The sequence below is a fragment of the Flammeovirga yaeyamensis genome, assembly GCF_018736045.1.
GTDB lineage: Bacteria > Bacteroidota > Bacteroidia > Cytophagales > Flammeovirgaceae > Flammeovirga > Flammeovirga yaeyamensis.
On sequence record NZ_CP076132.1, the window covers coordinates 862,059 to 919,729 of the forward strand.

43 protein-coding genes and 1 pseudogene (2 of these 44 cut by a window edge) are annotated in these 57,671 nt (G+C 34.9%); 25 read left to right on the forward strand and 19 right to left on the reverse strand.

Annotated features, from left to right (window positions below; genetic code table 11):
- The 4 genes from nth to mnmE form a co-directional block, all read left to right on the forward strand.
- A protein-coding gene (nth, locus tag KMW28_RS03315; protein ID WP_066210159.1) for an endonuclease III crosses the window boundary here: on the forward strand, positions 1 to 6 show its final stretch. Its footprint begins 630 nt before the window's first position; only the last 6 of its 636 coding nucleotides appear in the window; the start codon falls outside the window, past its left edge; its stop codon occupies positions 4 to 6.
- 315 nt (positions 7 to 321) lie between these two features.
- A complete protein-coding gene (locus KMW28_RS03320; protein ID WP_066210158.1) occupies positions 322 to 972 on the forward strand; it encodes an RNA polymerase sigma-70 factor in 651 nt (216 codons plus the stop codon).
- A 119-nt stretch (positions 973 to 1,091) separates the two neighbouring features.
- Positions 1,092 to 2,279 (forward strand): FecR family protein, encoded by a 1,188-nt coding sequence (locus KMW28_RS03325; RefSeq protein ID WP_169666428.1) that lies wholly within the window; start codon positions 1,092 to 1,094, stop codon positions 2,277 to 2,279.
- A 149-nt stretch (positions 2,280 to 2,428) separates the two neighbouring features.
- The gene (gene mnmE, locus KMW28_RS03330; protein WP_169666429.1) at positions 2,429 to 3,808 is read left to right on the forward strand and encodes a tRNA uridine-5-carboxymethylaminomethyl(34) synthesis GTPase MnmE; all 1,380 of its coding nucleotides are present in this window, start codon (positions 2,429 to 2,431) and stop codon (positions 3,806 to 3,808) included.
- A 182-nt stretch (positions 3,809 to 3,990) separates the two neighbouring features.
- On the opposite strand, the gene KMW28_RS03335 is transcribed toward mnmE, so the two are convergent.
- From KMW28_RS03335 to KMW28_RS03345, 3 genes are all read right to left on the reverse strand, one after another.
- Positions 3,991 to 4,488, reverse strand: coding sequence for a hypothetical protein (locus KMW28_RS03335; RefSeq protein ID WP_169666430.1), 498 nt, complete (start codon positions 4,486 to 4,488; stop codon positions 3,991 to 3,993).
- A 67-nt stretch (positions 4,489 to 4,555) separates the two neighbouring features.
- Positions 4,556 to 5,200, reverse strand: a complete 645-nt coding sequence (locus KMW28_RS03340; RefSeq protein ID WP_066210154.1) for an RNA polymerase sigma factor — start codon at positions 5,198 to 5,200, stop codon at positions 4,556 to 4,558.
- Positions 5,201 to 5,215: 15 nt separating this feature from the next.
- Positions 5,216 to 7,669 carry a CHAT domain-containing protein gene (locus tag KMW28_RS03345; protein ID WP_169666431.1) on the reverse strand — a complete coding sequence of 818 codons (2,454 nt, stop codon included), beginning with the start codon at positions 7,667 to 7,669 and terminating at the stop codon, positions 5,216 to 5,218.
- A 1-nt stretch (position 7,670) separates the two neighbouring features.
- Here KMW28_RS03345 and KMW28_RS03350 point away from each other — a divergent pair, with 1 nt between their 5' ends.
- Positions 7,671 to 7,982: a hypothetical protein gene (locus KMW28_RS03350; protein WP_169666432.1), complete on the forward strand. Its 312-nt coding sequence runs from the start codon at positions 7,671 to 7,673 to the stop codon at positions 7,980 to 7,982.
- Positions 7,983 to 8,417: 435 nt separating this feature from the next.
- Here KMW28_RS03350 and KMW28_RS03355 read toward each other — a convergent pair whose 3' ends face one another.
- Entirely contained in the window at positions 8,418 to 9,359 is a 942-nt protein-coding gene (locus KMW28_RS03355; RefSeq protein ID WP_169666434.1) for a glycosyltransferase family 2 protein, read from the reverse strand.
- 194 nt (positions 9,360 to 9,553) lie between these two features.
- Here KMW28_RS03355 and KMW28_RS03360 point away from each other — a divergent pair, with 194 nt between their 5' ends.
- From KMW28_RS03360 to KMW28_RS03405, 9 genes and pseudogenes are all read left to right on the forward strand, one after another.
- Positions 9,554 to 11,230, forward strand: a complete 1,677-nt coding sequence (locus KMW28_RS03360; RefSeq protein WP_169666436.1) for an amidohydrolase family protein — start codon at positions 9,554 to 9,556, stop codon at positions 11,228 to 11,230.
- A 37-nt stretch (positions 11,231 to 11,267) separates the two neighbouring features.
- Positions 11,268 to 12,590 (forward strand): annotated as a pseudogene (locus tag KMW28_RS28465) (amidohydrolase family protein).
- A gap of 27 nt (positions 12,591 to 12,617) precedes the next feature.
- Entirely contained in the window at positions 12,618 to 13,910 is a 1,293-nt protein-coding gene (locus KMW28_RS03375; protein WP_169666440.1) for a carbohydrate porin, read from the forward strand.
- A 126-nt stretch (positions 13,911 to 14,036) separates the two neighbouring features.
- Complete coding sequence (locus tag KMW28_RS03380) at positions 14,037 to 14,999, forward strand: helix-turn-helix domain-containing protein (protein WP_169666442.1); 963 nt, start codon at positions 14,037 to 14,039, stop codon at positions 14,997 to 14,999.
- A gap of 69 nt (positions 15,000 to 15,068) precedes the next feature.
- Entirely contained in the window at positions 15,069 to 16,190 is a 1,122-nt protein-coding gene (locus tag KMW28_RS03385) for an acyltransferase family protein (protein WP_169666443.1), read from the forward strand.
- A gap of 158 nt (positions 16,191 to 16,348) precedes the next feature.
- Entirely contained in the window at positions 16,349 to 17,452 is a 1,104-nt protein-coding gene (locus KMW28_RS03390) for a DUF5700 domain-containing putative Zn-dependent protease (RefSeq protein WP_169666444.1), read from the forward strand.
- 137 nt (positions 17,453 to 17,589) lie between these two features.
- A complete protein-coding gene (locus KMW28_RS03395; protein ID WP_169666445.1) occupies positions 17,590 to 18,024 on the forward strand; it encodes a DoxX family protein in 435 nt (144 codons plus the stop codon).
- A 156-nt stretch (positions 18,025 to 18,180) separates the two neighbouring features.
- A complete protein-coding gene (locus KMW28_RS03400; RefSeq protein WP_169666446.1) occupies positions 18,181 to 20,376 on the forward strand; it encodes a T9SS type A sorting domain-containing protein in 2,196 nt (731 codons plus the stop codon).
- Positions 20,377 to 20,708: 332 nt separating this feature from the next.
- Entirely contained in the window at positions 20,709 to 21,161 is a 453-nt protein-coding gene (locus KMW28_RS03405) for a cold-shock protein (RefSeq protein WP_066210147.1), read from the forward strand.
- A 69-nt stretch (positions 21,162 to 21,230) separates the two neighbouring features.
- Here KMW28_RS03405 and KMW28_RS03410 read toward each other — a convergent pair whose 3' ends face one another.
- From KMW28_RS03410 to KMW28_RS03450, 9 genes are all read right to left on the reverse strand, one after another.
- A complete protein-coding gene (locus KMW28_RS03410; protein WP_169666447.1) occupies positions 21,231 to 21,599 on the reverse strand; it encodes a DoxX family protein in 369 nt (122 codons plus the stop codon).
- An 84-nt stretch (positions 21,600 to 21,683) separates the two neighbouring features.
- The gene (locus KMW28_RS03415; protein WP_169666448.1) at positions 21,684 to 22,136 is read right to left on the reverse strand and encodes a MarR family winged helix-turn-helix transcriptional regulator; all 453 of its coding nucleotides are present in this window, start codon (positions 22,134 to 22,136) and stop codon (positions 21,684 to 21,686) included.
- Between the two features lie 145 nt (positions 22,137 to 22,281).
- Positions 22,282 to 23,244, reverse strand: a complete 963-nt coding sequence (locus KMW28_RS03420; RefSeq protein WP_169666450.1) for an ABC transporter permease — start codon at positions 23,242 to 23,244, stop codon at positions 22,282 to 22,284.
- Positions 23,241 to 24,206, reverse strand: coding sequence for an ABC transporter ATP-binding protein (locus KMW28_RS03425; protein ID WP_240973064.1), 966 nt, complete (start codon positions 24,204 to 24,206; stop codon positions 23,241 to 23,243). The genes KMW28_RS03420 and KMW28_RS03425 overlap by 4 nt, the downstream gene beginning before the upstream one ends.
- Positions 24,206 to 25,354: a COG1470 family protein gene (locus KMW28_RS03430; RefSeq protein ID WP_169666451.1), complete on the reverse strand. Its 1,149-nt coding sequence runs from the start codon at positions 25,352 to 25,354 to the stop codon at positions 24,206 to 24,208. The genes KMW28_RS03425 and KMW28_RS03430 overlap by 1 nt, the downstream gene beginning before the upstream one ends.
- Positions 25,355 to 25,483: 129 nt before the next feature.
- Entirely contained in the window at positions 25,484 to 25,684 is a 201-nt protein-coding gene (locus KMW28_RS03435; protein WP_169666453.1) for a hypothetical protein, read from the reverse strand.
- A gap of 356 nt (positions 25,685 to 26,040) precedes the next feature.
- Positions 26,041 to 27,138 carry an alkene reductase gene (locus tag KMW28_RS03440; protein WP_169666455.1) on the reverse strand — a complete coding sequence of 366 codons (1,098 nt, stop codon included), beginning with the start codon at positions 27,136 to 27,138 and terminating at the stop codon, positions 26,041 to 26,043.
- A gap of 98 nt (positions 27,139 to 27,236) precedes the next feature.
- A complete protein-coding gene (locus tag KMW28_RS03445; protein WP_169666457.1) occupies positions 27,237 to 27,809 on the reverse strand; it encodes a Crp/Fnr family transcriptional regulator in 573 nt (190 codons plus the stop codon).
- Positions 27,810 to 27,949: 140 nt separating this feature from the next.
- The gene (locus KMW28_RS03450; protein WP_169666459.1) at positions 27,950 to 30,181 is read right to left on the reverse strand and encodes a heparinase II/III domain-containing protein; all 2,232 of its coding nucleotides are present in this window, start codon (positions 30,179 to 30,181) and stop codon (positions 27,950 to 27,952) included.
- 771 nt (positions 30,182 to 30,952) lie between these two features.
- Here KMW28_RS03450 and KMW28_RS03455 point away from each other — a divergent pair.
- The 11 genes from KMW28_RS03455 to KMW28_RS28645 all read left to right on the forward strand — a co-directional run bounded on the left by KMW28_RS03455 (position 30,953) and on the right by KMW28_RS28645 (position 49,631).
- Positions 30,953 to 33,235 carry a polysaccharide lyase 6 family protein gene (locus KMW28_RS03455; protein ID WP_169666460.1) on the forward strand — a complete coding sequence of 761 codons (2,283 nt, stop codon included), beginning with the start codon at positions 30,953 to 30,955 and terminating at the stop codon, positions 33,233 to 33,235.
- Between the two features lie 103 nt (positions 33,236 to 33,338).
- Positions 33,339 to 33,722 carry a cupin domain-containing protein gene (locus tag KMW28_RS03460; RefSeq protein ID WP_066210141.1) on the forward strand — a complete coding sequence of 128 codons (384 nt, stop codon included), beginning with the start codon at positions 33,339 to 33,341 and terminating at the stop codon, positions 33,720 to 33,722.
- A gap of 24 nt (positions 33,723 to 33,746) precedes the next feature.
- Positions 33,747 to 35,069 (forward strand): MFS transporter, encoded by a 1,323-nt coding sequence (locus KMW28_RS03465; RefSeq protein ID WP_066210140.1) that lies wholly within the window; start codon positions 33,747 to 33,749, stop codon positions 35,067 to 35,069.
- A 123-nt stretch (positions 35,070 to 35,192) separates the two neighbouring features.
- Positions 35,193 to 35,957, forward strand: coding sequence for an SDR family NAD(P)-dependent oxidoreductase (locus tag KMW28_RS03470; RefSeq protein ID WP_169666462.1), 765 nt, complete (start codon positions 35,193 to 35,195; stop codon positions 35,955 to 35,957).
- A gap of 75 nt (positions 35,958 to 36,032) precedes the next feature.
- Positions 36,033 to 37,640, forward strand: coding sequence for a polysaccharide lyase family 7 protein (locus KMW28_RS03475; protein ID WP_169666464.1), 1,608 nt, complete (start codon positions 36,033 to 36,035; stop codon positions 37,638 to 37,640).
- Positions 37,641 to 38,639: a sugar kinase gene (locus KMW28_RS03480; RefSeq protein WP_169666465.1), complete on the forward strand. Its 999-nt coding sequence runs from the start codon at positions 37,641 to 37,643 to the stop codon at positions 38,637 to 38,639. It abuts the gene before it with no gap.
- 45 nt (positions 38,640 to 38,684) lie between these two features.
- The gene (locus tag KMW28_RS03485; protein ID WP_066210136.1) at positions 38,685 to 39,356 is read left to right on the forward strand and encodes a bifunctional 4-hydroxy-2-oxoglutarate aldolase/2-dehydro-3-deoxy-phosphogluconate aldolase; all 672 of its coding nucleotides are present in this window, start codon (positions 38,685 to 38,687) and stop codon (positions 39,354 to 39,356) included.
- 462 nt (positions 39,357 to 39,818) lie between these two features.
- Positions 39,819 to 42,971 (forward strand): SusC/RagA family TonB-linked outer membrane protein, encoded by a 3,153-nt coding sequence (locus KMW28_RS03490; RefSeq protein WP_169666466.1) that lies wholly within the window; start codon positions 39,819 to 39,821, stop codon positions 42,969 to 42,971.
- A 14-nt stretch (positions 42,972 to 42,985) separates the two neighbouring features.
- Positions 42,986 to 44,353: a RagB/SusD family nutrient uptake outer membrane protein gene (locus KMW28_RS03495; protein ID WP_169666467.1), complete on the forward strand. Its 1,368-nt coding sequence runs from the start codon at positions 42,986 to 42,988 to the stop codon at positions 44,351 to 44,353.
- A gap of 70 nt (positions 44,354 to 44,423) precedes the next feature.
- Positions 44,424 to 45,758, forward strand: a complete 1,335-nt coding sequence (locus KMW28_RS03500) for a polysaccharide lyase family 7 protein (protein WP_169666468.1) — start codon at positions 44,424 to 44,426, stop codon at positions 45,756 to 45,758.
- 21 nt (positions 45,759 to 45,779) lie between these two features.
- Positions 45,780 to 49,631, forward strand: a complete 3,852-nt coding sequence (locus KMW28_RS28645) for a fibronectin type III domain-containing protein (RefSeq protein WP_169666469.1) — start codon at positions 45,780 to 45,782, stop codon at positions 49,629 to 49,631.
- 223 nt (positions 49,632 to 49,854) lie between these two features.
- Here the strand turns inward: KMW28_RS28645 and KMW28_RS03510 are convergent, their stop codons facing one another.
- The 6 genes from KMW28_RS03510 to KMW28_RS03535 all read right to left on the reverse strand — a co-directional run.
- A complete protein-coding gene (locus KMW28_RS03510; RefSeq protein ID WP_066210131.1) occupies positions 49,855 to 50,571 on the reverse strand; it encodes a FadR/GntR family transcriptional regulator in 717 nt (238 codons plus the stop codon).
- 701 nt (positions 50,572 to 51,272) lie between these two features.
- A complete protein-coding gene (locus KMW28_RS03515) occupies positions 51,273 to 52,520 on the reverse strand; it encodes a tetratricopeptide repeat protein (protein WP_169666472.1) in 1,248 nt (415 codons plus the stop codon).
- Positions 52,520 to 53,821, reverse strand: coding sequence for an AAA family ATPase (locus tag KMW28_RS03520; RefSeq protein ID WP_169666474.1), 1,302 nt, complete (start codon positions 53,819 to 53,821; stop codon positions 52,520 to 52,522). The genes KMW28_RS03515 and KMW28_RS03520 overlap by 1 nt, the downstream gene beginning before the upstream one ends.
- Before the next feature lie 164 nt (positions 53,822 to 53,985).
- Entirely contained in the window at positions 53,986 to 56,331 is a 2,346-nt protein-coding gene (locus KMW28_RS03525; RefSeq protein ID WP_169666475.1) for a TonB-dependent receptor, read from the reverse strand.
- 299 nt (positions 56,332 to 56,630) lie between these two features.
- Positions 56,631 to 57,266: a class I SAM-dependent methyltransferase gene (locus KMW28_RS03530; RefSeq protein ID WP_205958232.1), complete on the reverse strand. Its 636-nt coding sequence runs from the start codon at positions 57,264 to 57,266 to the stop codon at positions 56,631 to 56,633.
- Positions 57,267 to 57,634: 368 nt separating this feature from the next.
- A protein-coding gene (locus KMW28_RS03535) for a zinc-binding dehydrogenase (RefSeq protein ID WP_169666477.1) crosses the window boundary here: on the reverse strand, positions 57,635 to 57,671 show its 3' portion. It continues 953 nt past the right edge of the window; the window shows 37 of its 990 coding nt (coding positions 954–990); its start codon lies beyond the right edge, outside the window; the stop codon is at positions 57,635 to 57,637.

A 57,671-nucleotide genomic window follows, 5' to 3' on the forward strand; every position in this document is an offset into this window, starting at 1 on the left:
AAATAATAAGGTGAAGTAATAAGTAATAACTAATAGGGAATAGGGAGAGTAGAATTTAAATACAACTCAAATATATTTAGGTCTCCGTCTTCAAAGAGGCGGCCTTGGCCCCTCGGCCACGAACCGGGGGTACACAAATTGGTATACAAGCTAGCTATAAAACCCTATCAAATATGTTACATGCAAGTGACTGATAAGATTTGAAATGTGTGGAATGTTAGATTTTATGTATGATATAATAGATATGTCACATTTTTTAATTCAATTTTGTATATTGTTTCAAATTTAATGTCAATTAAAAATCCTTAAGGGATATTTTTAATGAATTTTGATCAGATTGAAGAAGCAGAGTTGATTGATTTAGTTAAAAACGGCGATCGACATGCTTGGGAATATATTACAAAAGAGTACTATCAGGCGATTCTTAATTTCATCAATAATATGGTGCATGATTGGGAAACTGCTGAGGAATTGGTACAAGATATTTTTGTCAATTTTTGGACAAAGAGAGAAAATCTTAACATCAACTTATCTTTAAAAGCTTATTTATATAGAGCATCTAGAAACCATACATTAAACTTTATCAAAAGACGTAATTTCGAAAGGGATTATCAGAAAGGGGTGGCAGAACGTATGGAAATCTCGAAAAATGATACTGAAGATGCTTATCATTTTAATGAGTTGGAGAAAAAGTTATATGCTTCAATAGAAGAACTTCCTGAAAAAATGAGAGAAATCTTTAAAATGAGTCGTTTTGAAGATCTTACTTATAAAGAAATTGCTGAAGCATTGGATATTCCTGTGAGAACAGTGCATTATCAAATCGGTTTAGCGTTAAAACAATTAAGAGAAAAATTAAAAGGACATGCCGATCCAAGCTTAATGTCTTATTCAGGATGGGTAGCAGCAGGATTGGTGACACAAATTTTAATGGATGCAGAAATTTTTTCAGAAATTTTTGTCAACACTTAGAAATTGATTGTCTGTTAAATAGAATAGGATAATAAAGACGATTCTATTTTCTACTGTAAGATAAATTTTGCGTGTAAATCACGCTGGACAAGTTATTAATAACAAAAAATTATCCGACTATGGATAAATTAGAAAACATAGATTGGACACTAATTGCTAAATGTTTAGGTGGAGACGAACAGGCTGTACTTAAAGCAAAAGAAGTAGCTTCATCTGACGAGGGGTTTAAAAGTGTTCTATCAGAAGTAACGGAGATCTGGACAATGTCTGGGTCTATGGGACAAAACCTCCGAAATAAACCAGCTTCGGAAGTTTTGGATAAAAAAGTAAACGAGATTTGGTCTAAGGTTTTAGAGACTGAATCTGAAGAATTATCATTGGCTACATCATTAGCATCAAACAAAGGTGTAGACAGTGAGCTTCAAGGTATTTGGGATACAGCTTTTTCTTTAGGTCAAAAACAAAAGAAAGAAGTATCAAATCAAGAGATGGATGCAGCAATGGCAAAAATGCTATTGCGCATGAATGTTGATGAACAAAATTCCAAAGAAAAGGTGGAGTTCAAAGTAGAGAAAAATGTTCCTTCAAAAACAAAAGAAAGAACACTATGGAACTTCCAAACTAAAATGGCAATGGCGGTAGCAATGGTACTTGCTGTTGGATTTAGTCTTTTCAATTATTTTGATGGAGGTTCTGATCTACAAACATTTGCATCTGGTACTACTGTTGCAAAAGTAGACTTACCTGATGGTACTCAAGTTTGGTTAAGTCCGAACTCTGAAATCACTTACCCATCAGAATTTGCTGAAAATAGACGTCAGGTTCAATTGAATGGTGAAGCATTCTTTGAGGTACATCACAACAAAGAAAAGCCATTCAGTATTCTTACTAATGATACCAAAACTACTGTATTAGGTACATCTTTCTATCTAAAAGCGGATGAAGTAGAAGTAGTAACAGGTAAGGTAAGATACGAGGACAAATCTACTGGCGATTATGTTGTACTAGTGAAAGACGAAAAAGGTGTTTTAAACCAAGAAGGTATTTCTAAAGTAGCTTACGATAGTCAGGATGCTTTAAAATTGCGTCAAGCGAACATCGTCTTCCAAGGCAGTTCTTTAGAAGAAGTAGTTGAGGAATTATCAATTGCTTATGGTAAAGAAATTGTGATTGAAAGTGATGAACTTAAATCAAGAAAGTTCACAGGTACCTTCAAGAACAAATCATTCTCAACAGTAATTGCTCAGGTATCTGAAGTAATTGGCTGTGAGACTCAAGAGGAAAATAATAAAGTGATATTAAAATAATCACCTTTATCATATCAAAAATTAAGTCGGTAGGAGAACATCTTATCGACTTTTTTGTTTTTCAAGCCTTCACTCATTAATTCTTCTTAATTCATCCTCTTTTATCCATAAAAGCCCATTATCTTTGTATCGAATTTAAAATCAATCGAATGCATACAACGATAGAATTAGATACTATAGTTGCTTTGGCAACAGTTCCAGGACAATCTGCGATACACGTTATTCGTTTATCAGGTCCTGATGCTATCAAAATTGTAAATAAAGTATTTAAAGGTAAAGACCTAGAAAAACAAGCTGGACATACGGCACACTTTGGTACTATCCGAGAAGAAGACGGTACTATTGTCGATGAGGTATTGGCGACGATTTTCTATGGACCAAAATCATATACTGGCGAGAATACGGTAGAAGTTTCTTGTCATGGTTCCCAATTTATTGCCGATCAGTTATTGCAACTGTTCATGAAAGTGGGAGCACGTTATGCCAAGGCAGGGGAGTTTACGCAAAGAGCCTTTGCAAACGGTAAATTAGATCTTGCTCAAGCTGAAGCAGTAGCTGATTTGATTGCAGCGGATTCTCATGCATCAAGAGATGCGGCCATGCAACAGATGAGAGGCGGTTTCTCAAGAGATATCAAAAAGCTAAGAGAGAAACTGATCCACTTTGCTTCAATGATAGAATTGGAGTTGGACTTCTCAGAAGAAGATGTTGAATTTGCTTCAAGAGATGATTTGAAGGACCTAATCAACGAACTTCAAAGAGTCATTAGAGCATTGATTGATTCCTTCTCTATGGGTAATGTATTAAAAAATGGAGTGCCTACAGTTATTGCAGGTAAACCAAATGCGGGTAAATCTACATTATTGAATGCCTTACTGAATGAAGAAAAAGCCATCGTTTCTGAGGTTGCCGGTACTACTCGTGATTTTATAGAAGACGAGATCAATATCGGAGGAGTGACTTTCCGTTTTGTAGATACAGCAGGCCTTCGTGAGACACAAGATAGAGTTGAAGCAATAGGTGTACAACGTTCTTACGAGAAGATGAAAAAGGCTTCATTAATCATGTATATGTTTGATGCCGCTTCATCAACTATCGAAGATGTAAAAGCCGAAGTGGAAGCCTTGGAAGCATTAGGTGTTCCTTACATTTTAGTCGCCAATAAAATCGACCAACTATCTAATGAGTTATCAAAAGAGTTCGACATATTCAACGAACATCTTTTAAAGATCTCTGCAGATAAAGAAATCGGTATCGAGGAATTAAAAGAAAGAGCACTTCACTTGGTGAACTTAGATAAGGTACAAGCAGGAAATACAATGGTGACCAATGCTCGTCATTATCAATCGCTTCGAGAAACAATGAAAGCTTTAGACGATGTAATCAATGGTATCGACTTAGGCATGACTGGCGATTTCTTAGCATTAGATATCCGTAATTCATTACATCATCTTGGTGAGATTACTGGTGAGGTAACTACGGATGATTTATTGGAGAACATCTTTAGTAAGTTCTGTATCGGGAAGTAATTCTCGGAGAAAAATATTGAATGAAGAAGAGGCTTTTGTGGCCTCTTTTTTTGTGGAATTACCTTAAAAAACCATTCCCATCCACAATTTAAAATATTGAAACGAACGTAAAAAGGGGATTCTTTTTCAATAAATTTTAAATTTCTTGGGATGGGAATAATCCAAAGTCTTCATTAATTGTCTTACTTACTGAAAAACAATTTTATCAAATAGTAGTCTACTTTAAATTTAAAGTTGATTCTGCTATAGTATAAATGTTTTGGGTCGTCTTCTATTGATTCTAGAATATTATCGGCCTTATCAAAATTACCTAAACCCATATTGGCTTTTAATAAAATCCAATCTTTGTGATCAGAATGTTGTTCATCTTCTAAAAGATCAATAACATACTCATACCTTTGATTTAGTAGCTCTTCTGATGCAATCAATAGTGTACTTTTTTCAGTAGTAATAGCATTTCTAGTCGTATAGCTATAAGATGTTGAAGCAATGAAGCTTTCGACACTTAGAGTATTAATGTAGACAGTAAGTCCAATGAAAATAGCAAAAACAGCAGCAGCTGAAGAAACTTTTAGATACTGAAGTTTTGCTCGCCTTTTTTTCATTCTCTCTCTAACAGCTCTTATTTCTTTATTTCGATAGGAGAGCTGAATCCTTTGTTCTATAATCGAGTTATCCATAAATATAGATTAATGAAGGTTTTTGTTTTTACTCACTATATTAGATGCCTAAAATGTGATTTCGTAATCAAAGACATGAAGAAATAATATTTAGTAAGCTGTCTTTGTCGTCTAATTTATCTTGTAAACCTTCCTTTAAATATTTTAAACATCTGCTTTTTTTGTTACGTAAAGCCTGTTCAGAAGAATATTTTCCTTTATTCCTATCGAGTATTTGATTATACGATAATTTATCAAAATAATAGTTTTTTAGAATGTTTCTACAGTCAACCCCAATCTTTTCTATGAGGTCTTCAAACATAGATTTGGTGTATAAGTCGTCATCATTTCCTAATGGAATATCTTCAAGTAATTCTTCGTCTCCAGAAAGCTGATCGATCAAACCTTCTTCTAGGGGAGTTGAAAAATGTTTACTCTTTTTTTGTAAAGTTTTAAGCCACATGTTTTTTGCAATCGTAATCAGATAAGTGGAAATATGTGATTTTCCTTGAAACTTATCTTCATCGATACTCCAAATTACTTTAGCTAGCGCATCTTGAAAAATATCTTCAGCATCTTCTGAAGATCCGCCTAAGTTGACAATTATTTTCTTTACGCTTAAGAAATACTTGTCGTAAAGATGTTCAATTGTTTTTTCGTACTTAGTTCTGGTCTTTATGTTGTGAATGATTTTTTCAGAAGTATAGCTTGGTTTTAGAAAAAAATTTTTCATGTCAATTGAGATTTCTTAATGAAAGAGTTTCCGTACTCTAGTTTCAATTGAAGGAGGTACAAGTGCATTATTATTTCCATTTAGTACAAGCCCACCCCAAAACATAGGGTTGTAATACATATGTTCATTGTTTTCTATGTATAGTAATTTAGCTTTTTGTAGTGCAATATCCTTTTCCCAACCTTCAGATAAGTAGTTATAAAAATTATTTATGATGATAGCAGATGATTTATCATTTACTTTCCATTTACCTGCAATAACAGAAGGTATATCGGCATAAGCAAATGCGCGTTGTAAACTTAAGTCCCCTTCACCCTTTGAGAATGCACCTACTCCGGACTGACAAGAACTTAAGACCACTAAATTTATGTGTTGAAGATTAATATTGGAAATTTCATCGAAAGTAATTCTAGATTTTGTTGATTTATCTGGATAAAGAGAGATATATGAATCTTGTGGGATGCTTTTAAAGATTGAATGAGTAGCAAAGTGTAATACGTTATATTTTTTATTTTGAAGGGCTTTTTGCAGAGAGTTATAGGTTGCTTCTTGATTTAATAAATAGTCAGCATTAATATCTTTTACCTCTTCTTCTGTATACTGTAAATCACTATTAGCAAAAGGAGCAATGGCGAATGTATTTACTTCATCATAAATCGTATTTTTTTGTAAATTATTTTTGCTGTAATGAATTGAGTAAGAGTAGGTTGTGGCGAAACTTTCTAAGAGGTACTTATCATTGAAAATAAGTACTTCAAAAGGTATAGAATTTAATTTGCCATATGGGGATATGACTAAACGTTTATTATCTGTTGAATTTACCCAGTCAGGTAAAACATATTTACCAAATTTGTCTAGTTGTTCTATGAAGTCACGACTGATAAAATAATTACTTTTTGAAAAGACCTCAATAAGCTTATCTAAAGTGGTATCATCATATTTGATTACATTTAAATCGAATTGTCCTTCATTAAAGGTGATTCTATAAAAATTATTCTTTGTATAGTAGAACGAAATAAATGATTTATCGTCGTAATTATCCTCAAAATATTTTTTCAGATCTTTTGATGTAAATTTTGGAGATACACTTTTTTGATTGTTTTTATCACTAATTAAGAAGTCACTTTTTATATAAGTCATAAAATCTGGGTCGATAAGACCCGACGACCTCTTTTTCAAAATATTAGACTTTGCGTTTTCAATGATTTCTAAAGCCTTGGCTAAATCATCAAAATTTTTATCCTTAATGTAAGATTGACTAAAGAATTTGATCCATTCATCTTGCATGGTATTTAGTTCCTCAAAATGGAAAAGTAAATCATCATCTTTTTGTTGTTGCCAAATAAAATCATGAAAGTATTCATAACTTTTCCAATAATATTTTTTCTTTTTTTCTAATCTATCAGCATATTTTCCTTTGTAATAGTTTTGAATCATCAATTCATACTTCATGATTTCATTGGTATCACTTCTTACAGAAAATTCTTCGTTAATAATCTGTTGTGCTGAATCTAAATAATTAACATCATAATTTATATCATGAATTTTATTATAATCTTCTAATGATCTAAATATTTCAAGTCCAATACTAGTAATGTCTATATGAGGTGACGATTTTCCTTTTTTATAATATTCTAATGCCGTTGTTAAGGAAGATAGCTGTTCTTTAGGTTTATCAAGATGTTTATAGCATTCTGATAATTTCAAATGTGCTCTTGCTATATAAAAATTTCGTAATAGAATTTCATCTCTGCTGTAGAATGAGTCATCTGAATTTTTGAAATATTGATCGTATGATTTTAGAAAAGATTTTAAATATTTAACCGTCTCATGATACTTTTTCTGATTGAACGTATAAATACTTAAGTGATAATATTGATTCCCAGATAATTTTGCTTCATCAAAGTTTTTATTAATAAGCTGAATTGTTTCTTCAATTCCAGTCGAATCGTTCAATTTAACATGATTACTTAATTTATTTAAAAACATTACTTGGCTATTACCTTTTATATGCTTTAAACCATAATCATGAATGGCTTGACTCATATGGTATTCATGTTTTCTATAATAGATTTTACTTAATTGATGTATGAAAGTAGTGGGGAATCTAAAATCATCTTGATGATCCAAATATATATTGAAACCTTCTTTTAAATAATATTCAGAAGAATCTATACTTCCTAATGTGTAATAAAAATCAGCTAATAAATAATAAGTAGTTAATTGATGTTGTTGAAAGTGTTCTTTCTTACTTCTAATGTATGGTAATGATTTTTTTAGATAACTAATACCTTTTCTTGGATCTAATTTTTCTTTTCCATAGATATGCCCTAAAGCGTAATGAGCGTATGATTCATAATTATCATTATGAGTAATACTGTCTAATTTTTTGAATGTACGAATCGACTCATCAAATTTTTTTTGACTAAATTCTTCAATCCCTTTTCTTTTTAAATCGCTGGGATTCAATATGTTATTTATTGATATTAATAATGAAATAAAAAAAAACATCATTTTTTTATTTTTTACTGATTACAAATTTGCTGAGTTGGATCTAATATGTAAAGATCAAAAAAGTTTTAATTTATTTTTTAAACCTATGAGGTATTTTACTTTTACCAGCTTAATAATATTTACACTATTTTTTACTTCTTGTGGGAATGAAGTTAATCAAGAATTTGAGCCAATACAAGAAGAATTGAAAAATGATACTTCAAGTATATTAGCAACAGATTTAGAAAAAGATGATGGAAGTGCTCAACAAGAGCATGATGAACACTAAAATTAGAAAATTATACATAGTATAATCTATGATAATTGCAATGTTATAGATACACTACTAAATGAGACTATGTCTGACTTAACGTGGTTACTGTCACTATTTCAATAATATAAATTGATAATAGAAGGGGAATACGACACCAATCAGCGGTAACCCAATAACTAACAGCTTATATAATGATACAACGTAGAAATAAGCAACATTTGCACTCATGCTAAAAACAGAAATCAGAGGAAAGGCGACTAGAGCAGTTTATCTGTTCTAGTTTCGGCCTAGCCTGCAAAGAACTTAGAAGGGTAAAGTAAAAGGTAAATAGATCTAACTATATCGAAGAATATAGTACTACAGAAAGTTAAATACAAACAGGTGAGGGGGAGAGATTTTCTCTCCTCGTATCATTTTTCTTAACAAGATGATCTTTTAGGTCATCTTTTTTTATGATAAAATTTTAAATTGAATTCCAAATGGAATGAGCATGAAAGCTAAGTATTTTTTCTCGTTAAAAGAAAATTTAGAACTCAAAACTTCATATAATGAGACTGATGGTCTTTTTTGTTTTAACGATCTAATAAACTCATTTTCATTTATTTTAGAGGTATCTTCTTTTAAGAAACGATTCAATAATCCAATCCATATTTTTATATGTTGTAGTTGGAATTTTTTACTAAATGCATCATATAATTTATTATCTATCAAATAATCTTTAAGTAATAAATGTGTATCAAGCTTTTCTAAAGATCGAACACTTATAGTTCTTGAAATAGATAAATCATTCTGCAAATAGAAATAAACACCATCACTAATACCCACTTTTTCACACTTATGGAAAAGAACACGACTTTGGACTTCGTCTGCAAAGAATTTTGTAGATGTTGTAAAAGCATGAGGTAATAATTTGGCATTATACACACCAAATGCAGAAATCTTCCAATCCATACTTAAATCAAGAGCTTCTAAATTGGTGAAGATCCTCTTTTGAGGTAAAGGTAAAATTGAATTATTCTCCTCAGAGAAAAAATAATTTAACTGATATAAAGAAGCTTGAATATCCTCGGTCTCAAATAATCGAAGGGCTTTTTCTATGGCGTCTTTTCCGAGCCAATCATCATGATCTACAATAGTAAAATAATCTCCAGTACAGGCATCGAAACCTATATTTCTACAAGTATATCCTTGATGTTCTGCCCTAATTAACTTTATTCTAGCATCATCTTTTTGATGATTCTCGATAATAGTGGCACTGTTATCTGTAGAAGCATCGTCGATACAAATGATTTCTAAATTTTTATAAGTTTGATTTAATATACTATCAAAATACCGTTCAAGGTAAGCTTCAGCATTGTATACTGCAGTTATAATAGAGACTTTTTTTGTCATAAATGATATATCAAAAAATAAGTGCGATTCGAAATTTAAAGTTATAGAATCTATTGATTAAAGAACTACTTCAACTAAAAAATATTGTTTGACGATAAACTATAACACCTTGATCATTTTCTCTAAATGATTGGTATCTCAAACCAAGACCTTTGTAATGTAATCAATCGGAAATCAATCTAAAAAACATTACAATGAAAACAACCTTATTAAAATTAATCATCAGCTTTTTCTTAATTCCAACTTTGTTTGTGAATGCACAAGACTATGATTTGGTCATCTTAAACGGACGGGTGATGGATCCTGAAACTATGCTGGATAGAGTATTGAACGTTGGAGTAAAAGATGGAAATATTGCCATTATCACGCCCAAAGAAATTAAGGGAGAGAAAACAATAAATGCAGAAGGATTAGTGGTAGCACCTGGTTTTATCGATACACATTTCCATGCTTTAGATGGCTTATCCTTAAAAATGGCAGCAAGAGATGGTGTGACCACAGGAATGGATTTAGAAATAGGTGCCATCAATATTGATAATTGGTATAAAGGAAAAGAAGGTGCATGGCCTTTAAATTATGGTACTGGTATTAGCCATGAAGGTATTCGTATACAAGTATTAGATCCGGAAGTTGAATTACCTGAATGGGCAGATGCCCCTGTACTTTTAGGAAAGCTTCGAGCAGAGGCGTGTGCAGATGGCGATTGCGGATGGCAAGATACAGAAAGTAATCTCGAACAGTTAAACGAACTGATGCGACTAGCGGATGAAGGAATGCAACAGGGTGCATTAGGTTTTAATTCTACTGTAGGATATATGGTAGACGGTGTATCTACTTTAGAAATGTACAAACTTCAAGAAGTTGCGGCTAATTATGGACGTGTATCTACAGCCCATGTTCGTTTCCATGGTAGTCCAAAGAATCCTCAAGCACCATTAGGTTTTGAAGAAATTTTGGCAAATGCATTGGTTTTAAATGCACCATTATTATTACAACATAATAATGATTTTGGTTGGATGGAAAATGAAGATAAACTTCAAAAAGCAAGGGAACAAGGGTTTAATGTCTGGTCAGAATATTATCCATATACTGCTGCTTCTACTTCAATTTCTTCTTCCTTTTTACAGCCCGAAATGTTTGAAAACGTTTTAGGAGGTATGTATGAAAGAGATATTTACGATCCAATCGATGATAAGTTTTTAACGAAGGAAGAATTTTTAGCCACTGAAGAAAAAGATCCTAGTCGCTTGGTTGTGATTTACAATCAGAATAGAAAATTATGGATGACTGACTGGTTAAAAATGCCTCACATGACTGTTGCTTCTGATGCGATATATTCTGGTTTGGGTGTTGATTCATGGGATGTTCCTTTTGAAGAATATAAAGGTCACCCACGAACAGCAGGAACAAGAGCAAAAGTACTAAGACTAGGAAGAGAGAATGGAATTCCATTAATGTTTAGCTTAGCTCAAATGTCGTACTGGCCTGCGAAACATCTCGGAGATGCGGGATTAGAAGCAATGCAAAAAAGAGGTAGAATACAAGAAGGAATGGTAGCCGATATCACGATTTTTAATCCAGAAACTGTTTCCGATCAGGCTTCTTATAAACTTAAACAACAAGGAAAACCTTCCTCTGGAATTCCATATGTAATAGTAAATGGTCAGTGTGTGGTAGAAGATTCAGAGTTTAAAAAAGTATGGGCGGGACAACCGATACGTTACAAAGAAACAAAGGAATCAAAATTAGTTCCTCTAAGTAAAGAGTATTGGTTGAAAAAACATGCGATCAATAATATTTCTGTTGATGATTGTTCCCTTCATGCAGATGAACATAATCACACGCATGATCACGACCATAATCATAAATAATATTTTGTTTAACGACTCATCCAAAATCAATATTAAAATGAAAAAAATACTCATCCTGATATACGTGTTATTAAGTACACAATTATTTGCCCAAGACACTATTTTAATCAAAAATGTAAATATTTTTGATGGTAAAAATGAAAAGCTACAAGAAGGTGTTGATGTATTAGTTCAAGGAAATAAAATACAGAAAATAGCGAAAAATATAACACAAGATTCTTGTGAAGTTATCGATGGACAGGGTAAAATTCTGATACCAGGTTTAACCGATTCTCATACCCATATTATGTGGAATGATAACATCGAATATCTTGTTTATGGTGCCCCTGAAGGATATTCAGGCGTATTAGCAGCAGTTAATGCAAGAGAAATGTTGATGAGAGGATTTACTACAATTAGAGATGTAGGTGGACCTTCATTTGGATTAAAACATTTGATAGATGAAGGTGTTACACCTGGTCCTCGAATATTACCATCTGGAGCTTTCTTATCACAAACATCTGGTCATGGTGATTATGATCCGAAAGAGTGGTATTTGTCTCCTCATTTTACCGGACAAATTGATAAAGCTTACTTAAGAGGCTGGACAATTATTGCTGATGGAGTAGCAGAAACTCAAAAAGCTACAAGAGATATTCTAAGAGGTGGGGCAGCACAAATAAAAGCTTTTGGAAGTGGATCCATTACAGGAGCACACGATCCAATTGATGTAACAGAATACACCATCGAAGAATAAGAAACTATAGTAAAAGAAACGGATAAGTGGGGAACCTATGCAACTATTCATGCTTATTCTAACGAAGGAGTACAAAATGCGATTAATGCAGGGTTCCAATGTGTAGAACATGGATTATTTGCTACGGAAGAGACGTTTCAAATGATGAAAGATCATGATGTTTTCTTTTCTACACAATTCCTAGCTTTTGGACTTACACCAGAACAGGCAGGGTTAGAAGGTGAAGCTGCTAAGAAATATTTAATTGCTCAAGCAAGTGCTGAAGAAGGTTACAAAAGAGCTAAAAAAATCGGAGTAAAAATGAGTTGGGGAACAGATGCATTAGGTTCTCTTGATATACAAAGAATGCAAAGCTTAGAGTTTAAGGCAAGAGCAAAATATTTTTCAGGTTACGAAATATTGGTACAAGCAACCTCTTCGAATGCTGAATTATTTGAGAGAAGTGGAGAAAGACATCCTTATAAAGAAGCTCCTCTGGGAGTAGTTGAAAATGGAGCTTATGCCGATTTACTGATAGTAGAAGGGAATCCCTTAGAGGATATCACTTTGTTATCTGATCCTGAAAATAATCTTTTATTGATTATGAAGGATGGCAAAGTGTTTAAAAATACTTTATCAAAATAATAGTCCAACTATCAAAAACTGTTAACGATGAATAACCTAACAACAAAAAGATCTCCTTTATCCATAAAGGAGATCTATAAAAAACTATATTTCTCATTGTTATTTCTGATCTTCTTCAATATCCTTCCGAGTTATAGTCAGAATACCAAAGAGAAAAGTATTACAAGTCCAGCATCCGTTGAAAATCAATTAAAAAGTGATTTAGCAGAAACAGAAAAAGCAAGTCTATGGAATGTATTAGACAGTAGCGATAATGCTAAAAACAGATTTTATGAGAAAACGGGGTTTATAGTCAACATGGATTATAACTCTCAGGTGATGGGAGCAACTTCTGCAGTAAATAATAATATTGGAGCAAGTGGAGTATTTAGAGTCTATGGTAAATGGAATTTAGTAGGAAATAAAAAAGGGACTTCACAAGGTGGATTGGTATTTAAGTTCGAAAATCGACACAAATACACTGATAATGCCTTAAGGGAATTTGGTCCAATTGATGTCGGTTTCCTTGGCTTTATGCAGTCGGTGTACAACGATCAAAAATGGAGGATGACCAATCTTTATTGGCGACAAAGTTTCAATAATGATAAGATTGTTTTCTACACTGGTTTTGTAGATGTTACTGATTGGGCCGATGTGCATGCAGCAGCCAGTCCCTGGACAAGTTTTAATAACATCTTATTTGCCACAGGTTCTGGAACGATGGGTGGAATGTTTCCCGATGGATCGATGGGAGCAATGCTGAATGTTTGGGTAAACGACAATATTTATCTAGTAGGAAGTATGATTGATATTAATGGTAAGGCGACAGAATTCTGGAAAAGTTTTGATACGTTCTTCAGTAAGTTCGAGACTTTAAAAACCTTCGAAATAGGATATACTCCAGGAATGAAATCAGCTTTCTTAAAGAATATTCATGCTACGGTTTGGCAAGTGGATGCCAGTGAAACTTTAGGTACTAAAAGTGGTTTCGGTGTAATTGGATCTGCTAGTTGGATAATTGGAAATAAGTTTATGCCTTTTGTTCGTGGAGGATGGGCAAAAGATGGTGGAAGTTTTTATGAAGCTTCTGTAAGTACCGGTTTTACTTACAATATTATGGGACCAAATACTTTGGGAGTAGGTTTAAACTGGAACAGACCAAGTGAAAGTACTTTTGGACAAAAATTAAGAGATCAATATGTCTCAGAGATTTTCTATAAGTTCAAATTGACACATCATACAGAGTTGACTCCTAGTGTACAATTGGTTGCTCATCCTGCTTTAAACATGAATACGGATTTCACTTCCGTATTTGGTTTAAGATTTAGAGCTTTCTTATAATCACATAGATTGATTCAAATTTTAAAGAGGAGAGATAATTCTTTCCTCTTTTTCTATGATTGAGTATTGGATTCCGTTGTTTTTACTTTCTTAAATCTAGTATATTAGATAAGGAAAAAGTAAAACATGGAATATCAATATATTATAGATGGAGACGAGCTTGCTCAAGAAGCTTCGTATAAAAAAGTAGCCAAAGATCTCAAAGGGGAATGGGATGGAGAACATCTTAAAGTGGAGAATAGTTGGTGTGAAATTGATGCTCATTCTTTCTATTATTTAGATGGGATGTACATTTCTATATCTGATTTATTGTTTAAAAAGCCTGTATTATTTAGAAGCAATAGACAAAGTGATGATCAACCTTACTTTGCCTTAAAAATTGGTTTCACAGGTACGTTTTTGAGTGATAATGAATCAAAAGATTTTAATAACCTAGGTGTGTTTTTCTATAATTCTACTCAAAATTTTGAAGTTGAATATCCTGTTGATACTAGATGTCAGTGGGTGTCAATTATATTCTCTAAAGAGTTATTCGAAAGATTTATGGGAGAACAAACCAATAAGATTACGGATTTAGTAAACGATACTTCTGCTTGGTTTAAATACTTTCCATTGGATATAGAAATAGAAAATTTAGTAAGAGCCTTGTTTTTCAATTTGGATAAAAAAAGAAGAAGACCCATTTATTTCTTTACCAAGCCTCTTGAAATCATTAGTCTAATTCGAGAGAAAATGGATAAAGAAGCGAGTGGGTTTAAGAAAAATATTCATGAAGACGATCTCAAAATCATGATGCAATTGAAAGAACAATATCTATCTGATTTCACTAAGCAACCGAATTTATCAGATTTAAGTTTTAAGTACGGCATGAGCATCTCTAAGTTGAACCGTGTCTTCAAATCAATTTTTGATAAACCTATTCTTCAGTTTTACAATCAACAGAAAATAGAAGAGGCTTACCGACAGATCAACCGAACCAATAAAAGTATCACTGAAATTTCTATGGATCTCAACTTTACCAATGTAGGCTATATGAGTAAGATGTTTAAAGATGCATATGGTTTTCCTCCGTCAGAATTAAGGAATTAGAAATTTTGATCATCAACTTTAAAAAAGTGTTTCAATAAATTGCAGTAAATTACTTAACTAACCTATTTAATGAGTCAATCAACAAATAAACATTTCGAAATTTTAGACGGAATGAGGGGAGTAGCTGCCATCATTGTTGTCGCTTTTCATATCCTTGAAGCTTTCGCATTAGGTGATCGAAAGTCTCAAATTATTAACCACGGTTATTTGGCTGTGGATTTCTTCTTTGTTTTATCTGGTTTTGTGATCGGTTATGCTTATGATAATCGATGGGATAAAATGACTTTAGGAGGATTCTTTAAAAGAAGAATTATTCGATTGCAACCCATGGTGATTATGGGGTCGATCATTGGAGCAGCGACTTTTTATCTACAAGCATCCCCAGAGTTATATGCAAATTTAGCTTCCACAGAAGTAAAAGATGTGATTATTGTAATGCTTATTGGTTTTACAATGATTCCTGTTGGAAGATCTTTTGATGTGAGAGGATGGGGAGAGATGTATCCCTTAAATGGACCGGGTTGGACGTTGTTCTTCGAATATATCGCTTACACTTTATATGCACTTATTTTAAGAAGATTACCAAATATCATTCTTATGATATTAGCAGGTATCGCAGCGGGCTTCTTGATTCACCTTTCTGTCACTGCAGATACGGGAACTGTAGCTGGGGGCTGGTCATTAGATCCTGAACAACTAAAAGTTGGAATGATTCGCTTATCGTATCCCTTCTTATCAGGTTTGTTATTATCTAGATTTATGAAGAGAACTCATATCAAACATTCCTTCTTGATAAGTAGCATCTTGATGGCATTGGTCTTATCGCTTCCAAGATTAGGAGGAGATACCAATTGGATAAACGGTTTATACGAAGCCTTAGTCATCATCTTTATTTTCCCATTGATCGTTTATTTAGGAGCAAATGGAGAAATCAAAAATGAGAAAGCAAGAAAGTTTGCCAAATTCTTAGGCGACATTTCTTATCCAATTTACATCACTCATTATGCCTTTATTTATATGTATACTGCATTTGTATTTAATGAGGTATTACCAGAAAAACAAAACTACGGTCTAGCTGCAGTTTATGGTGTACTTACATTTGTCGTATCCATCTTAGTGGCTTACTTATCTGTTAAGTTTTACGACGAGCCATTGAGAAAATGGTGGAGTAAAAAGTGGCTGAAGAGCTAAATCAACAAAAAAATAAGCTGGGTTTGATGACACTGAATTTATCAAACTCAGTTTTTTTATTTCTATAAAGAAAAACTAACTGATAATTGAAAATATAATTTTTGATTAAGCTGAGTTATTTACTGAATAAACAAATCTTCAATTTAAACCAATTTCTAATGCGTTACTATTTTCAAATCATTGTATGCATCCTATTTATTTCTTGCAGCACAAAGCCTAAAAAGCAAACTCAAATCGATTTTACCACTGTAGACTCCTTTTTCATTGTAAAAGAAAAACTTCAAAAAGAAGAATTGCCATCAGAAGAGGAATGGGATCAACTATTTAATTCTACTGGGTATAAAGTAGCCGGCAGAGATCAAAGTAGAGAAGGATATATCAAGTTGATAAAATTGGCCTATTACCCTCCATCACAAAGTGAAAAAGACAGTATTTTACAGTTCACGCTCAAGGAGGATCTATCTAACATGCAAGATTATTTTCTAAAAATAACTTTAGAAAACTTCATCAAAGTAGGTGAAATGGAGAAAGAACTTCTCACTTATAGAGAACAGTACGATTTTGATCAAAAAATTGATGCAGCAAAGGAAAAACTAAAAGGCTTTTTAATTGACCCAACAGATTCTTTAATCACAGTTCCATCTATTAGTGCGGCTATCTTTGAACCAGAAGCCTATGCTTATCCATCAGGAATTGTAATTGACTTAAACAAAGCGTTTCAAGATCCAGATGAGGAACTTATAGGTTTTTTCTCTCATGAGTTGTATCATATGTACAGAAGTAAATTCGAAAATAAAGAATATGCCAATTATAATGGTTTTACAAGAGCGATAGAGAAACTTCATAATGAGGGCGTTGCCGATTTAATTGATAAACAAGATACAGTCTTTCAGTCTGCACTTTATCCCAAACAATTTACTGATATCTATGGAGAGGCCTTTATTTCGACCAATCAAACATTGGAACAATTTGATGAACTTACATGTAAGTTTGTTAAAGGCGAAGTTTCTGAAGAAGAATACAATTCTACTACTCAAAATATGTTTGTATTTGGAGGACATCCGAATGGTTTTTCTATGACACGATCAATCGTGAAAAATGGACAAAAAGAAGCTTTAGTTGCGAATTTTGCAAACTCATTAGCGTTTATCAGATTATATAATGAAGCTGCGAAAGTACAAAGCAAATATGTATTTAGCGATGAACTAATGGCGTATGTAGATCAACTCGATGATCAGTTTTTTGAAAATAAAAATATGTAACAATCAGAGATGATTGTATAAGTCATTCATCAAATAAAATGAAGAGGTTATGTTTAACATGACCTCTTTTATTTTGTGGTGAATAATTATTCATTTATATTTGTATCGCGCACGATATAAATATAAAAAACTTAATTATGAATCAGATAAAAACAACAACGACACAAAATATCTTTAGAGTTTTATTAGGAGCAGCAATGCTTTATGCAGGCATTGGTCACATGACTTTCAGAAGAATAGCGTTCCAAGCGCAAGTACCAACCTGGTTAACAACCGATGAAGCCTTTGTCGACTTTGTAGTATTGGCTTCTGGAGTAGTAGAAATTCTATTTGGTTTATTGATGATCTACGGAAGAAATTTTAAAGTTCAAACGGGTATAGCATTAGCCGTTTTCTATATTTTGATATTTCCCGGTAACATCAATCAATATGTGAATGGGATAGATTCTTTTGGATTAAATACAGATAATAAACGACTCATTCGTCTATTCTTCCAACCTCTTTTAGTGCTTTGGGCATTGAGGTCATCTGGAGGATGGAAATATCTGATGGAAAGAAAAAGAACGAAATAAACCACCTCTAGAGTAGAAAATTTTTCGACTCATAAATAACTGAACAATCACTTTCCCCCCTTTATTTCAAGAATTTATCTTACAAACAGAGGAGAAGGTGATTGTAATTTTGGCTTGTTAGCATGAAATGAATTTATTCAACTAAACTTATTTGATATGAACTACAAGCCTCTACTTTTTATCACTTTACTGATGTATAGTTTCTTTTCTATTGGACAAGATACTGTCGATATCAACCTTAATATAAAACACCTTGTCGGTAACAGTGCAGAATTTGACCGATCAAAATACATGGTGTTTCATGAAAGTATTACCGGAAATGAATGGGATAGTGATGAGCAACGAGCATCATTTTTAAATGATTATGACATTTATTTAGGAAGAACTAATGGAGCGATCGTTTGGGAATTTAATCAGGTGAGACAAGACCCCAACAAAGCGGGATGGCCTGATATTTCTCATATGCAAGAAAAGGGACAACAGTCAAAAAACAACTATGCTTCCAAAACAGCTGCACATTCTTTAGAGCACCGAGAGATCAATATGATGGAAGGTGGACAAATGTGGCCTATGTATCCGAACGGTCAAGAAACCACTCCAAGTTCTTGCTGTAGTGATGCAACCCCTTGGTCATACGAAGGAACAGAAGCGGTAGCAGAATTCTATAGTAATTACCTTACCCATTACTTTGGAGAGGGCGGTACTACAGGTAAACAAAAACCTAAATTAGTAGAAGTATTGAACGAGCCGTTTGTAAAAGCCAATCAGTACAATACAACCAATAGAGAAATTGCAGAGATGCATAATGTAGTAGCCAAACGAATTAAAAAGGATCACCCAGATGTAATGGTGGGAGGTTATACTGCTGCACATCCAGCTTTCGAAGATCACGATTTCGGACATTGGGAAGGTAACTGGAAAATGTTTATTGACGTTGCCGGAGAAGAAATGGACTTCTTTTCTTTTCACTTATACGATTATGTAGGGGACAATACGACCATGATCGAAAGACAACGAAAAGGAAGCAACATCGAAGCCATTATGGATATGATTAACCATTACTCCATGATTAAATTAGGTGAAGTAAAACCTTGGTCGATATCAGAATACGGTTGGTTCTGTCCAAGTTGCGACGGACCTTATTATGCCGAAAGAGATTGGTACAACGTTCGTTCATTTTCATCAATGATGATGCAATTAATGGAAAGACAGGATCAGATTATCAATGCCATTCCATTTTTATTAACCAAAGCTTCTTGGGCACACAACAAAGCAGAAGACGAATACAATTCCTATGGCCCTCGTTTGTTGAGAGAAATTGGCGAGGTAGAAGGTGAGCCGTCTCATCCAGGTTATGTGTATACGGATTTATTGAAATTCTTCGAATTATGGACAAATGTTAAGGGTACGAGAGTGGATACTAAACCCACAGATTTTGATTTACTTTCTGATGCTTACATCAATGGAAATAAGTTGTATTTGATATTAAGTAACCTCGACCCGGAAGTAAAGAAGGTGCAACTTAATATCGGTAATATCACTGATTATCCAATTAGCGAATTGATGGTAAAACATGCTTATGAATCCAATTTATTGACACAATTGGATACGACTTATTTCACAGATCATCTTTCTGAAGTAGAGTTGGGATCAGAAGCAACAATGATTTTAGAATATACATTTACCAATGATGTAACAATCGATGAGTTGAAAAAAGAACAAATGTTCTATGCAGAAACTTATCTTCAGCCAATTGTAGCCAATCAAGAAGTATCCTTCCAAGTAAATAATGTAGCAATTGAAGAAAACGGAGAAGCGATTCTTAGAATTGGTTTAGGTAGAGATCCAGGAAAATCATTAAAACCAACAGTGAAAATCAATGGTACTACACTTCAAACACCAACGAATTGGAAAGGAGATGACCAACCTGCAAGGGACCGTTTCTTTGGAGTATTAGAGATTCCTGTAGATTATAAATTGTTACAGTCTAATAACACAGTTTCTGTTTCATTCAATGATGATGGTGGACATATCACCACACTTATTTTAAAGACGTACGCTTTATCCATTCCGGTGGAAAGATCAGCATTTAACATGGGAAACGGTGATGAACCTTTGGGTTTAGAAAATCAACTAGAGAGGTTGAATGTATATCCCGTTCCAAGCGATAGTATGATTAAGTTATCAGGTATTGATGGAGAAACAAAATGTAGTGTGATTTCATTATCGGGAAAGATTTTATTTACCACACATCAAAAAGTAATAGACATTTCCAAGCTAAATGTTGGGGTGTATATTCTGAATGTGGAAACATCAAAAGGGATGGTTTCGAGAAAAATTATTAAAAAATAGATAAAGAATAGTCTCTTAGATTAAAGCATTTCTTGTTTTCAATAAAAAATTGGAAATGCTTTATTTATTAGATCACAAAACAAAATTAAGCTCAATTATCTTATCGAATGCGTTAAATATTAACGAAATCAACCCGTAAATTGGTGATTGATATTAATTTAATATGATGGGAGTTATATTCTCATTACCTTTATAGTGCATAAGGTAGACGAATCCGTCTACACATGACTAAATGATTATTTTTCATTTTCCATCTCGAATTTTCTAAGATTCATATTTTAAATGTTCATACTTATTTAGTTACACTTGGCAAAACACATTAAAAAATCATAATGGCAAAATCGCAACAAGCATTTAATAAGTTAGAAAAGCAGAAGAAAAAAGCAAAAAAGAAGCAAGACAAACTTGCTAAGAGAGAAGAGAACAAAAAGAACAAGACAAAAGGAGCCGATCTTGAAAGCATGATGGCATACGTGGATGAGTTTGGAAATATTGTTGACACTCCTCCAGATCCAACTGAAGAGAAAGAAGAAATCAAATTAGAAGATATTCAGATCTCTGTTTCAAGAAATAACGAAGAGCCTTCAAAGAAAAAGGGTAAAGTTGAATTCTTTAATCCTGATAAAGGTTTTGGGTTCATCATCGAAAAGGAAAGAAGACAAAAACTATTCTTCCATATCAATGATGTTGAAAAAGGCTTTGATATTAAAGATAACGATTTTGTTGAGTTCGATATTCAAGATACTCCTCGAGGAAAAGCTTGTGCGAATGTAACAAAAGCATAAATAAAAACTCCTTTGATGATGAAAACATCAAAGGAGTTTTTTTATTGCAATTCTACATTCCTTCCTAGCTTAGGCTTTTTCTGCTTCTATTTTTTTCACAAGGAAGTAAGAAGTACTCATAAGTACTAGACCAATTACTGCTCCCCATTGTTCGCCATCGCTTACATTTAAGTGAGCAAAAACGGCAAGTAAAAGATTGAAAGTGAACCCAGCGTAAGCCCATTCTCTTAATACTTTAGATTTAGTCTGCCATATACCAATTACCCCAAGTACTTTGGCTGTAGCCATGTAGTAAATTAGATTAGGAGGGAAGCCCATTGCTTCGAAAAATCCTACCACCATTTCATGTTGGAAAATGTAGTTGGCTACACCTCCCATAATAAGTAAAGAAAATAAACCAGTAACTACGTAATAGAAGATTTTGTTCTTGTTTTTCATAACGATTAAAGTTGAGTATTTAAATGTACTGTTATTATTTTACATGTAAAATAAATTATTTTTAAAAAACACGCGATTTGCGTGTTATCCTCTAAGGCGATCTAAAACATCACTTGCTTGAGCTGCTTCTTCCTCCGAGATATTTTCAAGGAACCGAAAGATCGTGTCCTTTTGATCTAGTTCATCAATTTCTTTTAAAAGATCGAGACCTTTCTGAGAAATCTTAACGAAAACTACTCTTCGATCTGAATCACTTCTTTTTCTTTCGATTAACTCTTTATCCAGAAGTTTATCAGCCAACCGGGTAGTATTCGGTGTTTTTTCTATCATCAGAGATTTGACATCATGCATATTTTTCCAATCTCCAGCCCCTCTTAGAATTCTCAGAATATTAAATTGTTGCGTGGACAATCCATAAGGCTTAAACATTTGAGCGGTGATGTTATTCAACCAATTTGAGGTATAAATCAAATTAGTGATAAACCGATGTTTATCATTTTGAAACTTAGATTTTATAACATCATCTATACGTTGCATTTTCTCTTTTTTGATAAGTAATGATTGATTACATCACAAACATAGTAATTATATTTTACATGTAAAATAATTTTATGTAAAATAAAAAGAGAATACCTCAAATTGAGGCACTCTCTTTTAGATCGGTTATGGAACATGGAACTAACTATCTTGACCTAATTTCTTTTCTCATAAAGTAATAATAGGAGAAACCAAATAAAGAAATACACGCCGATATTAATGCCGTGATGTGTGGCCATATTAAAAATATACTTTCTTGTAAAGGAAGAATTGAAGGTAATGTTCCTATCTTTTCAGCTCTACTAAGAGGGCCTAATGTCCTTACAGTAGGCATCAATACAGTATTTACTGCTTCATTAAATAGTTGAACTGGATTTATTCTATTCACATTTTGAATAAAACTTTGATAGGCCACTATGGTATTTTCAGAAGCATATATTGATGGAGCCATAGATTGAGCCAATACATTAATGATTATACCAAAAAAGATGGTGAAAAATATCCATAAGGCTAATCCAGATAAGGCGGAGGTGGCTGATTGCTTGAATTTTACCGAAAAGAATATGGAAAGATTCAACCAAAACCCAACGTAAATGATATTAATAAGAGAAAAGACAAACAAACGCAAGACTTCATCAAATGTAGGAGGGATCCCGATGAGTAGTAATCCAAAACCTACAACAACCAAAGTGATAAATATAAATAAAGCACTTAATACTATAAGTGAAGCCGTGAACTTTGCGTTTAAGATATAGTCTCTATAAACAGGTTGTGCTAAAATGCGACTTAAAGTGCCTTTGCTCTGTTCAGAATTGATTGCTTCAAACCCCATACTTATCCCAAGTAATGGACCAATAAAACTAACAAAAACAATAAATGATGGCAGGGCATCAGATGAGTGCGTGAAAATTCTTAGGAAAAAGAAATCATTGCTTTTACTTAATTTTACTACAGTTGAAAAGTCAGATAATGCACTATATAAAGAAGCTGAACAGGTAAGCAATAATATCAAACCCATAATCAAAAACTTCCAACTACGTACCGTATCTGTTATTTCCTTTTGTACCATCACCCAAAATGCCGAGGTGTTATTTATTGTAATGATCATAATTTTCTGTTTTCAAAATACTTATTATAAATAGCATCTAGGCCAAATTCTTTTTTATTTAAGTACACCAATTCCTGCTCTGCTTCAATTACTTTTTTAGCAATTTCAGCAGAGACATCTTTAGAACATTCTATTTCGAAGTGGTCTTTCTTAAAATCAATTTGATTTACTTCTTCAATAGGTGTCAAAATTTTCTTCAATTGTTCAGGATCCATTTTATTTGTATTTGATGATATTCCTAATTCAATCAGATAACTTCCTTTGGTGAAGAGTTCTTGAGAAAGTTCTTCCAGATTACCTTCAGCAAGTAATTGTCCTTCCACAAAAATGCCTACTCTATCACATACTTGTTGTACTTGATGTAAATTATGAGAGGAGAATAAAACCGTTATTTGATGTTCATTTCTTAACTCAACAATCAAGTTTAATAGTTCCTCAACGCCTTTAGGGTCTATACCAGAGGTGGGTTCATCAAGAATAATCACCTCAGGGTTTTTGATAAGTACATCTGCTAACCCTAAACGTTGTCGCATTCCTTTGGAGTAAGTAGACACTTTTTTATGCATTGCATCTTTTAGACCTACTCTTTCTATAAATGCTCTTGCTTTATCTTTTGCAAACTCCTTGTCCAATCCATTTAGCTGAGCAGTATACACCAAGTTGTCTAACCCAGTAAGTTGAGGGTAAAACCCAACATCTTCAGGTAAATAACCCACCCTTTGTTTCACTTCAATAGGTTTTCGAGTAGGATTAATACCACAAACTTCTACTATACCACTATCCGGTTCCGTCAAACCCATAATGGTTAGTATAGTAGTCGATTTACCTGCTCCATTTGGTCCTAGTAAACCAAATATTTCTCCTTTTTTTATGGATAAGTTGAGTCGGTGAACTGCGGTATGTTCACCATACCTTTTTGTAATTCCACGTAATTGAATTACAGCATCACTCATTACTTTCATTATCTTCTACCGTACTTTTTAGTTAAATACACCATACCCCCCATTGCAGATAGAATAATGGAAAGCCCCATTACTCCCATAAACACACGAGTTTTAACAGTCATTCGGAATGAAGTGGATACACTTGTTTCAGGTGTTTTTGCAGTAATTGTAGTCATATAATCACCTGGAATGGCTTTGCCATTTGCTTTTACATGAGCAAAAACTTTTTCAGTAGCACCCGCCTCTAAAAATTCGATAGTATTTTTACTAAACTTCACCTCCCAATCTTTGGGTTTACTATCACTTAGTTTGATATTTTCTAGTTTAGTCGACCCAGTGTTCTTTACAATTAATTCGATTCTTTTTTCATCACCGGCTGTAATTTCCTGACTCAATAATCCATTAGGAGTAGAGAGTGATAAATCATAAGTACCGGTAATGACCACCTCTAAATTCATTTCAGAGGTAGAATTCCCAGATACAGCTTTTACAGGAATTACATATTTTCCCGCTTTAGTAAATGAAGCAGCTTTGACATCAAAAGTGATGTTTTTTGTGCCATTTGCACTAACCTCAGTAGAAGTTGCTTGTTTATAATTTGGTTTAATAGCCACGGACCATCCCTTAGGAGGGGAGGCCATAAGTGCATATTGTTGTGTGCTCGATGTTTTGTTTTTTAAAATAGCCGAAAACGTAAAGTTGGATTTAGGTGTACCCTCCATATTTTTTTGATCACAAGTCAATTCAGATTCGTTTGTGCCAGCTGTAGTAACATGAATTGTGATCGGCAAACTAGCATGTTCACCCATACTAGCATACACAGTGTAATATCCTTTTTTGACTTCATAAGGAATTTCCAATTTGAAATCAAGCGTTTTTTTGTCCTCCGGTCGAACGGCAAGTTTAGATACATTAAGACCACTTGATGTTAAGGAATAACTCCAATTTTTAGGAACTCTATAAATATTGATGTTCTCGTTATAAGTTTGATTACCATTATTAATGATATCAAGTTTGTAATTAATTGTGGTTCCCGGAGCCACAGCTACTCTCGTGTTCGGAGTATAAATTTCAATCGGAGCATTTGATGCGAATAAAGATGTATTGGCAAGGAATACTAACAATCCAATACATAAAACTTCTAGTTTGAAAAGTTGCTTTTTCATAGAAATTAAATCATTAAAAAATTAATATTAACTACATTACGTTAAGTCGATCAAAGGAGGCCTGTAAGCAAAAACACCTACAAGCCGTATTGCCTGAAAATTAAAACTCTTATTCAGGTGATGAAGAATCTAGGAAGCAGATTGATATTTTGTGTACAAGATTTCTTCAATGACATCTTGATGCAGATCTGAGAAATTTTCAATTACCCAATCTTTTAATTTAGCTTGCTCTTTGGCTTCTAGCCAATTCATCGATTTAATTAGTTCTTTTCTAAAAAGGGCTTTTTCTTCTTTTACGCCATTTAAAACAATTTTGCTGTATTCTAACATAGTACTTTACATTTAAAATCTATTGCATAGATTGGTTCAACAAAATATTTAATAAAATAGGTACGACTACTGCAATGAATAGTCAAGAATAAACGATAGTTATATTTGATTTTCGTTTCTAGATTGAAATCAAAATAAATACCAACCGAATTAGAAAGATTATTGGTGTTTATGGGTAAGTAATTGATAATCAATAATAAATTATTTTCAATAAAAAATATGTAGTGTCAAATTGACAGTTTTTTGTTAATATCAAAAGACAATTTTTCAAGTTGTACTCTTTACTTTTGACAGTTTTTATAAAAAAAAGCTGTCCCAAACAGTGTTGAAACAGCTTCTAATCATTTTAATGTTTTTTATTTCTGATAAGTAGCATAATCTATATACCCTTCAGCACCTCCTCCATAGAATGTATTATGATTGGCATAATCCACTGGAGTCAATGGCCAATTATTTTTCATGCGTTCTACTAAGTCAGGATTGGTGATGAACGGTTGACCAAATGCGACTAAATCCACTAAACCTTTAGCCAATAAGTCTTCCGCAATTTCCTGAGTAAGTTTACCAGCCACCATAATTGGGTGATGATAAATACTTCTTATTTCTTTTCTATAAGCTTCAGTAACTTCTTTATAGTTCGAAATATTTTCTGAAAAATGAAGATAAGCTAAACCAAATTGATCCAATGCTTTTACTAATGCTAAGCTTAAATCAATCATCTCAGGATCGTGGTTTACACTACCCTCTGCCACAAATGGAGAAATCCTGATGGCTGTTTTATCTGCACCAATCGCATAGGCTACAGCTTCAACAGTTTCTATTGTCATTCTCATTCTATTTTCGATAGATCCACCATATTCGTCAGTTCTCTGATTAGAGTGAGCTCGTAAGAATGAATCCAATAAATAACCGTGTGCACCATGTAATTCTACGCCATCAAATCCTACTTCCATAGCATTCTTAGCCGCCTGAACGAAATCATTTTGTGTTTGTTTAATTTCCTCAAGACTCATTTCTTTTGGCGATTCGGTTTCAATCATACCATAAGTACCATCACCTAGTGGGCCCCAAACTTTATCTGCTTCTTTAATTGCAGATGGAGCTACCGGCTGAGTTCCCGAAATATTAGAGTGAGAACGACGACCAACATGCCATAATTGAATAAATATTTTACCTCCTTTTTTATGCACTTCATCAGTAACGGCTTTCCACCCATCGATTTGTTCTTGTGTATATATTCCTGGAGTAAAGCTATATCCTCTGCCTACTTTAGAGATAGGGGATCCTTCTGTAATTATTAATCCTGCAGACGCTCTTTGACCATAATATTCTTTTGCTAAAGGTGTAATAACATCTTCTTCCACAGAGCGAGAGCGTGTCATTGGTGCCATTGCAATTCTATTGTTTAAAGTAATTTGTCCTAATTGATATTCTGAAAATATGTGGTTACTCATGATTGTATAATTTTTGTTTTTTTGATGATACAAAGGTCAATAAAAGGATTATAAATAGAGAGGAAGTAACGCACATTTTTGATGTGATGTAGATCACACTATTTAGAGAATCGACTTAGTGTTTCTCTACTTACACCTAAGTAAGAAGCAATGTATTTTTTAGGCACTCTCTGTATCAAATCAGGTAGTTTTTGAACAAGGTCGTTGTATCTTTTCTCGGCACTATCCTTCATCAACCCCATCACTCTTTGTTGAAGGGAAATATATCCTTTAGTAGATTTAATTCTGAAAAAGTTAGCCAAGGCAGGAACTTTTTCGCACATTTTCTCTCTATCCTCAAACGACATCACTAAAAATTCTGCATCTTCTATACAATCTATATTTAAGGTAGAGATACCATGATTCTGGTACGCTTGAAAATCGCTCACCCAATAATTCTCAAATGCAAACTGAAGGATATGTTCTTTACCACTGTCCTCCATAAAATAAGATTTCACCAGTCCTTTTACTATCCAAAATTCGTTAGGCACATTGCTTCCCTCCTGAATCAAAAACTGATGTTTCTTTAAACGTTTATAGGTAAAATGCTGACTTATATATTCCCATTCTTCTTCAGAAATCTCTACTGTTTCGAGAAAGTGTTGTTTTAATTTTAGAAGTGCTTCTTCCATTCCCTCATTTAAATTTATGTTCCGATATTCAATTTAATAGTTATTGAGGAATCTTAAAAAAAATAGCCACTCCGCATCTGCAAAGTGGCTATCTGTGATATCCGATATATAAATTTTCGTTTGTTAGTTTTGATCTATTATTAAATTTCTTCCAATAGGTAAACCCCTTTCCATTTCAAGGTAGTCTCACCTATTTTCAATTTATGTTTTGATGAAGAGGAGCTATTATTATTACACATTATAAATCTCCATTTCTTGCCTTCTTTATTTTCGAAAGTCACAGCAGAATACGCATTGGTATTGTACACTACATTTACATTTTTAATACTGCTGTACGTGTGAGGAGCCAACTCCGTGATGTAAGAATATCCTCCGTGAGTTTCTAATACTGATGCATATAAGTTACTTCCTTTTTTACCTGTTTTTAACCAGTGGAAAGCCTTGTCGTTTCTAAGGTTCATTTTAGGATCGTTCGCGCCAAGAAGTACAAAATTGATGCTGTCCTCAGCAGAAGTGGCCATATTGAGTGTATAGAACACTTTATTGTTAAACCAGTTGACCTGATTAAAATTCCCTTTAGATGGTGCTTCACCCACTTTCCATAAATATTGGAAACCATCTTTTTTACCCATCACCGGTAAAGAATTTAATGGTTGATTATCGAAAGTAGAATACATCATCTGACCTTTATAATTATAAGGCATTCTCAATTTCTGGTCAGAAGGTAAGTCTGCTCTGAATAAATCAAGTAATAAAGGATTTTCAAATGCATTGTCTTTAATTAATACTAAAGTTCTTTGTTGATGAACACCATCATAAGCAATACTGTCTTTAGCACTCATGATCTGAATATTTTCATCCTCAGCATTGAAGTAATACAATTCAGGAGTAGCCGATTCCGCTTTTTCAACCTTTGCATTGCATTGCGTACGATCGCCAATCACTAAAGTGTTATGGGCTACAGTTTGTTTCGCCCATGTTTTATTTTCTTTTAAGTATCCGCCACCATCTTTTTGGTTGATGTTGACATAACGAGCAGCACCATAATCTTGTAGCACTTCATCTCCTTTATTGTACATCAAATAAGAAAGGCGGTCGAAATGACCATGCCCCATACCGTGTTGGGTAAACTTCATGATGTATTCCTGACGGCTTCCTCTTAAAATACCAATCGCACCTTTATCACCTTTATTACCATCAGTGACCAACAAACTTCTTTTTTGGTAAGTCGTTGCTTTCCCCTGTGCAATAGCATTTGATTCTAAGAAACCACCATAGTTTAGAGGAACTGCGTTCAATTCTTTTACAATCGATAAAAGACCATTTCTATGTGCATCACCGTGTTCGTAAGCGATGGAAATAGCTAATTTCAATTCTCTTGAATAGTAAGACATTCCTTTTTGTGCATCATTTAATGGGAAGAATTCCCCTTTCTCATTCGATAACTGAACAAGCGTTTCGATACCTTTTAGGAGGATCTTATTGTCGTAATTGAAAATATCAAGTTCCTTTTTATTTCTATCCAAGGCTACCGCATACATTAAGTAAGGGTACATTGCATATCTTTGGTAGTAGGGACCTTCGAAATAATATCCATCAGGAGAAAAAGCATGATCGATGTTGGCAAGGAAGCCCGCTTTTTTCTGATCTGCTCTAATAATATCTCCTCCATCGTTGTCTTTTGCGTATAGGTTTTCAAAAGGAAGACCGTATAATGATTTCTGAATCAAATCTTCGTCGTGCATGACCAAACCAATCATACCTACTGCAGCATTGGCCCAAGTACTATGGTTATGCAGGCGGTTAAAGAATTGAGGCGTTTGTACTGATAAGAAATCTGCATAAGGTCTAAATAATTCCTTGTTTAATTTATCTCTAGTACCAGCATCCAACCATTCGTAAATCGAGCTGTACGCCTGACTTGTATAAACCAACCAATTGGCATCGTTTAGACACTGCCAGAAAAATTTACCTGGCGAATACGATCTAGTGGCAGGGTGACGATCGAAAGTAGGAAATAATTCAGCGTATTTTAATAAAGTGTTTTTGATTAGCTCAGCGTATTGCTCATTACCTGTCAATTGGTAAAGCATGCCCGCTTTCTGCATAATCGTATAATTTAATTTATGTTGAGAGTGAGTGTACCCTCCAGCTAAATCTTTAGGAACAGGAACATCAAGTCCAGATTTTAAATAGGGAGCCACTTCTTCAATCGCATCATTTACTGCTGAGTGAAAAAGGTTATCACTTTTTAAAGCCAATTTCATTTCCTGAAGCTGAGCCTCGGAAGTAATTAAATTTCCGTTCTGACTGAAAACGTTAGATACACTTAACAGAATTAGCAAGACTGCTGTGTATAAGTTATTCTTCATTTTCATCTTTATGATTTTATTTATTTGTTAGCGAACATCAGATTTTGTAAACAGATTCTTTTTCTCAAAACATACTTTAAAAGTTGTCTTTCATTTCATCAATATTGTTTACTTAAATAAAAAACATTGTTGTTTTCTATTATTGGTATTTTGGTTGACCAATTTAGAGAATCGATATTTATTACTCATCATCAAAATCAAAATAAATTAACAATAAGTGTTAAAATGCAATAATATATAGAAATAGTGCAATGTTTTGTAAGTAAAAAAGGGTCTTTAAGTGATGTTTATTTTTAAGATTAACTAAAATCATAAAAAAGTAAAACAATGTGTACAATCTATAATAAGATCTATTTGTCTTTTATTGTCACGGGTGGTTATCAAAATGAATTTAGATTAAAAATGCTGATTAATAATAGTTGAAGGCAGTTTTTAAAAAGAGTCGTTTTTACAATTATTAAGGTTTTGTTTTCTGATGGACAAAAATATATTTTAGTCATTTTTACCAGTATCGATCGTTATATTTTCATTTTAATTTGAAATTTTAACATTTTTCATAAAATCTGCCTCATTTTAACGCCTTCCGTGCTTTTGGTGTGAATAAATCACAATTTATATCATTCATTTTGCGAAAAATATATGTCGATTTAGGAAATATAAAATTGATTTATGATATTTGGTCAACCAATCACCAAAAAGGGTTGAGAACAAACAAATCATCTGATTCTACGCTGAATCAAATTATAGAAATAGAAAAAAGATAAATTAGAAATGAAGAATTTTACTGTTCAGCTGTGTACGGTAGCTTTACTAACAACAGCCTTGATCATGTCCTTCAAGTCTTTTACTGGAGACACAGTAACGACAGTTAAGGAATTAGAAGAACGTATTTCTAATGCACAACCTGGCGATACAATTGTTATGGCTGCGCAAACATGGAAAGATGTTAAGATTAAATTCAAAGGTGAAGGTACAGAGGAGAGGCCAATCGTATTAAAAGCTGAAAAAAGAGGTGAAACGTTACTTACAGGAAATTCTTCTTTAGAAATTGGTGGTAATCACTTAGTTGTTGATGGATTGATTTTTAAAGATGGATATGCAAAAGGTAGAGTAGCGGTTAGATTTAAGATAGGTGATGTAGTTGCAAAAAATTCTCGTTTAACGAATGTTGTAATGGATCACTATAATCCTGCAGACAGATTTGAAAAAACATCTTGGGTAGAGTTATACGGTCAGAATAACGAAATAGATCACTGTTATTTTGGAGGTAAATTAAATGCCGGTGTTTTAATGGCTGTGAAATTAAATAATTTAGAATCACGTCATAACAAGCACCACATTCACCATAACTACTTTGGTAAAAGACCTAAATTAGGATCAAACGGTGGTGAGACGCTTCGTGTAGGTGTATCTACATATTGTGAAGAATCTTCTGAAACATTAATCGAGAATAACTATTTCGATCACGTTTCTGGTGAAGTAGAAATCGTATCGATTAAATCTTCAGATAACATCATTAGAGGTAATATTTTTGAAGCTTCAGAAGGTGTTCTAGCTTTAAGACATGGCGATAGAAACATTGTGGAAAACAACTACTTCTTCGGTCATAACTTGGCGAATGCAGGTGGTGTTAGAGTAATTAACGGAGGTCACATTGTAAGAAACAACTACTTCCAAGATTTAGGTGGTAAGCGTTTCTTTGGTCCACTTCCAATTATGAATGGTGTACCTAATTCCTTGCCTAACCGTTACATTAGAGCACACCACGCTACTATTGAGGGGAATCATTTCTTCAATACTCCACACTTAGAATTGTGTGTGGGTTCTGATAGAGAACGTACTCAAATTCCTGATCACATTACCATCAAAAACAATGTGTTCTATAATCCTACATCATCAGAAATCTTTACAGTATTGGATGATATCTCTGGATTTACATTTAAAGGAAACAAATACAAAAACGATGGTTCAGCTTTAAAATACAAAGCAGGAATGAAACCATTGAAAGAAGAATATACAAAGAATGCAGAAGGTTTATATGAGAGTAAATCATTCAAACCTGAGCTTCCAGTGAAAAAAGAAGAATGTGGTCCAGCTTGGTACACACCAATCGCTACTGCTTTAGCACAATCGAATCAAGTACTTAAAGTAGGTAATTTTGATGAGTTAGTAAAAGCGATTGAAACTGCTGAAAACGGTGCTACTGTAGAAGTGACTGCTCCATCAATTAATTTTACAAAAGATATTCACTTAACTAAGAATGTTTCTATTGTATATAACGGATCGGAGAGAACGCAATTCTACTTCGAAAAGAACCAAAAGCAAGTTTCATTCTTCGTCATTGAAAATGGAGGTAGCTTAAGCATTAGAAACATCGATTTCAAAGGTAGATCTAAAGTGGGTATCTCAAAAGCAGGTATCTCAACTTCTAAATCTCCAATGATTCAGCACTATACTTTAACGATCGATAATTGTGCTTTCCATCACTTTGATGCAGCCGATTATACAGCGTTCCGTGCCTTCACAAGTACATTTGCTGATCGAATTGAAATCAAAAATTCTGAGTTCTACAATATTTCGGGTGTAGCCTTAAATATCAATGGTCAGACGGAACAGTTGGGTAGATATAGTGCAGAAGAGGTCGTAATCGAGAACTGTAAGTTCACAAGAGTAATGACAGGTGCTATGGAGATTACTCGTTTAGGTAACGACGAATCGACGACAGGTCCATATGTTTCAATTAAAAACTGTGACTTCGTAGAATCAGGTAATAAAGAATTAGGTAGTGTAGTATTGCTTTGGGGTGTACAAAGCCTAGATGTAGATAACTTATTCTTCTACAATGCGGGTACATCAGGAAGAACAATTCGTTTCGAAGATCCAAACTGGGCAGTATCTACAATTGATAATATCCTAAGTATTGGTTCGGGTAGAATCGAATCGTACTACCCAAGAGTGGGTAAACATGTCACAACTATCGAGGAACATTTAGAAGAAGCTAAAGCCTACGATATGAAACGTGAAATGAATAAAGGTTTTCAACCATCTAAATAATTAACTATCGGGTAGCATTGAGTGCATACTCTGTACTCAATGTTATCTGGTGCTAATTGAACAAACACATTTACGATTAACAATTTCTAAACTTTAGTAAAAAATGGAAAAGATACAATCAAAACCATTCTTCGTGTCTTCAGAAAATGAGTGGGAAGAATTAGGAAACGGTATTTCTCGTCAAATCATCGGTTATGACAATCAATTAATGGCTGTAAAAGTGAAATTTGAGAAAGGTGCTGTAGGTACTCCTCACTCTCACTTTCACTCACAAGTAACTTATGTAGTAGAAGGTTCTTTCAGAATGAGAATCGGTGAAGAGTGGAAAACAATTAACAAAGGAGATGCATTCTATTGTGAGCCAGACGTTGAGCACGAAGCTGAATGTTTAGAAGACGGTATGTTGATCGATACTTTCGGTCCTGCACGTATGGACTTCTTAGACGGTTCTAAGCCAGCTTACCTAACAGGTAAACAAGAAGATTAATTCACTTAACAAACTACTTAGAACATGGCTACAACAATAGAAAATAAAAAGCCTACTGAGCAAGGTATTAAGCCATTCGGTAAGAATTTACGTTGGGCAATTATTGGTCTAATCGCAATCGCTACTATTATCAATTATATTGATAGATCTGCGTTATCAATGATGTTCCCAGGTGAAGGTGGTATCGGAGAAAGTTTAGGTTTAGACAAGACTGATTATGCAGTTATTTTGAACGTCTTTATGGTGTTCTATGCATTAGGTCAGTCATTCTCAGGAAGAATTTTTGATAAAGTGGGTACACGTTTCGGATATGTAATTTCGATCGGTATCTGGTCTATCTCTTCTTTCTGTCATACATTCGCAAGAGGTATTTTCTCTCTTGGGTTCTTCCGTTCGACATTAGGTTTTGGTGAGGCAGGTAACTGGCCTGGAGCAGCTAAAAGTAATGCAGAATGGTTCCCAATTAAAGAAAGAGCTTTTGCACAAGGTTTATTTAACGCAGGTGCTTCTTTAGGATCTGTAGTGGCTCCACCTTTTATCGCTGCTTTATTCGTGGCTTTCGGATGGCAAACTACATTCATGATCATCGGTTCGTTGGGTATGTTATGGATCATTCCTTGGTTGTTAATTAACAAAGGAACACCAACAAAACACCCTTGGATGACTGAAGAAGAATGTCACTACATTAAATCTGGTCAGTCTAAAGCTGATAACGATGAGAATGCAGTTGCACTTCCTTTAAGTAAAATCTTATCATACAAACAAGCTTGGTCTGTATTAGTATCACGTTTCTTCTTAGAACCAATTTGGTGGTTATTCGTAGGTTGGATGCCAATTTACTTAGCCGACGTTTATGGTTTCGATGTAAAAGAAATTGGTGCATTTGCTTGGATTCCATACGTAGGAGCCGCTTTAGGTTCTGTATCGGGTGGTTACTATTCAGGTTTACTGATCAAACAAGGTCATACAACAAACAGAGCACGTAAGCAGACCATCATTATTGGTTCTACTTTAATGTTATCGGGATTGATCGCAGTATTAAGTATCGATTTATCGCACAACCCAGATTGGTTTGTTTACATCGTAGCAGTAGTATTGTTTGGTTTCCAATTCTCAATTGGTAACGTACAAACTTTACCATCTGATTTCTTCTCTGGAAAAAATGTTGGTACTCTAGCCGGATTCGGTGGTACTGTAGGTGTATTGTCTGTGGTATTGATGAACTTCATTGTTTCACAGATTACAAACTACAACATTGTATTCGGTATGATCGCAGCGTTTGTACCATTGAGCGTTATTGCAATTTTCTTCTTGGCGAAAGACATTAAGCCGGTAGAAGAAGACTAAAATAAAATATATAGGGTTTATCATCAATCGCCCTCAAAATTTTGATGATAAACCCTCATTGTCACTTTTAATTAAGTGCTATTATTTCAAAAAAAAATATCTAAATAAATTAGTTTTAAAATTATGAACTTATCAGGAAAAGTTGCCATCGTTACAGGTGGTGTACGTGACATCGGACGTGAGATTACTTTAGCTATGGCAAAGGCAGGTGCAAAAGTAGTAGCAAACTACTATGCAGCTGAAGAAAATGCAGAAGAAAATGCAGCAGAAACAGCTCGTTTAGCAGCTGAATTTGGTGCAGAGGTGATCACTGTTCCTGGCGATTTGATGAATACAGCAGACGTTGAAAACGTAGTAGCTGAAACAGTTAAAATGCATGGCGAGCGTATCGATATTCTTGTAAATGTTGCAGGTGGTATCGTTGGTCGTAAGAAAATTGAAGAGCAAGACGAAAACTGGTATAACTTATTAATGGACTTGAACTTCAAAACTGTTTGGTCTATGACTAAAGCGGTTCGTCCTTACTTAGGTGAAGGTGGTTCAATCGTAAACTTCGCTTCTCAAGCAGGTCGTGACGGTGCTGGTCCTGGTGCTACTCTTTACGGTGCATCTAAAGCAGCAGTTATGGGCTTCACTCGTGGTATGGCGAAAGAATTAGGTCCTATTGGTGTTCGTGTTAACGCACTTTGCCCAGGTATGATCGCAACTAAATTCCACGATGATCACACTCCAGATCAAGCACGTGTAAACGTTGCCAACGCAACTGCATTGAAGCGAGAAGGTCGTGCGGAAGAAGTAGCTGATTTAGTAGTTTACTTAGCATCAGATAGTTCTTCATTCCTTTCAGGTAACAATATCGATATCAACGGTGGCTTAGCGTTCTCGTAACGGATATTGAATTAAATATATTAATATCGGGCCGCACACAATAGGCGGTCCGGTATTTCTTAAATGACTACAGAAATGAAACAAACGATCAAAGGATTATTATTACTACTACTTATCTGGCAATCTAACCTTGCCTTTGCACAACAACCTATCGTTATTGTAAACAGTGGGTTCGAAGACGGTTTAAAAAACTGGGAGGTAAAAGGTAAAGTACAAAAATCTCAAGATGCCAATTCTGGTAACGGTTCAGCTAAACTAGCAGAGAAAGGTGCAGAGGTTACTCAATTTGTAAGAGTAGAACCTAAAACCGATTATATATTAACGTTAGCTGTTAAAGGTAGTGCTACAACTTTTGTTTCTGTAAAAGGTAAAAAGCAAGAAGTAAATACCGATAATAAGAAATTTGCTACTGTAGAAATCGCTTTTAATAGCGGAAAAGCTAAAAATGTAATCATTGGTGCAAAATATAACAACGGACAAGCACGAATTGATGACGTAAAACTAAAACAAGTAAAAGGTGCTGCGGCGTCTAACCAAGAAACATTAAATCCAATTCTTGTGGTCAATGGCGGTTTCGAAAGCAAACTAGCCAATTGGGAAACAACAGGAAAAGTATCTTCTTCAGATGTTTGTCATAGCGGTGTAAAATCGGCTAAAATGGATGCTAAAGCTGAAGTAAGGCAAATGGTAAAAATATATCCTTCATTAGAATACAGATTAGATGTTGCCGTGAAAGGTAGAGGTCAAATCTTTGCAAAAGTGAAAGGTGATGAATTCGTTCAAGATTTCGATACAAAAGAATTTCAAATAGTAAGCATTGAGTTTACTGCTCCAGCAAAAGGAAAATTTGTTACAATTGGAGGTAGATATACTGATAAACAAGTTCGTTTTGATGATTTCAAAGTAGTGATTTTAAATCAAGAACTAGATGAAAACCATCAATACCCAACAGATGTGATTCCTTCATTAACCGATTGGAAAATCACTTTGCCAATAGATGCTCAAGGTAGAGATAACAAAAGAGTATTTGATGTGAATCAGAGAATCAAAACACCATTAGAAATTGCAGATAATGGTATTATTGATTTCGAATACAGACCTTACTTCTTTGCAAAAGATGGTGAGGTGTTCTTTAGAGCACATGCAGCAGGAGCAACAACAAAAGGGTCTAAATATCCTCGTTCAGAATTAAGACAACGTTCAGGTCACGGTAACTTATACTGGTCTGTAAACGACGCTCAATATTTAGAAACGCAATTAAGAGTAACACACGTTCCAACCGAAAAACCAGAGGTGTGTATGGTACAAATTCATGGTCCAGAAGATGAGCCATTAAGAGTTCAATACCATACAAAGAAAGGTGTTTACATCGTTTGGAACGAGAACAATAAAGATTACGACAATGCACTTCCTTACAACATGGGAGAGCAGTTAAAAATATCTGTCTTGGTAGACAAAGGGTATATCACTTGTCAGATTCAAAACCTGACTCAAGGCACTAAATACAAAAAGACTTGGAAATCTATGGATGACACTGGCTATTTTAAAGTTGGTTGCTATACCCAGGCATCTAAATTCCAAAGTCAAATTAAGAAGGGATCTCGCGACGAGCCATATAGCTCATACGGTGAGGTAGCTGTCAAATCAATCATGTTAAAAACCACTTATACACCAAATAAATAAATGAAAAAGATAGTCACTTTTGGTGAGGTGCTACTTAATCTAGCAGCTCAAGGCGATTTACGTTTGAAACAATCAAACAGCTTGGATCTGAGATTTGCTGGTGCAGAGTCAAATGTTGCTGCATCTTTAGCTCAATTTGGTGAGGATGTATCTTACATTACAAGGGTACCTAAAAACGATCTATCTGAGAAGGTGATCAATACATTAAGAGGTCTTGGCGTAGATACTTCTAAAGTAGTATATGGTGGCGATCGTATCGGTATTATTTTCTTCGAAAATGGTGCTGTTTACAGAAGTAGTAAAGTGATTAATGACCGTTCAGGGTCATCAATTGCTACTATCGAAGAAGGATCTATCGATTGGAAAGCGGCCTTCGAAGGAGCAGATTGGTTCCACTGGACAGGAATTACACCTGCATTATCAGCATCAGCTGCAGCGGTAACTAAAGAAGCTTTAGTAGCAGCTAGAGAAATGGGATTAACCATTTCTGGCGATTACAATTACCGTAAAAATTTATGGCAGTGGGGGAAAGATCACACTGAAGTAATGCCAGAATTATTAGGTTACTGCGATGTGATGTCGGGTATTCACCCAGATGTAAATGTGGTAGAACAAGAAGTTACTGATGAGCTTTATGCACTAGCAGGAGAAGATATGATGAAAAAATATCCTAACTGTAAAGTAGTAGTTTTCACTGCTCGTGGTAGTATTTCTGCATCTCATAACACTTGGCAAGGGGTGATTTATGATGGAGAAAAAGTATACAGATCGGCCAACTACGATATCACACACATTGTCGATAGAGTGGGTGGTGGAGATTCGTTTATGGCTGCTTTAATTTACGGTTTACGTAATTACGCAACTAAACAAGAAGCAGTAGAATTTGCAGCAGCAGCTTCTACTTTAAAGCATCTAATTGCTGGAGATCAAAACATGGTGACTGTAGATGAAGTCGAGGCCTTGATGAATGGTCCTAAAAACGGATTGATCAACAGATAAAGAGTAAAAAATATTCCTTAGGGATACTAAATAAAAGAACAAACAATGGCACGTTTCACAAGAATTGAAGTTGCACAAAAAATGTATGATACAGGCATGATTCCTGTATTCTACCATAAAGATATCGACGTATGTAAGCAAGTTTTGAAAGCAACATACGAAGGTGGTGCACGTGTATTCGAATTTACTAATCGTGGAGATTTTGCGCATGAAATCTTTGCAGAATTAGTAAAATGGTCAGCGACAGAATTACCTGAAATGATCTTGGGTATTGGTTCTGTCATCGACGCTCCAACCACTGCTTTATATCTTCAATTAGGAGCAAACTTTATCGTTTCTCCGATTATGAATCCAGAAATGGCGAAGGTTTGTAACCGTCGTAAAGTAGCTTGGTCTCCTGGCTGTGGTTCTCTTACAGAAATCCAACAAGCAGAAGAATTAGGTTGTGAGGTTGTAAAAATCTTCCCAGGTCAACAAGTAGGTGGACCGGATTTTGTAAAAGCTGTAAAAGGACCTTTCCCATGGTCGTCGATTATGCCTACGGGAGGTGTTAAACCAGAAAGAGAAAACATTACAGAATGGATCAAATCAGGTGTTCATTGTGTGGGAATGGGGTCTCAATTAATGGTGAAAGACGCGAATGGTAACTTCGATTTAGAAGGTATCAAAAATTTAACAAAAGAATCTCTTGAGATTATCTCTGAACTAAGAGGATAATTGATATACTACATTTGAATAATCAATTTATTGATTGAAATAGCTAAAAATAAAACCTTACTTATAATTTAAATAATCTTTTAATTTATTTGTGAGGTTTTTATGCTTAAAAAGTAATGAAATAATTATAATAATTTATTGAAGTGAAATTGGATTGGGTAACCAAATTAGAGGTGTGAACTATTAAATGATTGAAATTGAATTGTATTTAAATGTATAGATAAATATTATTTCAAGTTTTATCGTTAAATGAAATGAAAATAAAATTGACTGACTTAAACTCTATATTTAAAATTAAAGTTGCCTTTTTAGTGTGAAAAAATGAAAAATTTATAAGTATTAAGGTTTTTTTATGAAAATACTGATAAGTGTCATTAATTCACTTAAAAATTATTTCTATTTTTGGTCAACCAACATCCAGTGAATAAAATTCACAAATGAACTTCGTTAAACTGTAGATAAATGTTAAAATTAATACTTCAAAAATGGCATCTGACACTTGCTTTTATGGTGCTGATGCTGGCGAGTACTTCGGCATTTGCTCAATCGCAAATTTCGGGTACAATAACTTCGCAAACGGACAATGATCCTATTCCGGGTGTTTCGATTTTTATCAAAGGAACAACAACAGGAACAATTTCAGATTTTGACGGTAACTACTCAATAATGGCTTCTCCGGAAGATATTTTAGTGTATCGTTATATAGGTATGGAAGAACAAGAAATCGTTGTAGGCACTCAAACTTCAATCAATGTTGCCTTAACTGAATCAACTGAACAACTCAATGAGGTGGTAGTTGTAGGTTACGGTACACAAAAGAAATCTCACTTAACTGGTGCAATCTCTAAAGTAACCAACGAAAAGCTGGATCAATTGCCAGTATCTCGTGTGGATGATGCTTTAATTGGTCAAGTATCAGGTGTAAACATTCAACAAACAAACCCTCAAGCGGGTGAAGCTCCAACAATTCAAGTTCGTGGTGTAGGATCAATCGCTGCCGGATCTGGCCCTGCTATCGTAGTAGATGGAGTTTTGGTAGAAGATGATTACATGGCTTCATTAGATATGAACGATGTAGCTTCAATAGAAGTATTAAAGGATGCATCTTCTGCAGCAATCTTTGGTTCCAGAGGTGGTAATGGTGTGATCATGATTACTACAAAATCAGGACAGTCTGGAGACACTAAGTTCAACTTCAATACTTACTATGGTCGTAAATGGTCTTACCAAAGAGACAACTTCCGTCCAACTGTAGCAGAGAACAAAGCCAACATCGAAAATTATATTGCCAATATCGATCAAAATTGGCCAGCAGATTTACCTACTGATCAAAGAGATTATGTAGTAGGTAAAGCAAACACTACATTAACGAGAATGAACTACATGCAGGACATCTTAGGAGATGCTCCTGAAAAAGATTGGCAGGATATCATTTTTGAAGATGGAAACATACAGTCTTATTCGTTAGCTGCTTCAGGGGGATCTGATAATACCACCTTTAATGTATCGGGTGCTTACTTAAAAGACGACGGAGTTTTATTAGCCGATTCGTATTCAAAAATGAACTTACGTTTCAAGTTAAAAAGTAAGCTTACTAAACGTTTAGAGTTAGGTTTAAACGTTAACCCAGTAAGAGAGCAAAAGCAGGTTTTCCCAACTTCTCTTCACGAATCACTTCGTCAGTCTACATGGTTACCTATCAAACATGATGAGCACACGATTAACTTTGTAGACCGAGCCAACTTCCCTAATGTTGCTGTAGGAGATTATGCACAAGAATCACACTTCAACAACTATCCTGATCCAAACGATCCTACTAAAGTATTACCAAACGTTTCGGTAACAAACAACTCCAACCCTTATGCGAACATCGTAGAAAGAGACCATAAAGAGTTAACACACCGTATCTATACAGGTATGTACTTAAAATATAAAGTGATGAAAGGATTAAACTTCCGTACTTCATTCACTGCGACTTATAGAGATCGTGTTCGTAACTACTACGATGGTACAAAAGCTACTCGTAACGGTGCTTCTGATGCTAGACTTCGTAATAGAACGTACAGAGATTTTAACTGGATTAACGATAACTACTTTACATACAATAAAAACATCAACGGCTTGCATGATATCAATGCTACGTTGGGTATGTCATTCGAAAGACGTCAATCGCACTTTACAGAGACGATTGGTACTGGTTATACCAACGATGCGGTGAAAACAATCAATGCCGCTTCTGTAATTGCATTTGGTGATGAATACATCGGAGTAGAAACACTTCACTCTGTATTTGCTCGTGTGAATTATGCATACAACGATAAGTACTTATTCTCGGTATCAATGAGAACGGATGGTAGTTCTAGATTCGGTCAGAACTATAAATACGGTATTTTCCCAGCAGGTTCATTTGGTTGGAGAATAACGGAAGAAAACTTTATGAAAGGAGTGGATTGGGTATCAGTTTTAAAACCAAGAATCTCTTATGGTATTACAGGTAACAACCAAGGTATTGGTCTTTACGATGCATTGGGTAGAATGTATCCTTCATCATCTGTAGTTAACGGAAGTATTTCTTCAGGTTATAATCCTGCAAACATTGCTCAGCCAGATTTACGTTGGGAGCAACAAGTGGAATTGAACCCAGGTTTAGATTGGGGATTATTCGGAAACAGATTATTCGGTTCAATCGAATGGTACCGTCGTAGATCAAATGATCTATTGTTAACTCAGCAAATTCCTTCGGTAACAGGTTTCGATCAAAGAACTGTCAATTTAGGTCAAGTACAAAACCAAGGTTGGGAATTCGAGATCAATGTTAAGCCTATCCAAACAGATAAATTTAAATGGACACTTACTGCAAATGCATCCACTAACGAAAACAAATTGTTAGAATTTGGAGGAGTGGATAGCTTAATTACTATTGTAGATGATAAGCGTCCTGCCAACTGGATTGCAACAACAGGTCACCCAATTTCATCTTTCTACGGTTATAAAATCGACAGATCAAAAGGAGATGACGGTAAGGTACCTTTCGAATACTTAAACGAAGGTTTCTGGCCAATCGGTGGTACTTCTCAAATGGGTTATGTACAAGACTTGAATGGCGATGGTGTTATTGACGAGAATGACCGTACAATTATCGGTTCACCTTATCCTAACTTCATCTGGTCGGTAACTAACAACTTCCAAATCGGACGTTTTGATGTAATGTTTATGTTCCAAGGTTCTATGGGTGGTCAGGTATTGAACATCGACCCTCAGTACTATGAATATCAAACAATGCAAGGTCAAAGACCAAACACTCAATTCTTCGAGGATATGCCATACGTTAGAGAAAGAATTCTTACAGACGATATGGTACAAGATGCATCATTTATTGCTTTGAGAAACTTTAATGTGGGTTATTCTTTACCGACTAACATTGCAGGTAAAGTTGGTCTTAACAAGGCAAGAGTTTACGCTTCAGGTACCAACTTGTTATACATCATGTCAGATGGTTATACTTCATTCAACCCAGAAGGTATTCGCGATGAAGGACCAATCAACTATGGTTATCAAAGAGGTTCTGCTCCAATTCCTCGTTCATTTATTTTAGGTATCAACGCTGAATTTTAATCCTCACTTTAGAAATGAAAACTTCAATTAAATATATATTCACTGTCTTACTATTGATGAGCTTTACTGCTTGTGATAGCTTCTTGACAGAATATCCTTACTCGGAAGTAGCTGTTGATAACTACTTGAAAAACGACGACGAAGTAGAGACTGCCGTAATCGGTATCTACTCAGGTTTACAAGAAGTAGTACAACAAGAGTATGCGATTTTAGAAATGAGAACTGACAACGCAGGTACACGTAGTGGTGTAGGTGACTGGGCACAGTTCGAGACATTTACTATTCTTACAACAAACTCTGTAGTTGCCAACTACTGGAAACAGTTATACATGACGATCTATCGTTGTAACTTGGTGTTAGCGAACATCGATAACGTGGTAGATCCTGCTAAAAAACAACAATTTGAAGCAGAAGCTAAATTTGTTCGTGGTTACTTACATTTCAATGCAGTTCGTTTATTTGGTCATGTGCCATTAGCAGATAGAATTGTAAAAGAAGGAGATACGGAAGGTTACAAGCAAGCCGCTCCTGATGAAGTGTATGCTTTAGTTGAATCTGATTTAACTTTTGCTGCAGAGAACTTACCAACAACAGCGCAAATTCCTTTAGGAAGAGCAAACAAAGAATCTGCAGAAACAATGTTGGCAAAATATCTTTTACAATTTAAAAGATATGATGAAGCAAAAACTATGTTAGAGAATGTGATTAATACTGGTCAATTCTCACTTACTCCTGACTACCGTACTATTTTCTATCAAGAATTAGGTAGCGAAATTATTTTCCCAATCCAATTCATTGATGATAACACAGAAAACTCTCAAGAATTCTCATATTACTTCTTATTCGAGCAAGGTTCGCATAACTATGCTACAGATAATATGATCAATTTATATGAGTCTCAGCCAGGTGTTAGCGGAGAGGATTTAAGATATACTGCCAATATTATCGATCAAAGAGGTGTACGTAAAGGCTGTGGTAAATTTGTAACACAAGCCAATAATATTAGACTAGCTGGTAACGATTATGTCTTGATTAGATATACTGACGTGCTATTACTTTATGTTGAAGCTGTAATTGGCGACAACTTCCAAACAAACGATGCAGTTGCTTTAGATTACTTTAACCAAGTAAGAGCAAGAGCAGGTTTGGATGCTTTAGAAAACATCACGAAGCCTACATTAGCGAACGAGCGTCGTAAAGAATTCCTTTACGAAAACCAACGTTGGTTCGACTTAGAAAGAACAGGTGATTTGGAAGCTACAATTACCAACTTCATGAGAGATCAAGGTTTACGTTTTGATAAACGCCACTTATTACTTCCAATTCCTCAAAGAGAATTGGATACAAGTAAAGGGGTGTTACAACAAAACCCTGGTTACTAATCAATATTTTTTCCCCAATGGGATAGGCTTTAGTCTATCCCATGGCAAAGTTATTTTCAATTCGCTTTACATGAGTAAGACTTTTAAAATAATTGGTTTCCTTTTTCTACTGTTCAGTCTAGTGAACTGTACCAACGATAAAGAGGAGGACGAGATTACTTCTAAACCAGATGAGGAAGTGCCATCGAACCCTGATCCAGATCAGGATCAAGATGAAAACGAAACTCCGGAAGAAGAACCCGAACTCGAATTGTTGACTATTATTGACCCAAGCTTGGAGAAACAAAGTTTCCCAGATTGGGATCATGAGGGTACGGTGAATAATTCTACAGGAGAAAGTAATGTCAATTCTGGCGATAGAGCCGCTAAAGTGACATCAGAAGGTGATCAATTATCTCAAGTGATTCGTGTAACGCCAGGTGTGGAATACCAACTATCACTTTATGTAAAAGGTGGACTTACACTATTTGTAAAGCTAAGTGATGAAAGTGAAGTGATCTCATCAGTAACTACAGATGAGTATTCGAAGTCTTCTGTTCGATTTACATCATCAGATTCTTTGGTCACTATTGGAGGTAGATTCTATGCTCAAGAAGGACGTTTCGACGATTTTGCTATTGAAGAATACAAAGAAGGCGAAGTGCCAGATGCCGATCAGAAACCTACGGATGTTATCCCATCATTAGTACAATGGAAAGTAACTCTTCCAGTAGACGCAGATGGAAATGATAACAGATATGTTACTGATCCGGAATTGAGAAATAGAAATCCACTAGAAATCAAAGATGGTGATTTAGTCGATTACGAATGGTTTCCTTACTTCCACGCAGAAAATAACGAAGTATTATTTAAAGGACATTGTGCAGGAACAACCACTAGAGGTTCTTACTACCCACGTTGCGAGTTAAGACAACGTGTTGGAGGTGGAGACAATTATTGGAGTGTTCAACAGTATCAATATTTAAAAACGGTATTAAGAGTAACACACTTACCGGTGGTCAAGCCAGAGGTTTCCATGGTACAGATCCACGGGCCTCAGGATGAACCACTGAGAGTGCAATACTCGGAAAGTACACGTTCGTCTACCCCTTGGGGATTACACATCGTTTACAACGAGAATTTTAAAGAACGAACAAATATTGAATACAAAATGGGAGATCGTCTAGAAGTAGAAGTGATTGTTGATAAGGGGGATATTACTGTTAATATCAGAAACTTAGAAAACGGACAACGTTACAACAAAACTTATACTTCTGTAGATCAAACAGGATATTTTAAAGTGGGTTGCTATACACAATCCACAAAATTCCTCTCTCAAGTAAAACCAGAATATGATCAAGACGAGCCAAATGATGCTTATGCAGAGGTGGCAGTTCAATCTATAGAATTAAAAGAAACTTATTAAAAAGGTATAAGGTAAATGAATATGAAAACTTTAAACTATTTGTTTGGGGCATTTATACTTACTGTGCTGTCGGTAGGTAACCTATTTGCTCAAAACGCACCTGATAGCGACGGGAATGTTTATATAGATATTTCCAAAGATTACACAGCACATGATGGTGCTGGTAATTATGCAGGCAACACTCCATGGACAGTAACTTCGGACGCATCAGCTCCATATGGTACTGTATTAGCAACAACAAACGAAAACTTATCGAGTAATGCAGATCATCCATTTTCTGCAAATTATGGATCTTCTGTATCGTATGAATTTACTTCAGAAGCAGGCCAAAGTCGTTATGTTTGGGTTTTATTAAAAACGCCAACAACTTCTACAGGTCGTTTCTTTGCTTCAGTGAATGGTAAATGTATTGATAAAAGAAATGATACCGAATATGCTGAATTAAGATCAAGAATTGATTCAGACGGGTGGCAATGGGTACGTTTAGGAAACAATGTAAAAGACCTATTGTTGGAAGGTACTAATGTATTTAGAATCTATCACTACAGAAGTGATTTACAAATAGGTCGTGTATTACTAGCAAAATCTGAGGATGTATTCCCTGTATTGGATGCAGCAACAAATTTTGCGGTTGCTTCTAATGATGCATCTACAATGACAATTACTTGGTCTGTGGCATCAAAGACTGGTTTCGTAATGGAGCAAGATAATAATACGGAGAGAGCTTTCAATCCATCTTATTTAGTGTCTTTAAACGGTAACGCAATCACTGAAGAACCAACTGTAGATGCAACAGAAAAGCATACAGAGAATTCAATCACGATCAATAAATCAGATTTGCAAGATGGTGATAACACAATTGCAGTACAATTAGCTCAATTTACTAGAAAATCGAGTAGTAGTGATATTCTTGGTAAGTCTGCTGTTGCTGAATTTACCTTTAATTCTAATGATGCAGGTAATGGTGGTGATAACGGAGGTGATACAGAAGGCGAGCAACAAGACGAAGCACACACAGCAGATGCAAATGGCGTGTATATGTTCCAAGCGACAAAATACTTAGAAAGCAAAGCAGGTACTGCAGCTTTTGATGGTGAGCAATGGTTAGTTGGAAACGACCCTGTTCAAGGTAAATACATGTACTTAGAGAACACAACTTCTGATAACAGAAACGAAACTTCAGCAGAAAGATATATTTCTCCATCATTAGTGTATAAAATCAATATGCCTGAAGCTAAAACAGGTTTTGTATGGGCATTGGTTAATGAAGGTTCTAAAGATGGTGGTCGTGTTTGGGCGAACATGAATGGATTGGACTTGGATAAAAGAGCTGAAAATGAATATGGTTCAGCTGCTCGTTCAAGAATTTCAGAAGAGATGGCTGGTCAATGGCAGTGGATCTTGATCAATAATCAAGCAAACAGCAGTGTTGTAAAAGCAGGTGATAACTTGATTGAGTTTTTTAAAGCAAGACCGAATATCAAAATCGCTAAAATTGCTTTCACGCCTCAACAAGATATCAACTTAATTATTGATACTCCTGAGCCAAGAGTAACGGCAAATGACGGTACTAAAGTAACGATCGGATGGGATGAACCAACTTTAACTGGTGATCTATATGATAATGGTGATAATATCTTTACTAACAAAGCATTTGTTTATAGAGTAAAATTAGGAGATACAGTAATTGGTGATGACATCACTACAAGAAATATCGAAATTGCTGCTACAGATTTAGAAACTCCTCAAGTAGTCACTGTTGAAGTAGGTCATGAGTTCAAAAAGAATTCATCTTCTACACATATGACTTACTCATTAGAAGGTGATATCACTGTAGACAAAAACTCTCAACCAGGTGGTAATGAAGACACAGAGGCTCCAACTAAACCAACAGATTTAGCTTCTTCTGACGTAACTGCTACTTCTGTGAAATTAACATGGACTGCTTCTACAGATAATATTGCTGTTGCAGGTTATAAAGTAACACAAAACGGTACTGATTTGGCAGCAACTGCTTCTACCAATGAAATGGAAGTAACAGGTTTAACTGCTGAAACTGAATATACATTTACAGTAAGAGCATACGATGCAGCAGGTAACGAATCTGATGCTTCTGATGCAATTACAGTAACTACTGCTGAAGCAGGTAATCCTGGTGATGGCAATGGTACAGGTATCATTATTCAGGCAGATGAAGATAGAATCTATTCTTGGGATGCGACTGACTTCGATTTTAATCATGCAGGTACAGGGGCATTCGAAGGAGAAAGATGGTTAGTTGGTGCGGATCCGGAAGTAGGTAGATATGTGTACTTAGCGAATACAGATACAACAACTAACGCTAATAAAGTATCAGCAGATAGAGGTGAATCTCCTAGTCTTACTTATAACTTAGCAGATGTTGATGCTTCATCAAGTAGATATATTTGGGCTTTGATTAATCAAGGTCAGAAGCACTCAGGTACTGTCTATGCTGATGTGAATGGTATTTGTGCAGCAGCTCGAACAGCTGGAGAATACGGTATTGATTTTGGATCTAGAGTATCAGAAGAAGCAGAAGGTCACTGGCAATGGGTGCAAATTGGTTACAATGTTCAATCAATTGCAAAAGACGGACAGTTAAATACTATTGAAATCTTTAAAGCTTATCCTGATATTAAAATCGCGAAGTTCATGTTTACAAGAACACAAGAATATGTGCCAATCATGAACAGACCGAGAGTATTTATTCAAGATAACGATGGTTCTTCTGTAACTGTATCATGGGATACTCCAGTATTGCAACATGTATTGTATGATCATGAGATGAATATCTATGGTGAAGGTTACAACACACCTGATTTCACTTATAAAGTAAGAGTAGAAGGACAGTCAGAAGTAGAAATTAAGGATAACTTCATTAAAATTCCTTATGATCAATTGGCAAGTCCAAAAACGGTAACCGTTCAAATTGGTCACTTATTTAGAACAGGTAGTTCGAAATCAGCAATTAGTTTCTCACTTCCTACAAGATTCGCGGGTGTATCTCCTGAAAGTCAACCTGATTTTGAAGCACCATCAAAACCAATGGACTTCGCTGCTATCGATGTTCAAGGTACTAATGTTGCTTTAAGCTGGACTGCCTCTACAGATAACGTTGGTGTATTGGGTTACAACATCTACCAAGACGGTATTAAGATCCAAACAACAACAGCTACATCATATAAAGTAGTTGGATTGAATGTATCGACAAAATATACTTTCGAAGTGGAAGCTTATGATGCTGCGGGTAACGTTTCAGAAAAATCTGATCCTTTAGAAATCACTACAAGAGATAAAGACGATGAGTTAACGGATCGTCCGAGTAAAGTTGATGATCTTGCAACTTCATTGGTGACTCACGAATCATTTACTTTATCATGGAGACCATCGAACTCTTTAAACGGAATCGAAGGATACTATGTCTTCTTAAGAGCACAAGGTGAAAGCGATTTCAGAATGGTTGCTCAATTGAATGGCGGTACATTCTCTTACAGTGTTCAAGGTTTGGATATGGGTGTAACTTACGAAATGATGGTTCGAGCAGAAGATGGCGCAGGTCACTTGTCAGAAGAATCAGAAATTCACACGGAAAAAACTGCCGATCGTCCATTATCAGCTGATGATAACTTGAGAGTATCGTTAATCTCAAAAGTGTATCCTAACCCAGCGGTAAGTGATATCAACATCGAGTTTACTTCAGAGGTATCGTATCAAATTTACAACTTGACTGGTCAGACGATCGTTTCAGGCACCGCTCAAAAAGTAAAAGTAGATCTACCAAAAGGAACATATATTCTTGTTGCAATTGATAGAAATGGCAACAAGGAATCAGCAAAATTACTTTGCTTCTAATCAATAGAGACTAAGATCCCCAAGTGATATCAATTACTTGGGGTAACAATAAGAAACCGACAAAAAAACTGTCTGAGATCGAAAGGTTTCAGACAGGTTTTATTATTAAGTAGTACTACTTGATGTAAAATTATTTTTTTGAAATACTTTTAATAGCATTTACCTATAAAAAAAGGATCAGTTAGTTTAACTGATCCTTTTTTATGATTTATATTTTTATCGATTAGTAAATCGAATTGTATTTTTTCTTCGCCGATTCAAGAATTGGATTCAAGTGACCTTCCATAATCTTTTGTGCCTTGAATTCGTTTCCGTCTTTAATCGCATTGAACAATGCTCTATGTTCGTTTACCGCTTCTAATCTACTTTCTTTAGAACAAACACGCTCTCTTTCGAAGTGATTTAGAATATCTGGAGTGATCGTCATTAATAAACTCTTTAATGTTGAGTTTTTAGAACATCTACTCAAAGAAAGGTGGAACATGAAATCCTTTTCAGAGATATCATCCGTATTGTTTAAAACTGCTCTTTCGTACTCTTCAAGGGCTTTTTCTACAAATTCTAAATCTGCATCCTCTCTTCTTTGTGCCGCAAGACCAGCAATTTTTACTTCTAAAAGAATACGAGTTTCAATTAGAGAGAAGAAATCGTTATTATCAATTTCTAAGATATTTGTAATAAGTCCTTCTAATGCTTTTGCACCAAGACCGACCACTACAGTACCACTTTGCGGTTGTGTTTTAAGTAAACCAAAGAATTCCATTTTCTTTAGGGCCTCTCTCACATGACTTCTTCCGACACCAAATTGTTCACTCAGTTTTCTTTCAGGAGGTAACGTATCGTTAGGTTTTAATACACCTACCTCAATCATCTCTTTTAGTTTTCGAATAATAATACTAGATGGTTTCTCCACCTGTATTTTCTCCATTTCAAATTCCATTTTTAATATTTTTAGTCGTTGGTTAACGAGTAGTTCTCAATAATAAGATAAATTTTATGAAGTAATTCTAATCACTTCTATTGAAAAATAGCCTAACAATTGGTTTATGAATTAACTTTCTATAATTGAAGAAAATGTTTGTGTTTTGCTAGATATCAAAAGTATGCAATATTATATAAAAAGAAGTATTTAATAGTACAAAGCACACTTTAATGGATAAGATTACTTATATACAAAAATAATAAAAAATTGCTTTAAAACCATTTAATATGTTGTATTTTAATTATTTAATTTTGCTAAATATTTATTTGAAAATGAAATATAAAATGAGAGAATTGAAATGGGGTTGGTAGACCAAAGAGCAAGTGAAAAGTGATTTTTTTGAACTAAGGAACTAAGGAACTAAGGAACTAAGAAAGGAAGTAATAGGTTAGGGGGAGATTAATGGCGCAAATGTTAAGCGATAGCGACATTTGTGCCCATAAACGTTAGAGGTCTCCCGACCTCGTTTTAGGTAGCAGGTAGCAAGTATTGAATTTACGCTCCTCACAACGTCGAGCACGAGTAGTGAAAAATTGGAATTACGTTTTTATAAAAAGAATAAGGGTCTACTACTTTTTCAATTTAAAAAAGTAGTAGACCCTTAGTTTCTTAGTTCTTTAGTTTCTCAGTTAAAACGAGCGTTAACTTTGCTCCCTTTCCTATTTTTTCGTCGATAAAAAGTTCGCTCCAAACTGGAAAGCAACAATACTATAGATAAAGTAAACAGTGTATTTTGAGAAGCCAACATTAACCATCGCTCCAATAATGATATTCATTAGTCCAAGTCCAATAATGATGACAAGGCCAATAATCATGAGCCAATTTCCTTTGATATTGTCGTAATATCGACTTGTTGGAATCATCATTAGAAGAGCAAAAATACCTATACTTAGCCATACTTCTGCTTTAACAAAAAGGCTAATAACAAGGGATATTAATCCTGTTGTAATGAGGAATAAACTGATTTTTGCTACCCGTTTTTCTTGATCAGAAAGCAAGAATTTGCCGTACCGGTTAACGGATAATATCATGTTGGATAACGGTTGAATGATCCAAGTGGAGAAGGCAAAAAGTGCCAATATATAAATAACAGGATCGATGTATGGAGCATACTCAGGATGGTCTGCACTAAATTTTCCTAGGTATTTTGCACCAAAATAAAACCCGATAATGAACAGCCATTGTTGTCCACCTTTGAGGTTACCTAACCAAGTTTGAAAAGCGAAAAAGATCTTGTAAATGAAATACTTACAGCGTAATGATTCTAAAATTACCCACTGTGCTAACTCATCATTGGGATTGATCATCATCGCCTCTTCGGCATGTCTAAGTGCCTTTTTATACTCCTTAGCTTCCAGGAGATTCATGGCTACAATGGCGTGAGTATGACTATCATTTGGATTTTTATGAAGATTATCTTCAATCGTTTGAGTCATCTCTTCTTTTAATCCCAACTTGATGGAAGCTGTAGATTTTACATTCAAAGCCAATGAATTTTCAGCATCAAAAGCTAAGGCCTGATTAGCGGCATCATAGCTCTCTTGATAGTCTTTTTCTGATAAATGAATCTTGGCCAAAAGTGCAAAATAATCGGCATCTTCCGGGTTGTATTCTATGGCTGCCTGAATAGATTTTCTAGCCTCCTTATCTTTTGATACTATCAGCTGACATTTTGCTAAAGTGTATAGCAACAAATCAGAATCACTTTCTATGCTTAGACCGTGATTTATAATTTGGATAGCTTCTTCTGTTTTATCTAACTGAATGAGTGTTTCTGCATAGAGTAAGATCAGGAAAATATCATCAGGCGTTTGCCCCATCAGAATTTGAAGCTCTTTTTCAGCTTCTTGGTATTTACCATGATCAAAAAGAGTTTTAGCCCGTAAGAAGGTCAGTTCGCTTTCCATTATTTTTTAATTTTTAAGTAGTCCAATACATCATCATAAATACCTGCTGCATTCGAAAATAAGGCATAATTTCTAGCCGAGGTAAACCACTCTTTAGTAGTTGGTGCATGAGATTTAGCTCCTTGAACAAGGTCTTTTGTTTCTATTGGTTTTGGAATGCCGTCTTCAAAAGAAGCTTCCAATTTCTTTTCTATGGCAATATCAATAATTGCCTCCATATCGGCACCAGAATACTCTTCGGTCTTCTTTGCTACTTTAGTGTAATCGATATCCCCAATTGGTTTTCCGTCTAATTTTAACTTCAGAATTTCTTCTCTTGCCTCTGTATCTGGAGGTGGGATAAAGATAATACGATCAAAACGACCAGGTCTTCTGAAAGCGGGATCAAGGTGCCAAGGTGTATTGGTAGCCCCTAAAATTAGTACGCCATCGTTATCATTTTCTGCTCCATCCAGTTCTTGAAGAAACTGATTGATTACATTTCTACCACCCGTATTTTTAAAGTTGGAACGGTTGGCTCCTAATGCATCGATTTCATCAAAGAATAAAACACATGGCGTATTTTGACGAGCATTTTCGAATACTTCGTGAAGGTTCTTTTCGCTATTTCCCATCCACATATCTAAAATATCATTTAGACTAACGTGAATAAATTTAGCGTTTACTTCTCCTGCTGTAGCTTTGGCAATAAAGGTTTTTCCGCAACCCGGAGGGCCGTACAATAGAATACCTCCACCGACTTTCTTACCATAAGCTTTATATAGATCAGCATTTTGTAAAGGTTTGATGATCTTCAAATCAATCTCCTTTTTCACCTTCTGCATCCCTCCAACATCTTTAAAAGTAACCGATGCTTTTGTTGGTTCTTCTAAAATTGAATTGATTTCATCCAAAGCGTTATCGCTCACTTTTAGATGTTTATCTAATTCCTCATCAGAAAAATTGGGATCGATAGCTTGCACTTTTTGATACACATCGATAGCCGCAGAGATGTTATTCTCTTTAATAAAGCTTTTTGATAATAACACCAAGGCATCCAAATCTGTTGGATTTTTCTCTACAAATTCTTCTAACATCACAATGGCCATATCAATACGGTTGGTATGGTAATAAGCGATAGAATATTTGTATAAAATATCAGGAAACTGATCGGCATGAGGGATGATCATTTGATAGTGTAGGCATGCTTCCTCATATTTATTGTGATCAAGTAAAGTATCCGCTAATAGTTTTCTTAGTTGGATATTCGAGGGACTGTTGGCTAAGGCGTCTTCCAATCCCTTAATAATATCGTTGCTCATATATCTAGTTTTTTGTTATTGAAAGTTACTCATAAAAATTGAAAACACTAATCTGTTTCCAAATTTTACTCCCACTTTTGTGTGAGTAAAAATCATCAATAAAAAACCCACGATTTTAATCGTGGGCAAGAAGTAGGTATACTTAAAAGATCTATTTACAAAAACTAAAATTCCACTTTATAAGCAATACTTGGAATAATCACTTGTGCTTGATCTTTTTCTATTTGATCGGTTTTATAGTTGTACAAATACCCATATTGGTCCATACTTCCTAAAGCGTTCAGCAACTGAAATTTCCAAGTGCCCGAGTGTTTTTTCTTATTGATTTTCCAATAGAACGAGATGTCCAAACGATAATTCGGATCTTGCTTTATAGAATAAATATTTGATTCATCATAGACGATATCCTGCTCATCAATACTCTCCTCAACATTAACCGGAGTAGCATATTTTCCTCCAATGAAATTGAATCGTCCACTTAGTCCTAGAATCTTATTATTGTTCTTTCCCATCACCCATTCTTTACCATAAATAGCATTGATGACAAATCCTCGATTGTAACGTGTATTACGCTCAATTCCATCACCTCCTTTATATTTAGAATCGAAAATTGAACTAGTGAACATGTAGTAATAACCATCTGATAACGATCGAGATAAAGTGATGTCTACCCCATAGTTTTTACCTGTTCCCGTACCCACTAATCGATCTTCATATAACCATTGTGCATCAATATTTATGGCCGAATAAGAACTGTCGGGAGTAACTGGAATATCATAAAGGAATTGCATATAAGGTTCAATATCCAATCGTAATTTATCATTTAGTTGCCATCCGTAAGACACTACAAAATGATGTGCTTTTGATAATGGCAAAGAGGTATTCGGTTGAGATATTACTCCGTTTTCTTCCACTTTTGAAAAGTACAAAGGAAGAGGTTCCACCTTAGAATGTTTGCCATAAGCGACACCTAAAGAGTGCATCGGATTCATCTGATATTTAAGACTACCTCTTGGCTCGAAAGTGAGCTCATTATTAAAGTTGACATACTGAGAATGTATACCTACGCTAAGCTTTAATTGTGAGGTTAAATCGAATTGCGATTGGGTAAAAAACTGTACTGTATTGATGTCGCTTGATTCGTCGACATAATCAAAAAGAGGATCTTTGAAGTCAGGATCAAAACGTAATTTAGAATGATAATCTAGCTGATTGAATATCACTCCAGTGCGGTTGAAATGAGAGGCACTAAACTTATGTTGTAAAACTGATGAAACCGTCCACTTATTGTTTTCAACATACATATCTGATGAAGGATAAGGGGTTAAATTAAAATCAAGTTCTTCGGATTCATATCTTTTATATTCTTGTGATCCAACAACCGAAGTTTTCAAGAAGGTTTTATTGCTGAATGAATAATTATGCGTCAAACCAATCACGCCAGTTCTAAAGGTACCTAACTCATTATTACGGTCGTATTTTGATTCCCATTTGGTGGTATCTTGAAAAGCTTGAGCATTGATATCATCGATTAATCCCAATCCCCAAAGAGAGAATACACCGGCTTTTTTGGTGGGTACATTGATTTTAAAACTTAGATCCTGATAGGTAGGAACACTGTTTTCTACAGGTAATAAAGGCTTGAGCAGAGCCAAAGTAGAGTAACGATAATTGAATAAATAAGAAGCATTGTTCTTCTTTGAAAACGGTCCTTCCGACGAAATATCCAATCCCATTACACCCAATTGCACTGCGTGTTCATGGGTCTCGTTATTCCCATTTCTGAATTGCATATCAAATACTCCGGACATAGCGTTACCGTACTCGGCAGGGAAGGCTCCGGTGAGGAAATCAGAATCGCCCAACATTAATCCACTTAGAGCCGAAATTGCACCACCACCAAAAGAACTTAATCCACCAAAGTGATTGGGATTGGGAATTTCTACACCTTCCAATCGCCATAAAACACCTTTGGGAGCGTTTCCTCGAATCACCACACCGTTCTCGTCTAAACTTCCGGTAGTCACACCCGCATACGAAGCCACTAATCGGGCGGGGTCATCAAAAACAGCCAAACGTTCCGTTTGTTCCACCGTAAATGAATGTCCACTGACGCTTACCATTTCGTTTAGCGGTTCCCCATTTCCGTTGGTTGCTTTAATCACCACTTCATCCATTTCTGTAACACTTTCTTTTAAAGAAATAGTAAGCACTAATTCTTTAGCTGAAGTAAGCATTAGATTATTCTCGAACGACGTCTCAAATCCCATCAGTGAGATTTTTAAATCATGTCGCCCAACAGGTATATTTTCTATTCTAAACTTTCCATTTTCATCAGATACAACGCCTAAAGGAGTATCCACAGAAGTAACCATAACTGTAGCAAAAGGGAGGGGAGTTTTTGATGTAGCATCAATTACTTGTCCACGAATTACCTGAGTTAAATCTTGTCCAAAAGCTTGAATAGTAAGCATGCATAGCAGAAATGAGCGAATAGTTATTTTCATCATGTTTCTAATTTTTTAGAGAGTTAAATTTTGCTTTACATGATGATGACACGGAAGGGAGGGGTGACCCCTATTCTAAGGTGGAATAAATTTTATTTTGATGAAAAAAGAAAGTTAGGAGTTAGGAACTAGGAGGTAGGAGTTTGCTGAGTTGACGCTCGTTTTAACTAATAGATAATAAGTAATAAATAATAGGTAAAGCTCGTCCAAACCTATTGAGACTTTAGTCTCGATAGGTATATTTATTTCCACCCCCAGGTTTTAACCTGGGTTGGTACACATAGTCTCAAAAGGTATATTTCTTACTTCACGGCATCAATAATAATACTAGTATATTTTGGTTCATTATTGACATTCCGAGAATCAAATCGAATAGAACGGTTGATCGTCCCATTCTGAGTATCCCAATCACAACATTGAAACTCTTTTTCTTCATCAAAATATTCTAATAATTTGACTTGAAAACCAGCTTCCTCAAAAATGGATTGAAAGAGTTTGTAGTTGTATAAAACTTTATGATCGTCTGAACCGATGCCATGTCCACCAGGTTTTACATAGTCAATATAATCCTCATCTTGATGATAACCATCCGGAACGGCTAAACGTATATTCCCACCTTTCTTTAAAAACTTGTAGCAATTCTTAGCAGCAATTTTACCTTGTTCTAAAGTGAGATGCTCCCAAACATGCTCTGCTAATAGAAGATCGATATCGTTTTCATCAAAGAATTTTTTCCAAGTACGTTCTTCTAAAAGATCAATGATATAGATGTCTGTTGGGAGCCAACCATCATCAAAAATATTCTCACTACCGATGACCACCTTTAAAGGTTGATTACTTTTTTTTCGTTGTTTGACATCACTTTTAAATTGTCTGATCTTCATTTCCTGAAGAAAAGGGCGAGCAAAAGGCATTAGCATATTTTTGAGTTCCTGCATAAGAAGAGATTAGTTTTTTTTAAGTATAAATTAAGTTAACATAACTTTTACTGATTTGAAAATGAAAGAGAAAGAAGGAGTATAAGGTAAGAGGTAAGACTCGTCCAAATCTATTGAGACTTCAGTCTCAATAGGTATAATTATTTCCACCCCCAGGTTTCAACCTGGGGTATATATATATATATCATGATAGGTATAATTATTTTTTCAACCTGAGGAAAATCCAACGTGATCTAGCATCAATCCTTCTAAATGAAAAATTAAACTAAAGTAGATATTCCTCTATAATTATAAATAGGTATAGTTAAAAAAATAGCCGAAATTAAAGTAAAGTATAATTTCGGCTATTTTTTGACAATTCTACAAAATCAGATCTTCAGCACGACCTTCCCTGTGATTTTACGA

Excerpts from the sequence above, each read along its gene's own strand:
- KMW28_RS03320 (WP_066210158.1), top strand. The coding sequence starts at position 322 with ATGAATTTTGATCAGATTGAAGAAGCAGAGTTGATTGATTTAGTTAAA.
- KMW28_RS03325 (WP_169666428.1), top strand. The coding sequence starts at position 1,092 with ATGGATAAATTAGAAAACATAGATTGGACACTAATTGCTAAATGTTTA.
- mnmE (WP_169666429.1), top strand. The coding sequence starts at position 2,429 with ATGCATACAACGATAGAATTAGATACTATAGTTGCTTTGGCAACAGTT.
- KMW28_RS03335 (WP_169666430.1), bottom strand. The coding sequence starts at position 4,488 with ATGGATAACTCGATTATAGAACAAAGGATTCAGCTCTCCTATCGAAAT.
- KMW28_RS03340 (WP_066210154.1), bottom strand. The coding sequence starts at position 5,200 with ATGAAAAATTTTTTTCTAAAACCAAGCTATACTTCTGAAAAAATCATT.
- KMW28_RS03350 (WP_169666432.1), top strand. The coding sequence starts at position 7,671 with ATGTTATTTATTGATATTAATAATGAAATAAAAAAAAACATCATTTTT.
- KMW28_RS03355 (WP_169666434.1), bottom strand. The coding sequence starts at position 9,359 with ATGACAAAAAAAGTCTCTATTATAACTGCAGTATACAATGCTGAAGCT.
- KMW28_RS03360 (WP_169666436.1), top strand. The coding sequence starts at position 9,554 with ATGAAAACAACCTTATTAAAATTAATCATCAGCTTTTTCTTAATTCCA.
- KMW28_RS03375 (WP_169666440.1), top strand. The coding sequence starts at position 12,618 with ATGAATAACCTAACAACAAAAAGATCTCCTTTATCCATAAAGGAGATC.
- KMW28_RS03380 (WP_169666442.1), top strand. The coding sequence starts at position 14,037 with ATGGAATATCAATATATTATAGATGGAGACGAGCTTGCTCAAGAAGCT.
- KMW28_RS03385 (WP_169666443.1), top strand. The coding sequence starts at position 15,069 with ATGAGTCAATCAACAAATAAACATTTCGAAATTTTAGACGGAATGAGG.
- KMW28_RS03390 (WP_169666444.1), top strand. The coding sequence starts at position 16,349 with ATGCGTTACTATTTTCAAATCATTGTATGCATCCTATTTATTTCTTGC.
- KMW28_RS03395 (WP_169666445.1), top strand. The coding sequence starts at position 17,590 with ATGAATCAGATAAAAACAACAACGACACAAAATATCTTTAGAGTTTTA.
- KMW28_RS03400 (WP_169666446.1), top strand. The coding sequence starts at position 18,181 with ATGAACTACAAGCCTCTACTTTTTATCACTTTACTGATGTATAGTTTC.
- KMW28_RS03405 (WP_066210147.1), top strand. The coding sequence starts at position 20,709 with ATGGCAAAATCGCAACAAGCATTTAATAAGTTAGAAAAGCAGAAGAAA.
- KMW28_RS03410 (WP_169666447.1), bottom strand. The coding sequence starts at position 21,599 with ATGAAAAACAAGAACAAAATCTTCTATTACGTAGTTACTGGTTTATTT.
- KMW28_RS03415 (WP_169666448.1), bottom strand. The coding sequence starts at position 22,136 with ATGCAACGTATAGATGATGTTATAAAATCTAAGTTTCAAAATGATAAA.
- KMW28_RS03420 (WP_169666450.1), bottom strand. The coding sequence starts at position 23,244 with ATGATCATTACAATAAATAACACCTCGGCATTTTGGGTGATGGTACAA.
- KMW28_RS03425 (WP_240973064.1), bottom strand. The coding sequence starts at position 24,206 with ATGAAAGTAATGAGTGATGCTGTAATTCAATTACGTGGAATTACAAAA.
- KMW28_RS03430 (WP_169666451.1), bottom strand. The coding sequence starts at position 25,354 with ATGAAAAAGCAACTTTTCAAACTAGAAGTTTTATGTATTGGATTGTTA.
- KMW28_RS03435 (WP_169666453.1), bottom strand. The coding sequence starts at position 25,684 with ATGTTAGAATACAGCAAAATTGTTTTAAATGGCGTAAAAGAAGAAAAA.
- KMW28_RS03440 (WP_169666455.1), bottom strand. The coding sequence starts at position 27,138 with ATGAGTAACCACATATTTTCAGAATATCAATTAGGACAAATTACTTTA.
- KMW28_RS03445 (WP_169666457.1), bottom strand. The coding sequence starts at position 27,809 with ATGGAAGAAGCACTTCTAAAATTAAAACAACACTTTCTCGAAACAGTA.
- KMW28_RS03450 (WP_169666459.1), bottom strand. The coding sequence starts at position 30,181 with ATGAAGAATAACTTATACACAGCAGTCTTGCTAATTCTGTTAAGTGTA.
- KMW28_RS03455 (WP_169666460.1), top strand. The coding sequence starts at position 30,953 with ATGAAGAATTTTACTGTTCAGCTGTGTACGGTAGCTTTACTAACAACA.
- KMW28_RS03460 (WP_066210141.1), top strand. The coding sequence starts at position 33,339 with ATGGAAAAGATACAATCAAAACCATTCTTCGTGTCTTCAGAAAATGAG.
- KMW28_RS03465 (WP_066210140.1), top strand. The coding sequence starts at position 33,747 with ATGGCTACAACAATAGAAAATAAAAAGCCTACTGAGCAAGGTATTAAG.
- KMW28_RS03470 (WP_169666462.1), top strand. The coding sequence starts at position 35,193 with ATGAACTTATCAGGAAAAGTTGCCATCGTTACAGGTGGTGTACGTGAC.
- KMW28_RS03475 (WP_169666464.1), top strand. The coding sequence starts at position 36,033 with ATGAAACAAACGATCAAAGGATTATTATTACTACTACTTATCTGGCAA.
- KMW28_RS03480 (WP_169666465.1), top strand. The coding sequence starts at position 37,641 with ATGAAAAAGATAGTCACTTTTGGTGAGGTGCTACTTAATCTAGCAGCT.
- KMW28_RS03485 (WP_066210136.1), top strand. The coding sequence starts at position 38,685 with ATGGCACGTTTCACAAGAATTGAAGTTGCACAAAAAATGTATGATACA.
- KMW28_RS03490 (WP_169666466.1), top strand. The coding sequence starts at position 39,819 with ATGTTAAAATTAATACTTCAAAAATGGCATCTGACACTTGCTTTTATG.
- KMW28_RS03495 (WP_169666467.1), top strand. The coding sequence starts at position 42,986 with ATGAAAACTTCAATTAAATATATATTCACTGTCTTACTATTGATGAGC.
- KMW28_RS03500 (WP_169666468.1), top strand. The coding sequence starts at position 44,424 with ATGAGTAAGACTTTTAAAATAATTGGTTTCCTTTTTCTACTGTTCAGT.
- KMW28_RS28645 (WP_169666469.1), top strand. The coding sequence starts at position 45,780 with ATGAAAACTTTAAACTATTTGTTTGGGGCATTTATACTTACTGTGCTG.
- KMW28_RS03510 (WP_066210131.1), bottom strand. The coding sequence starts at position 50,571 with ATGGAATTTGAAATGGAGAAAATACAGGTGGAGAAACCATCTAGTATT.
- KMW28_RS03515 (WP_169666472.1), bottom strand. The coding sequence starts at position 52,520 with ATGGAAAGCGAACTGACCTTCTTACGGGCTAAAACTCTTTTTGATCAT.
- KMW28_RS03520 (WP_169666474.1), bottom strand. The coding sequence starts at position 53,821 with ATGAGCAACGATATTATTAAGGGATTGGAAGACGCCTTAGCCAACAGT.
- KMW28_RS03525 (WP_169666475.1), bottom strand. The coding sequence starts at position 56,331 with ATGATGAAAATAACTATTCGCTCATTTCTGCTATGCATGCTTACTATT.
- KMW28_RS03530 (WP_205958232.1), bottom strand. The coding sequence starts at position 57,266 with ATGCAGGAACTCAAAAATATGCTAATGCCTTTTGCTCGCCCTTTTCTT.